Origin of the sequence: Staphylococcus arlettae, from assembly GCF_002902345.1 — a bacterium.
GTDB lineage: Bacteria > Bacillota > Bacilli > Staphylococcales > Staphylococcaceae > Staphylococcus > Staphylococcus arlettae.
Genome location: NZ_PPQB01000010.1, coordinates 257,016 through 314,686 on the forward strand (window position 1 = coordinate 257,016; position 57,671 = coordinate 314,686).

At 33.3% G+C, this 57,671-nt stretch carries 55 protein-coding genes (1 of these 55 only partly in view); 37 read left to right on the forward strand and 18 right to left on the reverse strand.

The window, feature by feature from the left end; all coding sequences use genetic code 11:
• The 5 genes from CD036_RS13290 to CD036_RS05025 all read left to right on the forward strand — a co-directional run.
• Positions 1-386, forward strand: a 386-nt coding sequence (locus CD036_RS13290) for an NAD(P)H-dependent flavin oxidoreductase (RefSeq protein WP_258027389.1), incomplete at its 5' end; no start/stop codon positions are given.
• Positions 387-554: 168 nt separating this feature from the next.
• A complete protein-coding gene (locus CD036_RS05010) occupies positions 555-1,403 on the forward strand; it encodes a DUF72 domain-containing protein (RefSeq protein WP_002509376.1) in 849 nt (282 codons plus the stop codon).
• A 42-nt stretch (positions 1,404-1,445) separates the two neighbouring features.
• A complete protein-coding gene (locus CD036_RS05015; protein ID WP_021458895.1) occupies positions 1,446-2,765 on the forward strand; it encodes a bifunctional metallophosphatase/5'-nucleotidase in 1,320 nt (439 codons plus the stop codon).
• 82 nt (positions 2,766-2,847) lie between these two features.
• Positions 2,848-3,771 carry a lipoyl synthase gene (gene lipA, locus CD036_RS05020; RefSeq protein WP_002509374.1) on the forward strand — a complete coding sequence of 308 codons (924 nt, stop codon included), beginning with the start codon at positions 2,848-2,850 and terminating at the stop codon, positions 3,769-3,771.
• 141 nt (positions 3,772-3,912) lie between these two features.
• Entirely contained in the window at positions 3,913-4,287 is a 375-nt protein-coding gene (locus CD036_RS05025; protein WP_002509373.1) for a YutD family protein, read from the forward strand.
• A gap of 159 nt (positions 4,288-4,446) precedes the next feature.
• On the opposite strand, the gene CD036_RS05030 is transcribed toward CD036_RS05025, so the two are convergent.
• Positions 4,447-4,713 carry a DUF3055 domain-containing protein gene (locus tag CD036_RS05030; protein ID WP_103388101.1) on the reverse strand — a complete coding sequence of 89 codons (267 nt, stop codon included), beginning with the start codon at positions 4,711-4,713 and terminating at the stop codon, positions 4,447-4,449.
• A 157-nt stretch (positions 4,714-4,870) separates the two neighbouring features.
• Between CD036_RS05030 and CD036_RS05035 the strand changes: the two genes are divergently transcribed.
• The 8 genes from CD036_RS05035 to dltD all read left to right on the forward strand — a co-directional run bounded on the left by CD036_RS05035 (position 4,871) and on the right by dltD (position 11,580).
• Complete coding sequence (locus CD036_RS05035; protein ID WP_002509371.1) at positions 4,871-5,302, forward strand: DUF86 domain-containing protein; 432 nt, start codon at positions 4,871-4,873, stop codon at positions 5,300-5,302.
• A gap of 6 nt (positions 5,303-5,308) precedes the next feature.
• Positions 5,309-6,097, forward strand: coding sequence for a 5' nucleotidase NucF (gene nucF, locus CD036_RS05040; protein WP_103388102.1), 789 nt, complete (start codon positions 5,309-5,311; stop codon positions 6,095-6,097).
• Entirely contained in the window at positions 6,098-7,060 is a 963-nt protein-coding gene (locus CD036_RS05045) for a 2-hydroxyacid dehydrogenase (protein WP_103388103.1), read from the forward strand.
• A 313-nt stretch (positions 7,061-7,373) separates the two neighbouring features.
• Positions 7,374-7,511: a teichoic acid D-Ala incorporation-associated protein DltX gene (locus CD036_RS05050; protein WP_002509369.1), complete on the forward strand. Its 138-nt coding sequence runs from the start codon at positions 7,374-7,376 to the stop codon at positions 7,509-7,511.
• Positions 7,512-7,524: 13 nt separating this feature from the next.
• A complete protein-coding gene (dltA, locus tag CD036_RS05055; RefSeq protein WP_002509368.1) occupies positions 7,525-8,988 on the forward strand; it encodes a D-alanine--poly(phosphoribitol) ligase subunit DltA in 1,464 nt (487 codons plus the stop codon).
• Positions 8,985-10,199, forward strand: a complete 1,215-nt coding sequence (gene dltB, locus CD036_RS05060; protein WP_002509367.1) for a D-alanyl-lipoteichoic acid biosynthesis protein DltB — start codon at positions 8,985-8,987, stop codon at positions 10,197-10,199. Before dltA ends, dltB begins: the two co-directional genes overlap by 4 nt.
• A gap of 12 nt (positions 10,200-10,211) precedes the next feature.
• Positions 10,212-10,448, forward strand: a complete 237-nt coding sequence (gene dltC, locus CD036_RS05065; protein ID WP_002509366.1) for a D-alanine--poly(phosphoribitol) ligase subunit 2 — start codon at positions 10,212-10,214, stop codon at positions 10,446-10,448.
• A 1-nt stretch (position 10,449) separates the two neighbouring features.
• On the forward strand, positions 10,450-11,580 hold the full coding sequence (dltD, locus tag CD036_RS05070) for a D-alanyl-lipoteichoic acid biosynthesis protein DltD (protein ID WP_103388104.1): 1,131 nt from the start codon (positions 10,450-10,452) through the stop codon (positions 11,578-11,580).
• 450 nt (positions 11,581-12,030) lie between these two features.
• On the opposite strand, the gene CD036_RS05075 is transcribed toward dltD, so the two are convergent.
• Positions 12,031-12,273, reverse strand: a complete 243-nt coding sequence (locus CD036_RS05075) for a NifU family protein (RefSeq protein WP_002464399.1) — start codon at positions 12,271-12,273, stop codon at positions 12,031-12,033.
• Positions 12,274-12,378: 105 nt separating this feature from the next.
• Here CD036_RS05075 and CD036_RS05080 point away from each other — a divergent pair, with 105 nt between their 5' ends.
• Entirely contained in the window at positions 12,379-12,696 is a 318-nt protein-coding gene (locus CD036_RS05080) for a YuzD family protein (protein ID WP_103388105.1), read from the forward strand.
• 75 nt (positions 12,697-12,771) lie between these two features.
• Here the strand turns inward: CD036_RS05080 and CD036_RS05085 are convergent, their stop codons facing one another.
• Complete coding sequence (locus tag CD036_RS05085) at positions 12,772-13,836, reverse strand: NAD(P)/FAD-dependent oxidoreductase (RefSeq protein ID WP_002509363.1); 1,065 nt, start codon at positions 13,834-13,836, stop codon at positions 12,772-12,774.
• A 432-nt stretch (positions 13,837-14,268) separates the two neighbouring features.
• On the opposite strand from CD036_RS05085, the gene CD036_RS05090 reads away from it, so the two are divergent.
• The 6 genes from CD036_RS05090 (at position 14,269) to CD036_RS05115 (ending at position 19,903) form a co-directional block, all read left to right on the forward strand.
• Complete coding sequence (locus CD036_RS05090) at positions 14,269-14,505, forward strand: YuzB family protein (protein WP_002509362.1); 237 nt, start codon at positions 14,269-14,271, stop codon at positions 14,503-14,505.
• 12 nt (positions 14,506-14,517) lie between these two features.
• Positions 14,518-14,877, forward strand: a complete 360-nt coding sequence (locus CD036_RS05095) for a HesB/IscA family protein (RefSeq protein ID WP_103388106.1) — start codon at positions 14,518-14,520, stop codon at positions 14,875-14,877.
• Positions 14,878-15,100: 223 nt separating this feature from the next.
• Positions 15,101-16,309, forward strand: coding sequence for an NAD(P)/FAD-dependent oxidoreductase (locus tag CD036_RS05100; RefSeq protein ID WP_002509360.1), 1,209 nt, complete (start codon positions 15,101-15,103; stop codon positions 16,307-16,309).
• A 104-nt stretch (positions 16,310-16,413) separates the two neighbouring features.
• A complete protein-coding gene (locus CD036_RS05105; protein ID WP_002509359.1) occupies positions 16,414-17,889 on the forward strand; it encodes a leucyl aminopeptidase family protein in 1,476 nt (491 codons plus the stop codon).
• Between the two features lie 288 nt (positions 17,890-18,177).
• Positions 18,178-19,494: a Na+/H+ antiporter family protein gene (locus CD036_RS05110; protein ID WP_103388107.1), complete on the forward strand. Its 1,317-nt coding sequence runs from the start codon at positions 18,178-18,180 to the stop codon at positions 19,492-19,494.
• A gap of 28 nt (positions 19,495-19,522) precedes the next feature.
• Positions 19,523-19,903, forward strand: a complete 381-nt coding sequence (locus tag CD036_RS05115) for a PaaI family thioesterase (RefSeq protein ID WP_002509357.1) — start codon at positions 19,523-19,525, stop codon at positions 19,901-19,903.
• Positions 19,904-20,039: 136 nt separating this feature from the next.
• Here the strand turns inward: CD036_RS05115 and CD036_RS05120 are convergent, their stop codons facing one another.
• From CD036_RS05120 to kapB, 9 genes are all read right to left on the reverse strand, one after another.
• Positions 20,040-21,197, reverse strand: a complete 1,158-nt coding sequence (locus CD036_RS05120; RefSeq protein ID WP_103388108.1) for an FAD-dependent oxidoreductase — start codon at positions 21,195-21,197, stop codon at positions 20,040-20,042.
• 158 nt (positions 21,198-21,355) lie between these two features.
• On the reverse strand, positions 21,356-21,712 hold the full coding sequence (locus CD036_RS05125) for a Na+/H+ antiporter subunit G1 (protein ID WP_002509355.1): 357 nt from the start codon (positions 21,710-21,712) through the stop codon (positions 21,356-21,358).
• On the reverse strand, positions 21,690-21,983 hold the full coding sequence (locus CD036_RS05130) for a Na(+)/H(+) antiporter subunit F1 (protein WP_002509354.1): 294 nt from the start codon (positions 21,981-21,983) through the stop codon (positions 21,690-21,692). The genes CD036_RS05125 and CD036_RS05130 overlap by 23 nt, the downstream gene beginning before the upstream one ends.
• Positions 21,980-22,462 (reverse strand): Na+/H+ antiporter subunit E, encoded by a 483-nt coding sequence (locus CD036_RS05135; RefSeq protein ID WP_103388109.1) that lies wholly within the window; start codon positions 22,460-22,462, stop codon positions 21,980-21,982. The genes CD036_RS05130 and CD036_RS05135 overlap by 4 nt, the downstream gene beginning before the upstream one ends.
• A 1-nt stretch (position 22,463) precedes the next feature.
• A complete protein-coding gene (locus CD036_RS05140; RefSeq protein WP_103388110.1) occupies positions 22,464-23,960 on the reverse strand; it encodes a Na+/H+ antiporter subunit D in 1,497 nt (498 codons plus the stop codon).
• Entirely contained in the window at positions 23,947-24,294 is a 348-nt protein-coding gene (mnhC1, locus tag CD036_RS05145; protein ID WP_103388111.1) for a Na+/H+ antiporter Mnh1 subunit C, read from the reverse strand. The genes CD036_RS05140 and mnhC1 overlap by 14 nt, the downstream gene beginning before the upstream one ends.
• On the reverse strand, positions 24,294-24,722 hold the full coding sequence (locus tag CD036_RS05150; protein ID WP_103388112.1) for a Na(+)/H(+) antiporter subunit B: 429 nt from the start codon (positions 24,720-24,722) through the stop codon (positions 24,294-24,296). Before CD036_RS05150 ends, mnhC1 begins: the two co-directional genes overlap by 1 nt.
• Entirely contained in the window at positions 24,715-27,120 is a 2,406-nt protein-coding gene (locus CD036_RS05155; protein WP_103388113.1) for a Na+/H+ antiporter subunit A, read from the reverse strand. Before CD036_RS05155 ends, CD036_RS05150 begins: the two co-directional genes overlap by 8 nt.
• Positions 27,121-27,249: 129 nt before the next feature.
• Positions 27,250-27,633 carry a sporulation phosphorelay system protein KapB gene (gene kapB / locus CD036_RS05160; RefSeq protein WP_225975813.1) on the reverse strand — a complete coding sequence of 128 codons (384 nt, stop codon included), beginning with the start codon at positions 27,631-27,633 and terminating at the stop codon, positions 27,250-27,252.
• Positions 27,634-27,696: 63 nt separating this feature from the next.
• On the opposite strand from kapB, the gene CD036_RS05165 reads away from it, so the two are divergent.
• The 5 genes from CD036_RS05165 to CD036_RS05185 all read left to right on the forward strand — a co-directional run bounded on the left by CD036_RS05165 (position 27,697) and on the right by CD036_RS05185 (position 33,232).
• Entirely contained in the window at positions 27,697-28,293 is a 597-nt protein-coding gene (locus CD036_RS05165; protein WP_002509347.1) for a peptidylprolyl isomerase, read from the forward strand.
• Positions 28,294-28,572: 279 nt separating this feature from the next.
• On the forward strand, positions 28,573-28,953 hold the full coding sequence (gene ygs, locus CD036_RS05170) for a S1 domain-containing post-transcriptional regulator Ygs (RefSeq protein ID WP_002509346.1): 381 nt from the start codon (positions 28,573-28,575) through the stop codon (positions 28,951-28,953).
• Positions 28,954-29,143: 190 nt separating this feature from the next.
• Entirely contained in the window at positions 29,144-30,277 is a 1,134-nt protein-coding gene (locus CD036_RS05175; protein ID WP_002509345.1) for an NADH-dependent flavin oxidoreductase, read from the forward strand.
• A 408-nt stretch (positions 30,278-30,685) separates the two neighbouring features.
• The gene (locus CD036_RS05180; RefSeq protein ID WP_002509344.1) at positions 30,686-31,876 is read left to right on the forward strand and encodes an ornithine--oxo-acid transaminase; all 1,191 of its coding nucleotides are present in this window, start codon (positions 30,686-30,688) and stop codon (positions 31,874-31,876) included.
• 111 nt (positions 31,877-31,987) lie between these two features.
• The gene (locus tag CD036_RS05185) at positions 31,988-33,232 is read left to right on the forward strand and encodes a Glu/Leu/Phe/Val family dehydrogenase (protein WP_002509343.1); all 1,245 of its coding nucleotides are present in this window, start codon (positions 31,988-31,990) and stop codon (positions 33,230-33,232) included.
• Between the two features lie 168 nt (positions 33,233-33,400).
• Here the strand turns inward: CD036_RS05185 and CD036_RS05190 are convergent, their stop codons facing one another.
• The 3 genes from CD036_RS05190 to CD036_RS05200 all read right to left on the reverse strand — a co-directional run bounded on the left by CD036_RS05190 (position 33,401) and on the right by CD036_RS05200 (position 37,451).
• On the reverse strand, positions 33,401-34,366 hold the full coding sequence (locus CD036_RS05190) for a glycerophosphodiester phosphodiesterase (protein WP_103388115.1): 966 nt from the start codon (positions 34,364-34,366) through the stop codon (positions 33,401-33,403).
• A gap of 513 nt (positions 34,367-34,879) precedes the next feature.
• Positions 34,880-36,256 (reverse strand): argininosuccinate lyase, encoded by a 1,377-nt coding sequence (gene argH, locus CD036_RS05195; protein WP_103388116.1) that lies wholly within the window; start codon positions 36,254-36,256, stop codon positions 34,880-34,882.
• Positions 36,249-37,451 (reverse strand): argininosuccinate synthase, encoded by a 1,203-nt coding sequence (locus CD036_RS05200; RefSeq protein ID WP_002509340.1) that lies wholly within the window; start codon positions 37,449-37,451, stop codon positions 36,249-36,251. The genes argH and CD036_RS05200 overlap by 8 nt, the downstream gene beginning before the upstream one ends.
• Positions 37,452-37,787: 336 nt before the next feature.
• On the opposite strand from CD036_RS05200, the gene CD036_RS05205 reads away from it, so the two are divergent.
• The 9 genes from CD036_RS05205 (at position 37,788) to CD036_RS05245 (ending at position 51,227) form a co-directional block, all read left to right on the forward strand.
• Positions 37,788-39,119 carry a glucose-6-phosphate isomerase gene (locus tag CD036_RS05205; protein WP_103388117.1) on the forward strand — a complete coding sequence of 444 codons (1,332 nt, stop codon included), beginning with the start codon at positions 37,788-37,790 and terminating at the stop codon, positions 39,117-39,119.
• Between the two features lie 346 nt (positions 39,120-39,465).
• The gene (locus CD036_RS05210) at positions 39,466-40,041 is read left to right on the forward strand and encodes a TVP38/TMEM64 family protein (protein WP_002509338.1); all 576 of its coding nucleotides are present in this window, start codon (positions 39,466-39,468) and stop codon (positions 40,039-40,041) included.
• A 4-nt stretch (positions 40,042-40,045) separates the two neighbouring features.
• The gene (gene lepB, locus CD036_RS05215) at positions 40,046-40,564 is read left to right on the forward strand and encodes a signal peptidase I (RefSeq protein WP_002509337.1); all 519 of its coding nucleotides are present in this window, start codon (positions 40,046-40,048) and stop codon (positions 40,562-40,564) included.
• Between the two features lie 18 nt (positions 40,565-40,582).
• Positions 40,583-41,155, forward strand: a complete 573-nt coding sequence (lepB, locus tag CD036_RS05220; protein ID WP_002509336.1) for a signal peptidase I — start codon at positions 40,583-40,585, stop codon at positions 41,153-41,155.
• A 163-nt stretch (positions 41,156-41,318) separates the two neighbouring features.
• On the forward strand, positions 41,319-44,804 hold the full coding sequence (addB, locus tag CD036_RS05225; protein ID WP_103388118.1) for a helicase-exonuclease AddAB subunit AddB: 3,486 nt from the start codon (positions 41,319-41,321) through the stop codon (positions 44,802-44,804).
• On the forward strand, positions 44,785-48,438 hold the full coding sequence (gene addA / locus CD036_RS05230) for a helicase-exonuclease AddAB subunit AddA (protein WP_103388119.1): 3,654 nt from the start codon (positions 44,785-44,787) through the stop codon (positions 48,436-48,438). Before addB ends, addA begins: the two co-directional genes overlap by 20 nt.
• 11 nt (positions 48,439-48,449) lie before the next feature.
• On the forward strand, positions 48,450-49,589 hold the full coding sequence (locus CD036_RS05235; protein ID WP_002509334.1) for a DUF418 domain-containing protein: 1,140 nt from the start codon (positions 48,450-48,452) through the stop codon (positions 49,587-49,589).
• 192 nt (positions 49,590-49,781) lie between these two features.
• Positions 49,782-50,684: a fumarylacetoacetate hydrolase family protein gene (locus tag CD036_RS05240; RefSeq protein WP_002509333.1), complete on the forward strand. Its 903-nt coding sequence runs from the start codon at positions 49,782-49,784 to the stop codon at positions 50,682-50,684.
• A 150-nt stretch (positions 50,685-50,834) separates the two neighbouring features.
• Positions 50,835-51,227 carry a YisL family protein gene (locus CD036_RS05245; RefSeq protein ID WP_002509332.1) on the forward strand — a complete coding sequence of 131 codons (393 nt, stop codon included), beginning with the start codon at positions 50,835-50,837 and terminating at the stop codon, positions 51,225-51,227.
• A 312-nt stretch (positions 51,228-51,539) separates the two neighbouring features.
• Here CD036_RS05245 and CD036_RS05250 read toward each other — a convergent pair whose 3' ends face one another.
• Complete coding sequence (locus tag CD036_RS05250) at positions 51,540-52,862, reverse strand: CoA-disulfide reductase (protein ID WP_103388120.1); 1,323 nt, start codon at positions 52,860-52,862, stop codon at positions 51,540-51,542.
• Positions 52,863-52,909: 47 nt separating this feature from the next.
• Positions 52,910-53,752, reverse strand: a complete 843-nt coding sequence (locus CD036_RS05255) for a Cof-type HAD-IIB family hydrolase (RefSeq protein WP_103388121.1) — start codon at positions 53,750-53,752, stop codon at positions 52,910-52,912.
• A 119-nt stretch (positions 53,753-53,871) separates the two neighbouring features.
• Here CD036_RS05255 and CD036_RS05260 point away from each other — a divergent pair, with 119 nt between their 5' ends.
• Positions 53,872-54,180: a metal-sulfur cluster assembly factor gene (locus CD036_RS05260; RefSeq protein WP_002509329.1), complete on the forward strand. Its 309-nt coding sequence runs from the start codon at positions 53,872-53,874 to the stop codon at positions 54,178-54,180.
• Between the two features lie 147 nt (positions 54,181-54,327).
• Here the strand turns inward: CD036_RS05260 and CD036_RS05265 are convergent, their stop codons facing one another.
• The gene (locus CD036_RS05265) at positions 54,328-54,738 is read right to left on the reverse strand and encodes an Lrp/AsnC family transcriptional regulator (protein ID WP_002509328.1); all 411 of its coding nucleotides are present in this window, start codon (positions 54,736-54,738) and stop codon (positions 54,328-54,330) included.
• Positions 54,739-54,842: 104 nt separating this feature from the next.
• Here CD036_RS05265 and CD036_RS05270 point away from each other — a divergent pair, with 104 nt between their 5' ends.
• Complete coding sequence (locus tag CD036_RS05270) at positions 54,843-55,262, forward strand: carboxymuconolactone decarboxylase family protein (RefSeq protein WP_103388122.1); 420 nt, start codon at positions 54,843-54,845, stop codon at positions 55,260-55,262.
• Between the two features lie 193 nt (positions 55,263-55,455).
• Positions 55,456-57,671, forward strand: the 5' portion of a protein-coding gene (clpB, locus tag CD036_RS05275) for an ATP-dependent chaperone ClpB (protein ID WP_103388123.1). The gene runs 394 nt beyond the window's last position; only the first 2,216 of its 2,610 coding nucleotides appear in the window; it begins with the start codon at positions 55,456-55,458; the stop codon falls past the right edge of the window.

The following is a 57,671-nucleotide window of genomic DNA, read 5'->3' on the forward strand; positions in this document are numbered from 1 at the left end:
GTTTGATATTAGGTGCAGAAGCGGTACAGATGGGAACAGCATTTTTAACTTGTATTGAAAGTAATGCCAATGATTTGTTGAAAAATGCTATATTTAACAGTGCTGAAACTGACACTGTCATTACTAAAGCATTTAGTGGAAAACCGGCACGAGGTATTGATAATGAATTTATTCATAATATGCAACGTTATGATGATGAAATACCAGCATATCCAATTCAAAATGAATTAACCAATGCTATACGAAAAAAGGCGGCTCAATTAGGTGATGCAGAAATGACACATCTATGGAGTGGACAAACTCCACGGTTAGCACAATCTATTGCAGCTTCACAACTGATGTCGCAAATTATTACTGATACACAAAATATATTACAAAATGAATAAATTATATATTAGCACTAGTTAACTCACCTCTAAATATAGTAAATAGTAATGAGCGTGTTGCACTTAACTAGTGCTTTCACTTTATCTATGAAAATTCAAACATACTATTATAATCTAAACATGTGAATCCCTTAAATAATATATGGTATTATGAAGTCGGTGATAATAATGATAAATATAGGGCTAACGGGTTGGGGCGATCATGATTCATTGTACGAAGATTTACAGAGGAAAACTGACAAATTACAAGTCTATGCTAGTCATTTTCCAATTGTTGAACTTGATGCATCTTACTATGCCATTCAACCTGAAAGAAATATACTAAAATGGATTAAAGAAACACCTAAACGCTTTAAATTCATTGTTAAAATCCATCAAGCGCTAACGTTACACGCAGACGTATTAGATTTTGCGTCATCAAGACAAGCGTTAATCGATGAATTTAATAAGATGTTAGAACCATTAATAGCGGCTGATAAATTAGCAATGGTATTAATTCAATTTCCACCTTGGTTTGATTGTACTACACAACATATTACATATATTCGTTACTTAAAAACGAAGTTATCTGATGTACCTATATGTGTTGAGTTTAGACATCAATCTTGGTTTAACAGCACTTATAAAGAACAGACACTAGAGTTTTTGACAGCCCAGCAAATCATTCATGCTGTGTGTGATGAACCTCAAGCTGGTCAAGGTTCCATTCCATTAGTAAATCGAATCACGCATGACGTTGCTTTTGTAAGGTACCACGGGCGTAATGTGCATGGTTGGACTAAAAAAGATATGACCGATGACAAATGGAGAGAAGTACGCTATTTATATGATTATACAGAAGAAGAATTGATGGACTTAGTTAACAAAGTTAAAGTGTTGGAACATAAAGCCAAAACGATTTATGTTGTGTTTAATAATAATTCAGGCGGTCATGCAGCAGCAAATGCGAAAATGTACCAACGTCTACTTGGAATTGATTATGATGGCTTAGCGCCACAACAATTGAAGTTATTTTAAAGTTATAAGCGTCAATTCATTAATTTTAGAGGAGAGATTGTGATGAAACTAACCATTTATCATACTAATGATATACATAGTCATCTGCAAGAATATGCAAATATTTCAGCATATTTAGCAGAGGAAAGACCCAAATTAAATCATCCCTCTCTTTATCTTGATATTGGTGATCATGTAGATTTATCAACACCAATTACACAAGCGACAATGGGAAAACATAATGTAGAGCTACTAAACAGTGCACGTTGTGATATAGCAACGATTGGTAATAATGAAGGTATGACTATTTCACATGCAGCATTAAACCAACTATATGATAAAGCACATTTTGATATTACGTGTGCCAATGTATTTGATGAAGCTGGTAATTTGCCTAACCATCTAACATCTTCAGTTATTAAAGTTATCGAAGGTACTAGAATATTATTTGTAGCAGCAACAGCACCATTTACACCTTTTTATCGTGCATTAGATTGGGTTGTTACTGATCCGCTTGAAGCAATTAAAGATGAAGTCAAAGCACATGAAGGTCAATATGATGTCTTAATTATAATGAGTCATGTTGGTGTATTTTTTGATGAGAAATTGTGCCAAGAATTACCTGAAATTGATATTATTTTAGGTAGTCATACACATCATTTTTTCAAACATGGTGAAGTGAACAATGGCGTATTAATGGCGGCGGCTGGTAAATATGGTTACTACTTAGGTGAAGTAACGATGGAAATTCAAAATCATAGTGTAGTATCTAAAAAGGCTGAGCTTTATGCTAATGCTGACTTACCCCAAGTTGCAACAGACTTTGAACTTGAAGGTAAGCGATTATTAAGTACACCGGTTATTAATCATGAAATGAACTTACCAAGGAAAACAAATGTGATTTCAAAAACATCTTATTTATTAGCTGAAAGTATATATGAATTTACACATGCAGATTGCACTATTATTAATGCAGGTCTAATAGTACGTGCGATAGAAGGTAAAGAAGTCACAGAATACGATGTGCATCAAATGTTACCCCATCCTATAAATACGGTTAGAATCAAAATCACAGGACAAGAACTAAAATATGTTATAATAAAAAGTCAAAAGCAAGAATATATTAATGAATATGCACAAGGTTTAGGCTTTAGGGGGGATATATTTGGGGGATATATATTATATAACCTTGGATTTATAGAATCTGAATCTCGTTATTTTATCAATGGTGAAGAAATAGATGATGACAAAATTTATACATTAGGTACAGTGGATATGTACACATTTGGCCGGTATTTTCCAACACTGAAAGACCAAGCAACTGAGTACTTATTGCCTGAATTTTTAAGAGATATTTTTAAAGAAAAATTGTTAGAATATTAATTTCTAACCCAATTACGTTTTAATTTAGTGTGAAGTTAGTTATAATGATGGAAGATATTAATATAGGAGGTCGTGCGTGGTTATGGCTACTAAAAATGAAGAAATACTACGAAAACCAGATTGGTTGAAAATAAAGCTTAATACTAATGAAAATTACACAGGGCTCAAGAAGATGATGCGTGAGAAGAATTTACATACGGTCTGTGAAGAGGCAAAATGTCCGAATATTCATGAATGTTGGGGTGAACGTCGTACTGCTACATTTATGATACTAGGTGCTGTATGTACACGTGCTTGTAGATTCTGTGCTGTTAAAACTGGATTGCCTAACGAGTTAGACTTAGATGAACCAGAACGTGTAGCAGAATCTGTAGAATTAATGAACTTAAAACATGTAGTAATTACAGCAGTAGCTAGAGATGACTTAAGAGATGCTGGTTCAAATGTTTATGCAGAAACAGTACGTAAAGTACGTGAACGTAACCCATTTACAACAATTGAAATCTTACCTTCAGATATGGGCGGAGATTTTGAAGCATTAGAAACTTTAATGGCATCAAAACCGGATATTTTAAACCACAATATTGAAACAGTACGCCGTTTAACACCAAGAGTAAGAGCGCGTGCTACTTATGATCGTACATTAGAATTTTTACGTCGATCTAAAGAATTGCAGCCGGAAATTCCAACTAAATCAAGCTTTATGGTTGGTTTAGGCGAAACATATGACGAAATTTACGAAACTATGGATGATTTACGTGCCAATGATGTTGATATCTTAACAATTGGACAATATTTACAACCTTCACGTAAGCATTTAAAAGTTGAAAAATACTATACTCCATTAGAGTTTGGTAAATTAAGAAAAGTTGCTATGGACAAAGGATTTAAACATTGCCAAGCAGGACCACTTGTGCGTAGTTCATATCATGCAGATGAACAAGTTAACGAAGCAGCTAAAGAAAAACATCGTCTTGGTGAAGAGCAATTAAAAGCAGAACAATAATAATATAATGTAGTAACTTTATAGACTTAGTTCTCCAATGCAGACGTTTTCAAATGAGTTGTATGAGGGCTAAGTCTTTATTCACGTTATATTAGCCAACAAGATAGCTTTATAAATATAGTAATAGTTCGGGTGAATGACATGATAAAAGTGAATGGGCAGTTTTTTGAAATAATAGAAGATTACAGGGAACATTTCGATGAGGAAGTATTTGCTAATCGTTATTCAGATATTTTAGATAAGTATGATTACATTGTTGGTGATATAGGATACGAACAATTACGCTTAAAAGGTTTTTATAGCGATTCAAATAAAAAAGCAGAATTGAGTAAACGATTTTCAACAATTCAAGATTATTTATTAGAATACTGTAACTTTGGCTGTCCTTACTTCATTTTGAAAAATGTTACTACTGAAAATCAAAACAAATTGAAGCAAGAAAAACAGGTCGTCTTAGAAGAAGATAAATTGAAAGATGTTAAAATTCAACCATCGATTCAACATAGTGAAAGCTAAGCTAGCTTACAACTCATTATATGCATTGTGATACTATTAGTTCCAACAAATTGAATAGATGTCTATGTGTACAATAAACTTCATAAATGAAGCAACTATATAGGGGTGGATTTGGAATTCGAATGTTACTAATTTGAAATTCCTTCCACCCCTATATTTTTATTGGATTTTTTCAGCTAAAAACGCATTAAGTTCTTCACCTTCTGCTTCATTGACACCTAAAATATAAGCGGTATAACCTTCTTCAGCTAAATCATCTGTACCGATAATACCGAACTTATTTGTCTGCATGTTAAGCACAATCGTTTTACCGAAATGACGATTCGTTTGAACTAGCATCAAATCATAGCGGCTCTCTTCGCCGACAAAACCAACGAATTGTACTTGAGCAGCTTCATCATCGTCGTATAAAAACATGTCTATCATTATGTAACCTTCTTTCTTTTGATAGTTAGAATAGCAATTTATTTTAATACTAATGTTGTTAGAACTATTTTGTTATAAATCCTTAGTTTTCAGTATAACTACAAATGAATTTAACTGCAAAATTGTGATATGATGAATATATTAAGGGGTGACGGAAATGTACTTTGTAAACAAAGACCAATTAAATGCCAAATTAAAATATATTCAACAATTAACAGAACAATATGAAGAAAACAAACATAACCATTTTGCCTTTGAACGTATAGCACAGATGCTTATTGAATCATCGGTTGATATTGGAAATATGATTATTGACGGATTTATATTACGAGATCCTGGAAATTATAAAGACGTAATAGATATTTTAGCATTAGAGCAAGTTATCTCAAAGGAAACACAACAAAATATTAACCAAACGGTAGATGTTAGAAAGCAATTTGTACATTATTATGACGAATTAGACACAGCAAATTTGATGACCTTGTTTGATAACGCGCTACCTTTTTATCGCCAGTTTATTCAAGAGGTAATACAATTTGTAGAAAGTGAAAATGTACCGATTACTGCGTTTGGTAAAAAAGGAGACTAACATAAAATGAAGCAATATAAAGCGTACTTACTCGATTTGGATGGAACAATGTATAAGGGTGACGAACCTATTGATGGGGCATCTCAATTTATTGAATATTTAAAAGCACAAGATATCCCTTATTTATTTGTAACAAATAATTCTTCAAAGCAACCAGAAACAGTAGCTGAAAAATTACAAACTATGGGCATATCAGCAACAGGCAATGAAGTCGTAACATCTGCTTTAGCTACAGCAGATTATATTGCAGAAGAACATCCAGGTGCATCTGTGTACATGCTTGGAGGTACAGGGTTACAAACAGCGCTCGTAGATAAAGGCCTAACAATAAAAAATGATGAATTCGTTGATTATGTTGTTGTAGGTTTAGACGAAGCGGTTACATATGAAAAGCTTGCGGTCGCTACGTTAGGCGTACGAAATGGAGCGAAGTTTATTTCTACAAATAAAGATGTTTCGATACCTAAAGAACGAGGATTTATGCCCGGGAATGGGGCTATTACAAGTGTAGTTAGTGTATCAACAGGCGTACAGCCTACTTTTATTGGAAAGCCAGAACCAGTAATTATGAATAAAGCATTAGATATTCTTAACTTACCTAAATCTGAAGTAGCGATGATAGGCGATTTGTATGATACTGACATACTTTCAGGAATTAATGTTTCCATTGATACAATTCATGTGCAAACTGGGGTGTCAACACTTGCAGATGTCGAAGCTAAAGACATTCCACCAACATACTCTTACGAAGATTTAAACGCTGTAATTAAATCATTAAAAGGTGAGGTTGATTAAATGGATAAAGTAGTAGTGACTAGACAAGTACCTGATAAATTCATTAAACAATTAGAAACAATAGCTCAAGTAGAAGTGTGGAATGAAGCTTTTACCCCAATGCCACGAGAACAATTTTTGAACGCTATTAAAGATGCGACTGCATGTTTTATCACACTAACGGAAACGATTGATGAAGAAGCCATTAATGCAGCACCACACTTAAAAGTAATTGCTAATATGGCAGTTGGCTATGATAACATCGATGTACAACTTGCAAATGATCATAAAATTGTCGTAACAAATACGCCAGATGTATTAACAGAAACGACTGCAGAATTAGGCTTATCATTGATGTTGAGTGTCGCGCGTCGTATAGTCGAAGCAGAACGTTATGTACAAGATGGTCAATGGCAAAGTTGGAGTCCTTATTTGTTGGCAGGCAAAGATTTATACCGTTCTAAAGTAGGTATTTTTGGTATGGGTGATATTGGTAAAGCATTTGCTAAACGTTTAAAAGGTTTTGAAGCGAACATTATGTATCATAATAGAAGTCGTAACGAAGAGGCAGAAGAAGCACTAGGAGCATTGTACGTTTCTTTTGACACATTGCTAAAACATAGTGATTTTATAATTTGTACTGTTCCATTAACTGCCGAAACAGAAAACAAATTTGACAGTGAAGCTTTTGCCAAAATGAAAAATGATGCCATTTTCATTAATATCGGTAGAGGTGCTGTAGTAGATGAGTCTGCACTTGTTTCAGCTCTGGTAAACAATCAAATTTTAGCATGTGGCTTAGATGTATTAAGAGAAGAACCAATACAAATGGATCATCCTTTATTAGGAATGAAAAATGCTGTTGTTGTACCACATATCGGTAGTGCGTCGGTAGTCACTCGTAACAAAATGATTCAATTATGTGTAGATAATATTAAATTAGTACTAAATGGTAATACTGCAAAAACAGCTGTTAAAGCTTAGCATTAGTGCATCAAACTTATGAGTAATAATTAACTTGGGTAATTTACACAGTAATCGTGATTGAGTATCACGCAAATAATAAAAAAGTAGTAACTGACAACCACCGTCAGTTACTACTTTTTTTATTGAATTGATTGCTATCAAAATCATAATGAAAAAACATATAAGAAAATAGTTATAGTAAAATGTAGTTCATACATAAAAATGTTAATATATTGTAAAGTTGTTTGATGTTATGTATAATAAGTTGTAGTAAATTTAAAAGTGTATAAATACAAAAAATCTGAATCGTTGTATTTTCAAGAGGTGAATAATGAATAAGAATAATCATAGATTTATAGTGGTTAAAAGTATTGGATTGGTATTGTTGTATTTAATTATTTTCATTGCTTTGTATTTACTATATGGTGCTGGAGATACACATAACGATTTTATTTATAATGAATTTTAATGAGGAGAACATCATGAAAGATATTTTACAGACAATAAACCGGTATAGCGTCATTTACCCTAATAAGATTGCTATTCGTTACAACGATCATTCATTAACTTATAAACAATTGGATACATACGCTAATGCATTAGCCTGTTATATAATGTCATCGCGTACTCCGTTAATACTATATGGTCATATGTCTCCCTACATGATTGTAGGGATGTTAGCCAGCTTAAAAGCAGGTTGTGGTTATATACCATTAGATATTTCTATGCCAACTGCACGTTTGCAACACATAATCAATAAGGTAGAACCTAATTTTGTACTAAATACAACGAGTGATGAAATAGAGTTGACTAATGGAGAAATAATAACGATTGATGATTTACAGCAGATGTCAGTAACGACAAGGGAATTTAATAATATACAAGAAGTTGATATAGCTTATACTATTTTTACTTCGGGTACTACCGGAGAACCTAAGGGTGTTCAAATTTCATATGGCAGCTTGAATGAATTTGTTAAATGGATAAGTGATATTAATCAATTGGGATTATATCAGCATTGGTTAAACCAAGCGCCGTTCTCATTCGATTTATCTGTAATGGCTATTTATCCTTGTTTAACAACTGCTGGTACGCTACATCTAGTTGATAAACATATGGTGGCTAAGCCTCAGTTGCTCGATGATTTATTAAGAAGCAATAACATTAATATTTGGGTTTCTACACCATCATTTATGGAGTTAGCTTTATTATTACCTGTATTTACTCAAGAAAAATATGAAAGTTTAGGGCAATTTATTTTTTGTGGGGAAGTACTATCCCATAAACTTGCTGAAAAATTGTTACATCACTTCAATAAAGCAGTGGTTTATAACACATATGGCCCGACAGAAGCAACGGTTGCAGTTACTGGAATACAAATAACTCAGTCCATTATACAACACTACAATCCGCTTCCAGTAGGCAAACCTAGAGCAGGTGTAACGTTAGCTGTTAATGACCATGCAGAATTAATTATTATGGGGAGATGTTTGAGTCAAGGATATTTAAATGATGCTATTAAGACAGCACAAGTATTTAAAGAGTATCAAGGTAAACAAGCATATTATACGGGAGACTCAGCGTACTATTTAGATGATATGTGGTTTATAAAAGGGCGTATGGATAATCAAATCAAATACAATGGCTATCGTATAGAACTAGAAGATATAGAGTTTCGGTTACGACAAATTCACTTTATTCAAGAAGCGATAGTAGTACCTAAAGTTAAACAAGGAAAGGTAGTTCAACTTATCGCTGCAATCACATTGACTAAAGCAGTATCCCCAGAAGAAGTAAAAGTATTGAAAAGCGAAATTACACCACTATTAGCTGAAAATTTACCTACTTATATGCTACCCACTAAATATGAAATATTAGAAAAGTTACCGATAAATGGCAATGGCAAAGTAGATAGAAAAGCTATAAATGAGGTTATATTACGATGATACCTTATGGAACGTTCACTTTTTTTGCGATAGCGATAGTCGTATTGCTACCAGTTGTTTGTTTAGGTTTTATGGGTAAGCGTAGTTATACATATAATTTTTTAAGTAGCTTACTAATGGTAGTACTTATTTTTGCATCGCAAAAATATAATATTTACAACAATCCGTATTTGAGTTTTCAACTATTTAGCTTTTTCGGTTATATTGTTTGGCAAGTGAGTATCATTATGTTTTATCTCAATATTAGACGTCGACATAATTATACGAGTTTATTTAGCAGTGTAATATTTTTAGCAATCTTGCCCTTGCTATGTGTGAAATTATTACAAAGCTCATGGTTAGGTGACTATCAAATTGTCTTCCATGAATACAAAGTGGTGAACTTAATTGCATTTTTAGGTATTTCCTATGTGACCTTTAAAAGTGTGCAATTACTAATGGAAATTAGAGATGGTTCAATTAAAGAAGTTGATGTTTGGAAAGTAATTCAATTCATTTCATTTTTTCCAACTATTTCATCAGGTCCAATAGATCGCTATAAGCGTTTTATCAAAGATGACAAAGTAGTGCCCGACGGTACTGTATACAGTACATTATTTGCGAAAGCGCTCCATTTTGTGATGCTTGGATTTTTATATAAATACATTATTGCTTATTTGATTCAAAATTATGTCATACAACCATTGCTTGAAACACCACATAATGTTGTCGATACGTGGTTATATATGTATGCTTATAGCTTTTATTTGTTTTTTGATTTTGCAGGATATAGTTTATTTGCTTTAGCTTTTAGTTATTTATATGGCATCCAAACGCCACCGAATTTTAACCAACCATTCAAAGCGCAAAATATTAAAGCGTTTTGGCAACGTTGGCATATGACTTTATCTTTTTGGTTCAGAGACTGTATATATATGAGATGTTTATTTTTTATGTCGAAGAAAAAATTATTAAAAAGTCAATTTGCTATGTCGAACATTGCATTTATAATTAATTTCTTCTTAATGGGTTTATGGCATGGTTTAGAGCTACATTACATAGTATACGGTTTGTATCACGCAGCTTTGTTTATTGGCTTTAGTTATGTTGAACGCTTAAGTAAATACTTCGGCTGGCAGTGGCAAAATAAATTTACTGCTTGTATTAGTACAGTTATTACTTTTCATTGTGTGACTTTTGGCTTTCTCATATTTTCAGGACAGTTAATTTAGAAGGAAATTAGTATGGACATTAAAAACCAAATTTTAAATATTTTAGCAGACATTGCAGGTGATTCTATTGTAAAAGATAATTTAGACATCGCAATATTTGAGGAAGGTATTATCGATTCTTTTAAAACGATAGAATTATTATTAGCCATTGAAAATCAGTTAGGTATCGACGTATCGATAACAGATTTTGATCGTGAAGCGTGGGCGACTCCAAATAAAATTATTGCGTTATTATCTGCGAAACAATAAAATGAAACAATTCTATCCATTTATCATTAGTTTAGTTTTATTTGGAATTTTTGTAGCTTTGCCCGCAAATTGGTTTAAAGGATTAATTTCTAATCAAACATTATCTGAACAACGCAACTTGCTTAGCGAACAAGTGTTAAAAGGTACTTTACTACAAAATAAATTATATGAAACTAATAACTACTATCCTATTTATGGTTCTAGTGAATTAGGCAAACAAGATCCTTTTCACCCAGCTGTTATGTTAACACATAGAGTTAAGAAACCACCTTTTTTAGTAGGAACAGGAGGTTCTACCGACTTGATTAATGCTGTGACACTTGCAGCAAACTTTGATCAACTTAACGGCAAAAAATTAACATTTATCATCTCACCGCAATGGTTCACGCAACGCGGTTTAACACGAGAAAATTTTAATGCACGTATATCAGAAACTCAAATTGCTCAGTTATTTAAACAACAGCAAATGAGCAAGCACTTAAAAGAACGTTATGCTCAGCGCTTATTACAATTTAAAGACGTTAAAAACAAGCCTTTCTTACATGATATGAGTCGAAATAAACAACAGTCTTCACATGCTTATGTCTCATCGTTCAAAGAAAATCAATTATTAAAAATTGAAGCAATTAAAGCTGCATTTCCACTTAATAAGCAAGCGTTTAAGCATGTTGGAGAGGACACGTCACATCGATCGTGGACATCTTTAAAAGCAGAAGGCGAACTTTACGGACAACAACATAGTATGTCGAATCAATATAATATACAGGATAAATATTGGCAGTTAATTCAAGCGAAACAACGTAAATTTAAACGCAATCATGAATTTAAAGTACATTCACCGGAATTTGAAGATTTAGCATTACTCGTTGATACATTGAAAGCTGCAGGAGCAGATGTTCAATATATAGTAATACCGACAAATGGCAAATGGTATGATCATATTGGAATAAAATCTAAGCAACGTCAAATGATTTATCAAAAAATTAAAGATACCATTACTGCTAAAGATGGTAAGCTTTATGATATGACATCTAAAGACTATGAACCATACGTTATTAGTGATGCTGTACATATTGGATGGAAGGGCTGGGTTTACGTAAACGAACAAATTGTGTTGCATCAGAATCAATAAAAGAGGTTCCTGCGAGAAGTGTACTAGACGAAGACTATATGCTTAGGCAGTGCCCGAGGAAAGCGTGCACAAAAAAACTGCCAACAAAATCGGGGACTTCGTCGACAGACTACGGAGTGTGACAGAAATCTGTACTGTGACCACAACGTGTATCTTTTGTAACTGAAAAGTTCCAAAATGAGGTGCTTTTTCTAAAAAATATAACTCATGTCTACATGGTAACCCACATTAACTTCTATTTCTGTGATAGCAAATAGGCTTTGAATAAATAATATTGGCAGTGATTTGGGCTGACTCCTGCGGGAAAAGCACTAGCCGAAGACTACAGGCTGAGGCAGTGCCCGCGGAAAGCGTGCACAAAAAAAACTGCCAACAAAGTCGGAGAACTTTGTCGACAGTCTGAGACTTTCTTACATAGAAGGTCTCTAAAATTTTATTTGAAGTAATTCGTTAGAATACTTGTTCTACTTCGATAACACCTGGCACTTCTTCATGCAATGCACGTTCAATACCTGCTTTTAATGTAATAGTAGAACTTGGGCATGTTCCGCAAGCACCGTGTAATTGCAATTTAACTATTCCATCTTCTACATCGATTAGTGAACAATCACCACCATCACGTAGTAAGAACGGGCGTAGTCGCTCGATAACTTCAGCTACTTGATCAAACATCGTTGCGTTTTCAGTTGGCATAAATATGCCTCCTTTCAAGTAAATAAATTCTACATATCCGTATTTATTTATTATAATAGATATGTAGAGAAAAATCTATGATTCGAAATAAGGGGGACTTGATTTATGACAAAAATAAGTGTTGTAGTATATGGTGCAGACGTAATATGTGCAAGCTGTGTAAATGCACCGACGTCACAAAATACATTTGAATGGCTAAAACCATTATTACAAAGAAAATATCCAGATGTAAAATTTGAATTTACCTATATAGATTTTCAAAAAGATACTGAAAATCTATCGGATCATGACCAACATTTTATTGAGCAAATACAAGAAGATGAATTATTTTATCCTTTAATTACTATGAATGACGAATATGTGGCAGATGGTTACATTCAACTAAAAGATATAACACGTTTTATAGACAGACAATTACAATAACATGTTATATAAAAATGAGCCTAGAATATTTATATTCTAGGCTCATTAACTGTGTATTGTAATGCTAATATATTTTTATCCGTTATGATATTTGTACATCCAAAGTACACCTGATTTAAGAATAGAAGCAAGACGACCTGTAACCGTTCTATCCATAATGTAAGCAAATCCTTTTTTGTCTCCTAATGAACCTAAGAAACCTTGGATTTTTATTTCAGGCATTTTTTCAGGTAATGCTTTATTTTGCCAAATTAATTTCATGACATCAGCTATTTGGTCACCTTGATATTCTGCTAATTGTGCACTTGGTGCAAATGGTAAGTCAGCACAATCTCCAACTACATATACATTTTTATATGTAGGTACTTGGTGATACTGGTTTAAAATAACACGTCCACTTTTACTAATATCGATAGGTAAGTTACGTACTATTTCCACTGGTTGGATACCAGCTGTCCATACAATTAAATCTAAATCTTCTGGAACATCATTGTTGTATATACGACCAGGTTCTACACGATTAATGTCTGAGTTAGGAATAACATGAACTGAGTTCTTTTCAAACCAATTTTCGATATAATTACTTAATTTTTCAGGGAAACGACTTAAAATACGTTCACCACGATCATAAAGGTAAATATCTAAATCTTCTCGGCTTTCACGTAATTCACTTGCTAATTCGATACCGCTTAATCCAGCGCCGACAATTCCAACTCTAGCACCATTGGGTAATTCACTTATATGATGGAACGTTTCGCGTGATTTTGAAAGTGTTTGTATACTGTGCGTGTATTCTTCAGCACCTGGAACATTGTGATATTTATCTTCACAACCTAAACCAATAACTAATTCATCATAATCAACTTTAGTATTGCCCACAGATACAATTTGATCATCTAAATTAATATCATTAATTTCTCCATATACCACGTTAATGCGTTCAGAGTCTGGAAAATTCATACGAACGTCTTTGTCTGATTTAGTTCCAGCTGCCAACTCATAAAATTCTGGTTTTAAACTGTGATATGGCATTCTATCTACAAGTGTCAGTGAATAATTTTCAGGTAAAGCACTTGGTAAAATATGCGACATGATACGCATATTACCATAGCCGCCACCTAATAGGACTAAATTCTTCATTTTGATACCCCTCTAGTAATAATTATATTTTTAGATTAAATTAAAGCACGTGTTCCCGTAAAACATAGGCTTTTCTAATCTGAATAAAATAAGGAAAATAAACATTGAAAGTAATACAACTAACAGTGACATATCAATTTCCTAAAAATTAGCTTTCTTATACCCATTATATGCTTTTTTAGTTTTTTCTACAAATAACTGTGATGGTTATGTGAATTTCATTGTGGCGGTTACTTTAATTTATGCTATAAATATTATGTAAATGTAAGGCTAAATAAATTAGTCAGTTTGGATGATGTATAATAGTTCTAAAATAAGTTATAATTAACTATACGAATAGCATATACGAGTTCAGCAATGAAGCACGTAGTTAGTCATTATTTTTAAAAGTTGTTATAATATCATAATCGATAAATTTGAAGAGGGTGTATTATGAATCCAATAGTAGAGTTCTGCATTTCAAACATGGCGAAAGGTGGAGACTATGTATATAATCAACTAGAAAATGATCCAGAAGTTGACGTGCTCGAATATGGTTGCTTGCAAAATTGTGGGCTGTGTTCTAGTGGCTTGTATGCACTTGTGAATGGTGATATCGTGGAAGGTGAGTCACCTGACGATTTATTACAAAATATTTATGCACATATAGAAGAAACATGGATTTTTTAGGAGGTAATTAGTATGACAACAATTAATGTAACTGAAGCAGCGGCATATGAAGTTAAAGACATGTTGAACCAAAATGACATGTCAGATGGCTATTTAAAATTAAAAGTTAATGGTGGCGGATGCACAGGTTTAACTTATGGTATGTCTGCGGAATCACAACCAGCTGACAATGATCAAACATTCGAGTTTTATGGCTTGAAAGTACTTGTAGACGAAGATGATTTACCATTATTAGATGGTACAACTGTTGATTTTAAACAGTCACTAATGGGTGGTGGCTTCCAAATTGACAATCCAAATGCGATTGCATCATGTGGTTGTGGTAGCTCATTTAGAACAGCTAAAGTAGCTGGCTCACCAGAAAATTGCTAAATTAATACATGAATAAATTGGTGTTTAGTAGTGCTAAATGCCAATTTGTTATATTTAATGTGAAATAATAAACAATATATTGGTAAGTGCTTGAAAATATAACTTAAAAACTATAAAATTATCATTGGATGAAAAATGTCTTTTTTATGAATTTTCGTAACTCTTCCAGGGTATTAAGAAAGACGTATGCAATAAAATTATTATGAAAGCTTAGGTGAATAAAATGGCACAAGATCGTAAAAAGGTATTAGTTTTAGGTGCTGGCTATGCTGGTTTACAAACTATTACGAAATTGCAAAAACAAATTTCGGCAGATCAAGCTGAAATCACTTTAATTAACAAAAATGACTATCACTATGAAGCGACATGGTTACATGAAGCATCTGCAGGTACAATCAGCTATGAAGATTTATTATATCCTGTTGAAAGTGTAGTTAATCAAGATAAAGTAAACTTCGTAAAAGCTGAAGTTACTAAAATCGATCGTAATGCTAGAAAAGTAGAAACTGATGCAGGAATTTTTGACTTTGATGTGTTAGTTGTTGCACTAGGTTTCGAAAGTGAAACATTTGGTATCGAAGGTATGAAAGACTATGCGTTCCAAATCGAAAATGTATTAACTGCACGTAAATTATCTCGTCATATTGAAGATAAATTTGCTAATTATGCAGCATCTAAACAAAAAGATGATAAAGATTTAGCTATTTTAGTTGGTGGCGCTGGTTTCACTGGTGTAGAATTCTTAGGTGAATTAGCTGACCGTATTCCAGAATTATGTAACAAATATGGTGTAGATCAAAGCAAAGTTAAATTAACTTGTGTTGAAGCTGCTCCAAAAATGTTACCTATGTTCTCAGATGAATTAGTAAACCACGCTGTAAGCTATTTAGAAGCTAAAGGTGTAGAATTTAAAATTGGTACGCCAATCGTTGCAGCAAATGAAAAAGGCTTCGTAGTTAAAGTTAACGATGAAGAGCAACAATTAGAAGCAAACACTTCTGTATGGGCTGCTGGTGTACGTGGTAGCAAATTAATGGAAGAATCATTTGAAGGCGTTAAACGTGGCCGTATTGTTACTAATCAAGATTTAACTATTTCTGGTTATGACAATATTTTTGTCATTGGTGACTGTTCTGCGTTCATTCCTGCTGGTGAAGAACGTCCATTACCAACAACTGCTCAAATCGCTATGCAACAAGGTGAACATACAGCTAAAAGTATCCAAAATATTTTAGAAGGTCAACCAACTTCTGAATTTGAATATGTAGATAGAGGTACTGTTTGTTCATTAGGTGCTAACGATGGTGTTGGTGTTGTATACGGTAAAGACATCCAAGGCAAAAAAGCTGCTTTCATGAAGAAAGTTATTGATACACGTGCTGTATTTAAATTAGGCGGAATTGGCTTAGCATTCAAAAAAGGTAAATTTTAATAAATTCGTGTAACACGCAGCTACATAATATTATGTAACACTGCATTAATCCAAGACCTGTCTTAATATAAGATGGGTCTTTTTTATAAGAAAAAGGTGATAATATGAATATTAGTGTAAATTCAACAAATCAATCTGTTCAGCAGACTTTAATAGTTGGAGTGCCGGAACATTTGAATCAATTTGAAACACTCAGTGTCAATGGCGTCGATATTAGAGAAAATATCGGATTCTTGAAACAGAATCATCTCATAGGTAGCAGTTTAGGTAAGGTATACCAAACTCATTTTCAATTACAAGATGAACACTATCGATTAATATCAGTCGGGTTAGGCAATTTAAAACAATTAGACTATACGCAGTTATTACAAGTCTTTGGCAAACTCTTTCAATTTCTAAAAAGTGAGCATATTTTGTCTGCATCATTGTTATTTGAAAGTTTTATATCTAAAAAAGTAAGTAGAAAAGATGTTGCTGAAGTACTTGGTCAACAAAGTGTTCGTGCAATTTATCAATTTGATAACTATAAATCAAATAAAAGTGCACTTTATTCACCTACTATCTTTGTACATAGTGACGCAGAAAATATTGCAGATGCTATTACACAAGGTAAAGTGTTAGGTGAATCGATTAATACAGCACGTACATATAGTAATATGCCACCAAATATATTGACTCCGGGTTATTATGCGGAATTGATTGATGATCATTTTAAAGATAGTCAGGTTGAAGTTGATATAAAAGATGGTGAGCAGTTACAAGATGAAGGATTTGGACTCATTCACGCAGTAGGTAAAGGTTCAGCACACTCACCACGAGTAATTACAATAACGTATAACGGTGGGCCACAAAACGTAGCACCAATCGCTTTAGTAGGCAAAGGTATTACGTATGATTCTGGAGGCTATTCAATTAAACCAAAAGTCGGAATGCAGACTATGAAGTTTGATATGTGTGGCTCCGCAAATGTTATTGGCATGATTGAAGCAGCTGCTAGATTGCAATTGCCAGTAAATATTGTTGGTGTCATTGCGGCAGCAGAAAATATGGTCAACGAAGCAGCAATGAAGCCCGATGATATTTTTACAGCATTAAGTGGAGAATCAGTAGAAGTACTTAATACTGATGCTGAAGGACGATTAGTATTAGGCGATGCAGTATTTTATGCTAACCAATTCCAACCTAGTGTCATCTTAGATTTTGCTACGCTAACAGGAGCCGCAGTAGCAGCATTAGGGGAAGATAAAGCAGCTGTCTTTAAAAATAATACTAACGCACCAATAAATGAAATTTTAACTACAGCACGTAAAATGGATGAATTTGTCTTCGAATTACCAATAACTAGTACTGAACAACAACTCATTCGTCAAACTGATGTAGCTGATTTAGTTAATCATACAAATGGTCATGGTAAAGCGTTATTTGCAGCTACGTTTATTAGTCATTTTGCTGGCGACACACCACATTTGCATTTCGATATAGCAGGTCCAGCTACAACGACAAAGGCTTCTTATTTAGGACCTAAAGGACCAACAGGTTACATGATACCGACAATCGTTGAATGGTTGCGACAACAATAAATTGGCATGCAAGAGGTTGGGACAATATTGATTCGTCCCAGCCTCTTTTTCATATGGGCAGTAGCTGACTGCATTGAAAATGCGCTTTAAACCAAGCTTTTTTCAACGCTAGTCATCCTTGCCGGGGTGGGACGACGAAATTATTTTTTCAAAATCAGATTTCTGTCCCACTCCCTATATCATATCTGATAAGTTATAATGCAAAAAGTGATTGACAATATTGCTAGGGATTGCTATTATGAATCTCGTAACGCTTTAGTTCGATAATGTAATAAAGGAGTTTTTGATGTGATAAATGCAGTTGTAATAGCGGTTTTACTTATGATCATTTTGTGTTTATGTCGATTAAATGTAGTTATCAGTTTATTCGTAAGTGCATTAGTAGGCGGCATAATCGCTGGAATGAGCGTAACAGATGTTATCACGGTATTTGGTAAAAATATAGTAGATGGCGCAGAAGTAGCACTAAGCTATGCGTTATTAGGTGGTTTTGCTGCTTTAATATCATATAGTGGCATTACTGATTATTTAGTTAATAAAATTATCAAAGGCATTAGAGCTGAAAACTCTAAAATGTCCCGTCTGAAAGTTAAAGTTATAATTGTGGTAGCTTTATTGGTATTAAGTGTAATGAGTCAAAATATTATTCCTGTACATATTGCATTTATCCCAATTGTCATTCCTCCTTTAATTAGTATATTTAATGAATTAAACTTTGATCGTAGACAAATAGCTTTAATCATTGGTTTTGGTTTATGTTGGCCATATATTTTAATTCCATTTGGTTTTGGTCAAATATTTCATCAAATTATAATGAACGGCTTTAACAAAGCTGGACATCCGATAGAAATAAATATGATTTGGAAAGCTATGGTTATCCCATCATTAGGTTATATTGTAGGGTTAATTGCTGGTTTATTTTATTATAGAAAAGCAAGAAAATATATTGATCATAAACAAGATAAAGATCTAGCAAATGTAGAGTTAAAACCATATGTGTTAGTTGTGACAATCATTGCGATTATTGCGACATTTACAGTTCAAATGCTGACTGACTCTATGATCTTTGGTGCATTAGCAGGGGTATTAGTATTTTTTATTTCTGGTATGCAAAATTGGAAAGATATGGACAAGCAATTTGTTGAAGGTATTCAAATTATGGCATATATCGGTGTAGTAATCTTGACTGCTAATGGTTTTGCTGGTGTCATGAATAAAACAGGTGATATTGAACAATTAGTACATAGTATTAGTGCGATTACTGGTGACAACAAGTTAATTAGCATAGTACTCATGTATATCATTGGACTAATAGTCACATTAGGAATTGGTTCTTCATTTGCCACAATTCCAATTATAGCTACATTATTTGTGCCGCTAGGTGAATCGTTAGGTTTAAGCACGATGGCTTTAATTGCCTTAATAGGAACGGCAAGTGCCTTAGGTGATTCAGGTTCTCCAGCGAGTGATTCAACACTTGGTCCGACGGCAGGATTAAATGTTGATGGGCAACATGATCATATAAGAGATACGTGTATTCCGAACTTTATTTTCTATAATATCCCGTTGATTATTTTTGGTACTATCGCTGCTATGATATTATAAGAGTGATATAAATAAAGGGGTGGCAATTATGACAAATATGTTAGATGCGCTAGATATGAAAGTTGAAAAAGAGGGAGAAGGCATTTTGGTTATGTCTATGCCTGTAACAGATAAGGTGAAACAACCCTTTGGATTTCTACACGGTGGTGCTAGTTTAGCTTTAGGAGAAACCGCATGCTCAATGGGAGCAGCGAGCCTAATTGATACTGAGCAATATATTCCACTAGGATTAGAAATGAATGCAAATCACATTAGTTCAACGACAGAGGGTACTGTCTATGCTTCCGCAACAGTTATTCATCAAGGCAAAACGACACAAGTATGGAATATTGAGATAACTGATGATAGCGGCAAATTAATAAGTATTATGCGAGGTACCATCGCAATCAAATCACGACATAGATCTTGATAGACTAGTATTTTAAACATATTAAAGTACGTCATTTTAGCTGATAGCTAATGACAAAGCGTAGTCATTTATAAATAACTAAAAATTAATAAATCATTTAGGGAATGCAAAAGTTACTTTTATGCATTCCCTTTTTTTAATGTGATATAAAATTTTGAGCGAAGTAAGCTTGAGCAATTCGTTTTGCTGCTTCTCTACCTCCTGCAATATTGCGTGCGAAAGGTCCTAATTTTAAATCAGCTAGTCCGCCAGATACAAATAGCTGTGGTAACCATTCCAATGTATCAGTCAATTGTGGATAGCCACAATTGGTCATAGGTGCAGCATGTTCTAAAATTAACGATTTTATAATTGGTTGTTGTAATATCGAATTTTTGAAGCCTGTAGCGAGTAATATATGATCATAATTATATTGTTCATCTATCGTATGTATTTGCTTATTCCTTATTGTAGTAATAGGTGTTTGGTGAATTGTCAAACGACCTTGTTGTTGATATTTTTTGAGATGTAAATATAACTCTTGGGGCATAGACCCTTTGTGTCTCTCATCTTCAATAAAAGAAAGTTTTTCGGCAGAATCTGCAAAAGCTGTTAACTTAGTCATATTTTTAGGACCGAGCCATGCTGGATCTGCATCAAAATCATGTACGGCTATTGTTTTATTAAGCCATAAGTGCACATGTTTTTGATAATAATGAAGTAATTTATGTACTAAATGTGCTGCAGAGACACCACTCCCGACAACATGATTGCAATTATGAAATTGTAGAGCTGTATTGTCGAAAATATGTTGAACATTTTGCTGTTGATGAAAAATCTCAGGAACGTTTAAATCATGATGACTACCCATTGCGATAACTAAGTTATCAGTAGTAATGGAACGTTTATTATTTAAAGTGAGCACCCATTGTTGCTGAGGATGTGTGTGCTGTTTAATATGGGTTACACTTCCAATGACATGCTGATTATGTAATTGATAACGATGTATAAGTGTATGTACATGATCGATAAACATATCTCTTTGAGGCCGTTGATATTTTCCTAATGTTGCTTGCATATATTGATATGTTTTAGCGAATTGTTTTAAATGAAAAGGATCAGGATGTACATGATGCACGCAAGGTGAGCGAAGAAAGGGCATATTAATACGTTTAGTGCGTTCGTCGAATTGTGCGCATAAATTACTGTGTGGATCAATGAGAGTCAGTTTGGACGTTGGAAGACCAGCGTGAATTAATTTTAAAGCAATTGTTAATGCTTGAATACCGCCACCGATAATTGTCCAAGTATGCATAAAGTTACCTTCTTTCAAATAGTAATCATTACGATTTAAAAATAACATAATGCATTTGCCATTGCAATATAAAAAGCGATAAGTACAATTACTAAAATAACGAAGAACTAGAAATTTGTGCTCTTGTTAATAAGTAATAACTTATCGCTTAACTATTGTTATAATTTTTTATCGTGTAACGTTTCGTTAAAGTCGTCTTGTTGAGTTCTATCAGTAGCAGGGGTATTTAAATTATACGCTGCTTTCATAATTAGATGACTAGCCAACGGACCTGTAATAAATACAAAGATAATCCCTATAATGAGTTGCATGTTAATCATACCTTCTTTACCGATAAAGAAAAGGAAAACGCCAAATAATAATAACATAGCACCAAGCGTTGCTGCTTTACCAGCTGCATGGGCACGAGAATAAACATCGTCTAATCGTAATAACCCAATAGCTGCAAAAGCACTGATTAACGCACCCAAGATGACCAATATAAGAGAAATACTAATGATGATCGTTGTTATCATGTTCAATCACCTTACCTTTGTCCATATATTTAGCAAAAACTGCAGTGCCTAGAAAGGCAAGTATACCTACTAATAAAATAGCTACAATCATATATGTAGTACCTAGGAAGATACTAAATAATGCTACAATTGCCATTAATTGAATTCCCATAGCATCTAAAGCTACGACTCGGTCAGCAAGAGATGGACCAAGGATGACACGAACTAACATTGCTAACATAGATAATGATACTATTACTAATGCGATAATTATAATTATTGAGTAGTTCATTGTGTATCACCAACCTCTCTTACAACTTTTTCAAGTGACGATTTAATGCTCGCAATTTCTTCTTCTTTAGTACTGAAGTCAATACAATGTATATATATTTTCGTACGATCATCACTAATACCTAACACTACAGTCCCTGGGGTTAAAGTGATTAATGTCGATAACAATACGAGTTGCCAATCTGTTGTTAATTCGGTGTCATAAGTAAAAAATGCTGGCTCATTTTTAATTGTAGGTTGTAATACAATACGTATTACATCGATATTAGCTTTTATGAGCTCGATTAAAAATACCGCTATTAATTTAAGTACTTTGTACACTGTAACCATATAAAATCTACCAGGGAATAACCCGCGTAATGTAAGTACCAACAATAGACCGAAAATGTAACCTAAAATAAAATTATTTAAGGAATAACTACCTGTGATAAAAAGCCATAAGATACTTAATAATAAGTTAATTAAAATTTGAATCGCCATCTTATTTACCTCCTAGTACACTGTCTACGTATTCACTAGGGTTATAGAAAGTAGAGGCAGCATCTTTAATGATAGGTTGTAAAAAGTCAGCTGATAAACCGAAAATTACTGTAATTACAACTGCAACTATCGCTACTATTAACGGTCCACGGTGTTGTAGTTTAGGCTTCGGAGTATACCCAGATGAATTTCCAAAGAAGCCTTGTAAAAATATTCGAATAACCGAATATAGTACGACTAAACTAGACAGTAATACGACCATACCAGTGAGATAGAACCCTTTTTCGAATGTAGCTTGGACAATGTAAAACTTACCATAGAAACCACTGAAAGGGGGGATACCCGCTAAACTCAAGGCCGCTATAAAGAATGTCCATCCTAGTACTGGATAGTGTTTAATTAAGCCACTAAAATTGCGCAAATCATATGATTTAGTAATTTGATAAATTACGCCAACTAAAAAGAATAAAGCGGCCTTGATTAACATATCGTGTAAAGTGTAGTAAATTGCCCCCATCATTCCTGCTTGATTCATCATGGCTACACCAATCAAAATAACACCAACTGCGATCATAATATTGTAGATAATGATTTTTTTAATATCGAAATAACTAACTGCCCCTACACAACCAAAAATAATGGTAAGTAGTGATAAAAAGATTAACAGATAATAAGTTAAGTCAGTTGTGTCAGGAAAGAATAAACTAGTAGTTCTGGCTAATGAATAAACGCCAACTTTTGTTAATAAGGCACCGAAAAAGGCGATAATCGCTACTGGTGGAGCGTAATAAGCACCTGGTAACCATACGTACATTGGGAAAATCCCAGCTTTAGTTGCAAAAACAAAAATAAAGACAATAAATACTATAGTTACTACGCCACTATCTTGTGGTGAAAGTTGGTTTAGCTTTTGGCTAATATCAGCTAAGTTTAATGTGCCGACAACGGAATACAACATACCAACTGCAATTACAAAAAATGCAGATGAAGTTACATTCACTAGTACATATTTAATTGTTTCACTCAACTGTACTTTAGTGCCACCGATGACAAGTAATATATAAGAAGCCATTAAAAATACTTCGAAGAATACAAATAGGTTGAATATATCTCCTGTCATAAATGCACCATTGACACCAGTCAGCATAAACATTACTGCGAAATAGTAATAATAAGTTTCACGTTCAATACCAACTGTATTATAGGAATACAAAATAATAAATATAGTAATGAGTATACTTGTGGTAATTAATAAACCACTAAATAAGTCTAAAACAAAGACTATACTATAAGGTGCTTTCCAAGAACCTAATTCTAAAACAATAGGTCCATGTTTCGCTACGTTAATCAAATTAATTATACTAAAAATAAATGTGATTATAGTACCTGTTAATGCTACATAACGCTTAATAATAGGGCGTTTACCTAGAAAAATTAAAATAATAACGGTTAATAATGGAATGATTAACGTTGATACTAATAAATTACTTTCTATCATCATCAAGCACTCCTCTCATACTTTCTACATTATCAGTACCAAGTTCTTTATAACTTCTAAAAGCAAGAACTAAAAAGAATGATGTTACTGAAAATGAAATAACAATAGCAGTTAAGATTAATGCTTGTGGGATTGGATCAACGTAGTCGGAAATACCTTTTTCATAAATAGGCACTTCGCCACCTTTTAAACCACCCATAGTAAGTAAAAATAAATTGGCTGTATGTGTTTGCAAGGTAGTCCCAATAATGATACGTATTAAACTTTTAGAGAGGATTAAATAAACGCTCATTGTAGTGAGAAAACCACAAACAATTATCATAAGTATTTCCATTAGTCGCTCTCTCCAATCGTTAAAATAATAGTCATTACTGTACCGACTACTGCAAACATGACACCTAAATCAAAAAATGTCGCTGTGTGCATTTCCATTGGTTCTAATATACCTAAAGGAATTTCAAAAGGTGTATGGGTAAAGAAGTTTTTATTGTAGAACCAACTTGCTATAGGAGTGGCACCACAGAAAAATAACCCAATACCAATTAATATTTTAAAGTCCCAAGGAAATATTTTGCGCATTGTTTTGATGTCAAATGCTACAGTAATAATCACAAGTGCGCTTGACATCAATAATCCTCCTACGAAACCGCCACCTGGTGTATAGTGACCCGCAAGGAAAAGTGATAAACCAAACATTACAATTAAGAAGAAGATAAGAATAGCTGAGTACTGAAAAATTAGATTATTGTTTTGTCTATTCATAGTCAGATCCTCCTTCTTTATTAGCTTTACGCGTTGAACGTAATTTAATCATAGTATATACACCTAGTCCTGCAATTCCGAGCACTGAAGATTCGAATAAGGTATCGGTACCACGGAAGTCAACTAAAATAACATTAACCATGTTAGTACCATGTGCTAAATCATAAACATGCTCTTTATAATATGTCGCAATAGACTCAAAGTGTCGGTTGCCATAAGCAATTAATCCGATAATTGTAACTACTAATCCAGCTGCGATAGCAATTAACATATTACTCCACTTAAAGTTACGAGTTTCGTTATGTCGATTTAAATTCGGCAAATGATAGAAACAAAGTAAAAATAATGCCGTTGAAATAGTTTCGACAACAAATTGTGTTAAAGCTAAATCTGGCGCACCAAAGAAAATAAAGAATACAGCAACAGCGTAACCAACAGCACTCGTCATTATAATACTGAATAGACGAGATCGAGCACAGACAATCATTACAGACGCTAACATGATGAGTACTATAATGATTAACTCAAAAGGTCGTATATTACTGACGTTATTAAAGTCTAATTTAAATGGTGTTAATGATAAGGCAATAATTGCCAGAACTATAAATGATGTGAATAGTATAACTAAATTATTGCGTGTAAAACCTGTTACATATGAGTCAGTAAAATTACTTGAAACGTGAGATGAATATTTACCTGTTGTGTCATACCAATAATTTAATTGTAACTTGTTTGGTTGCATACGCAATAAGCGTACCCAATACTTAAACGTTAAAATTAAAATAATACCTACAATATAAATCAACAATGTTGCAAAGAATGCCGGTGTAAAGCCATGGAATAAATGGAATGATGATGGCTTACTGTTAGCTTGACTAATGGCTGATGTTGCTGGATCAATTAACGTACTCGTTAATATGACAGGGAACAAGCCAAAGACAATTACTAATAGTGCTAAAATAGTTGGTGCAATTAGCATTAGTTTTGGAGCTTCATGTGCTGATTTTGGTAATGATTGTGGTCGGTATGAACCTAAGAAAATTTGGCCGATAAAACGCACGGCATAAACGAAAGTAAAAATACTACCTATAATAGCAACAATTGGAATTAAAATACCGAATGTATCTAAACTCAAGATGTCTGCATGGGTTACTTCAATCATACTTTCTAAAAATGACTCTTTTGATAGGAAACCATTAAATGGTGGAATACCTGCCATACTTAATGAAGTTATAATCGTTAATGTAAATGAAATAGGCATAACCGTCATTAAGCCGCCTAATTTTTTTACATCACGAGTACCAGTGGCATGATCTACCGCACCCGTTATCATAAATAAAGCACCTTTAAAGGTTGCATGATTAATCAAATGAAAAATAGCGGCAGTAAATGCTGCAATATAAAGTTGACTTTCTGCGCCTTCAAAGTGATAACTTACGGCACCAATGCCTAACATAGACATAATCATACCTAACTGAGACACAGTAGAAAATGCGAGTATTCCTTTAAGGTCTTGCTGTTTTGTTGCATTTAACGAAGCCCAAATTAACGTGATGAGCCCCACAATGGTAACAGTCCAAACCCAACCTTGAGAAACTGCATAGATTGGCGTCATACGGGCAACTAAATATAAGCCAGCTTTAACCATTGTTGCTGAGTGTAAATAAGCACTAACTGGTGTAGGTGCTTCCATTGCATCTGGCAACCAGATATAAAACGGAAATTGTGCTGATTTAGTCATCGCGCCAATTAATACAAAGACCATTGAAAGAATAAAGAATGGGCTAGTTTGGATATCTCCAACATGGTCAATCATTGTACGAATGCTTGTAGTATTAGCTGAAATTGAAAGTAAAATCAGTCCGCCTAATAATGATAGGCCACCAAATACGGTAATGAGCATAGATTTTTGCGCACCGTAAATGGATCTTTGATTCGTACGCCAAAATGAAATTAATAAAAAACTTGAAAATGATGTTAGTTCCCAAAATAAATAAAGAACAATGATGTTATCAGATAACACCACGCCTAACATTGCGCCCATGAATAATAATAAATAACAATAAAAATTCCCTAGTTGTTCTTTTCGACTTAAGTAACTGATTGAATATAAGACAATTAAACTGCCAATTCCAGTTATGAGTAAACTAAATAATAAACTTAATCCATCTATGTATAAGTCAAAATTCATACCGAATTTTGGCATCCAGTTTACTTCTTGCATAACGGTATCACCTGACATAGTTGTCTTAATATAAGTTAAGAAATAAATAAATAAGACAATAGGCAGTGGTAAGACAAACCACCCTAAATGAATCCGTTTATGTAGTCGATATATACAAGGAATAATGAGTGCAAATATAAGCGGTAACAATACCACTATGTGTAACCAACTCATTATGTTGTCCCCCTTTAAATTGAAATATGGTTTCATTATACATGATTCATCCAGTTCTGAAAAACCACTGCAAGTGTATAGCTAGTGGTTTTTAACTGTCTTGTTAAATAAGAAGAAACGCGTCATTTTTCAGATGAAATTTTTTTTATATTGCACAGAATAATCTTCTTTTAAGCGTTGTAAATTTGTCAGTGACTTTTGTGCATGAACCGTATCTTCTTTGAGTAACTTAGTTTCTAAAGTGCTAAGTGCTTGTTGTAAAGATTCTGTATATGGTAGTTCTGCAACATCGAATGGTCTTAGTTGTGACTTTGTTGTATAGCGTTTTTCATATTGACTCAAAGCTTTACGCTCATGGAAAAATACATCTTCTACGTCAGTGGGGTTATGTAAATCACCTTGTTTTGGATGTTTGATGACTTGTTCGACTTTGACTAAAATCCGTTGCGTCTCTTCTTCTACGATAGAAACACCATAGACACCAGTTTTATGAGCAAATCTATATAACATGATTAATACATCCTTTCTTTTATGTTAAAATACTATTATCATCTTAACATGAAATGGAGAATGAAAATGACGAACTATCCTCAATTAGATACAGAAGTAAAAGATAATGAAATAAAACTTGTAATGCATACAAATAAAGGAGATATGACATTTAAGTTATTACCAGATGTTGCACCTAAAACAGTAGAAAATTTTGTAACACATGCTAAAAATGGTTATTACAATGGTATTTCTTTCCACCGTGTAATTAATGATTTTATGGTACAAGGTGGCGACCCAACTGCAACAGGTATGGGTGGCGAAAGTATTTACGGCGCACCATTTGCAGACGAATTTTCATTAGAAGCATTTAATATTTATGGTGCATTATCAATGGCCAATTCAGGACCTAATACAAACGGCTCACAATTTTTCATTGTACAAATGAAAGAAGTACCGGAATCAATGATTAACCAACTTGCAGATGGTGGATGGCCACAACCAATAGTTGAAGCTTACCGTACACAAGGTGGTACACCATGGTTAGACCAAAAACATACAGTATTCGGCCAACTTATTGAAGGTCAAAGCGTGCTAGAAGATATTGCAAGTACGAAAGTAGGTCCACAAGATAAGCCTTTACATGACATCACTATTGATTCAATTGATGTAGAGGATAAATAAAAGTAAGATCGAAATAAATGGATGAGCTTGTTACATTCTATTATGTGAGATGCGGAAGTTTATTACATGATAGTATTGTGCATTAATAGAAAATACAATGTGAAAGAACCATGTTCAGAACAAAATCTGAACATGGCTCTTTTTATTATAAGGGTTTAATTGTTTTGATGACTATTATATCAACAATTTATAGTAATTTTTCTATCGTAATATTAGTCTAGTTTAGTAATTTATGCTATTATATTATTGTTAAGTAAAACGAAATAAGGGGTTCTCACGTTGAATAATCACTACAAAGTAGGTCAACATCTTAAAGTACGTGTGACTGGTATTCAGCCTTATGGCGCATTTGTTGAAACCCCAGATAATACTGAAGGTCTGATTCATATTTCTGAAATTATGGATGATTACGTCCATAATTTAAAAAAGTTTTTATCCGAAGGACAAGTTGTCCGGGCAAAAGTTATTTCCATCGATAAAGAAGGTAAGCTTAATTTGTCATTAAAAGATAATGATTATTTTAAAAATTATGAACGTAAGAAAGAAAAGCAATCAGTATTGGATGAAATTAAAGAAACCGAAAAATACGGGTTTCAAACAATTAAAGAACGTATGCCAGGTTGGATTAAACAGTCCAAAGACACTATGAAGCAAGAGTAATACTCTTGTACTACTAACATTTCTGCATGAAATGTTAGTTTTTTGATTTTATTTTATATATAAACATGTATGCGCAAGCATATTATTATGTGAAGTGAATTTTTTACGGTAAAATGAACAAGCATTAAAATAGTGCAAGCATAATAACAATGTTATAGTGTTGAAATCATTAATTAGGAGGAAGTAAGTAATGAATGAAAAATTTGCAACTTTATTTGAAACAGTAGAGTTACCTAATAAAGTACAATTAAAAAATAAATTTGTGTTAGCTCCATTAACACACGTAACATCGCATGATGATGGGACGGTATCCGAAGACGAAATAAACTATATGGAACAACGTTCACAAGATGTTGGTTTGTCAATATCTGCAGCGAGTAATGTTACAGATTTAGGTAAAGCATTTCCAGGTCAACCGTCAGTAGCACACGATACTGATATAGAAGGTTTAAAAAAATTAGCTAACGTGATGAAAAAGAATGGCGCTAAAGCCGTAGTACAAATTCATCATGGTGGAGCGCAATCATTACCAAACTGGACACCAAATGGAGACGTGGCTGCACCAAGTCCAATTAGTATGAAAAGTTTTGGTGAGACAGAAGAACACCATGCACGTGAAATTACACATGACGAAATTTTAGAAACGATAAAAGCATTCGGCGAAGCTACACGTAGAGTAATAGAAGCAGGCTTCGATGGTGTTGAAATTCACGGTGCGAACCATTATTTAATTCATCAATTTGTCTCTCCATATTATAACCGTCGTACAGATGAATGGGGCACGGATAAATTCAAATTTGCTCGCGAAGTCGTTGATGAAGTGGTTAATGTTAAAAAACAATATGCCGATGACTCATTTATTATTGGTTATAGATTTTCTCCAGAAGAAGCAGAATCTCCAGGAATTAGTATGGAAATCACTGAATCATTAGTTAAAACTTTAGTTGAAAAACCATTAGACTATTTACATGTATCTTTAATGGATGTGCACTCTAAAACTAGAGAAGGCAAATATGCGGAAGAAACACGTATAGAATTATTACATCGATGGATTGATGGCCGTATGCCATTAATTGGTATAGGTTCTATATTTACTGCTGAACAAGCATTAGAAGCAATTAACACTAAACAAATCGAACTATTGGCATTAGGTAGAGGAATATTATTGGATTATCAATTTGTTAGTAAAATTGAAGAAGGTAAAGAAGATGAAATCATTTCATACTTTGATCCAAATAGAGAAGATAAACACCATTTACCACCAAAATTATGGGAACAATTCAACCAAGGCTTTTACCCATTACCAAGAAAAGATGGTAAATAAATAGCATTACTACAATAACTATATAGAACATTAATGATGTATGATTATATTATCGGAAGCGACTTTCAATATGAAGGTCATTCGATAAAATTCATGCATTGTTAATGTTCTTTTTTATTTGTCGACAATATCCCATTTTAAAATAGTAAATAATCATATATAAAACATAAAAATATATCTTGAAAAGCAAAGATAGATAAAACTTAGTTAGATTGTTTTGCCTTTTAAAGACGATTAACTAGCGTCATAACCGGATCAATACATATTTTGTAGTGCACTGTTTTATCCTAAAAAGAGTATTTCAGGGATTTTTTAGGAAAATAGTTTCAGTAACACGGTAAATACGTTATGCTAATGTTATGAATTATAGAGGCAATATTGCCATAAATTTTTTAAAGGGGAGATATCATGACAAAATCAGAAGAAATCATTGAGCTTACAAATCATTACGGAGCGCACAATTATGTTCCTCTACCAATTGTAATCTCTGAGGCTGAAGGGGTATGGGTAACAGACCCAGAAGGTAACAAATATATGGATATGTTAGCTGCATATTCAGCAGTTAACCAAGGTCACCGTCATCCTAAAGTCATCCAAGCATTAAAAGATCAAGCAGATAAAGTTACGCTTGTATCACGTGCTTTTCATAGTGATAACTTAGGAGCATGGTATGAAAAAATTTGTAAATTAGCAGGTAAAGATAAAGCATTACCAATGAATACAGGAGCTGAAGCAGTAGAAACGGCATTAAAAGCTGCAAGACGTTGGGCATATGATGTGAAAAAAATAGAGCCTGATCAAGCAGAAATCATTGCTTTTAATGGTAATTTCCATGGCCGTACAATGGCACCTGTATCTTTATCATCAGAAGCAGAATATCAACGTGGATATGGCCCATTATTAGATGGTTTCCGTAAAGTTGATTTTGGAGATATCGAAGCTGTAAAAGCAGCAATCAATGATAATACTGCAGCAATCTTAATTGAACCTATCCAAGGTGAAGCGGGAATAAATGTACCGCCAGAAGGATACTTAAAAGAAATTAGAGAGTTATGTGACGAACATAATGTATTATTTATAGCTGATGAAATTCAAGCAGGTTTAGGACGCTCAGGTAAAATGTTTGCAACAGACTGGGATAATGTTAAGCCAGACGTTTATATTTTAGGAAAAGCTTTAGGCGGAGGCGTTTTCCCAATTTCAGTTGTGCTAGCAGATGAAGAAGTTTTAGGCGTATTTACACCAGGTTCACACGGTTCAACATTTGGTGGTAACCCATTAGCTTGTGCAGCTTCATTAGCAGCATTAGATGTAATTGTCGATGAAGATTTACCAGGTCGCTCATTAGAGCTAGGGGAATACTTTAAAGCGGAATTACAAAAGATTGAACACCCAGCGATTAAAGAAGTTAGAGGTCGTGGTTTATTTATTGGCATTGAATTACATGAAAATGCCAGACCTTATTGTGAAGCATTAAAAGAGCAAGGCATTTTATGTAAAGAAACACATGATACTGTAATTAGATTTGCACCACCATTAGTCATCACAAAAGAAGAATTAGACCTAGCATTAGACAAAGTGAAAAACGTTTTTGAATAATAAAAAAATTTGATATATAACTTTTTTTAATCCCTTTAAAAAGGCAAAAGTTATGTTACAATTAGCAATGAAAGCGAAATCATTAGTTACGAAAAAGAGGCGAAATGAATCATGACTGAGAATAATAATTTGGTGACTTCTACGCAAGGTATTATTAAAGAGGCTTTAAACAAATTGGGATTTGATGATGGTATGTATGATTTAGTCAAAGAACCACTTAGATTCCTACAAGTACGAATTCCAGTACGAATGGATGATGGGACTGTTAAAACATTTACTGGTTATCGTGCACAACATAATGACGCAGTTGGTCCAACAAAAGGTGGCGTAAGATTCCACCCTGATGTGGATGAAGAAGAAGTTAAAGCGTTATCTATGTGGATGACACTAAAATGTGGCATTGTTGATTTACCTTATGGTGGAGGTAAAGGTGGAATCATATGTGACCCACGTCAAATGAGTATCCATGAAGTAGAGAGATTATCACGTGGTTATGTACGCGCAATTTCACAATTCGTTGGTCCAACAAAAGATATACCAGCGCCAGATGTGTTTACAAACTCACAAATTATGGCTTGGATGATGGACGAGTATAGCTCACTTGATAAATTTAATTCACCAGGTTTTATTACAGGTAAACCAATTGTACTTGGTGGTTCACAAGGACGCGATCGTTCTACAGCTTTAGGTGTTGTTATTGCAATTGAACAAGCAGCCAAAAGAAGAGGCATGGATGTTAAAGGTGCACGAGTTGTTATACAAGGATTTGGTAATGCTGGTAGTTTCTTAGCTAAATTCTTATATGACTTAGGTGCTAAAATTGTAGGTATTTCCGATGCTTATGGTGCATTACATGATCCAGAAGGTTTAGATATTGATTATTTATTAGATAGAAGAGACAGTTTTGGTACTGTGACAAATTTATTCGAAGATACAATTTCTAATAAAGAGTTATTTGAAATTGATTGTGATATCTTAGTTCCTGCAGCAATTGCTAATCAAATTACAGGCGATAATGCAAATGATATTAAAGCTGATGTAGTTGTTGAAGCAGCTAACGGACCTACAACGCCAGAAGGTACTAAGATTTTAACTGAACGCGGTATTTTACTTGTACCTGACGTACTAGCGAGTGCGGGTGGCGTAACAGTTTCATACTTTGAATGGGTACAAAATAACCAAGGTTATTATTGGCCAGAAGACGAAGTTAATGAAAAATTACGTGAAAAATTAATTACAGCATTTGATACGATTTATGAGTTATCACAAAATCGTAAAATTGATATGCGCTTAGCAGCGTACATTGTCGGACTTAAGCGTACAGCAGAAGCGGCACGTTATCGTGGATGGGCTTAAGCCTTATACTTATAAATAATTAAGAGGGTAGAACAAAATATGTTCTACCCTCTTTTTGCTATCGTAAGTTGATAGTATACTATTTCGCTTGTTCAAAAAATGATGACTTCGCCATTTATGAAGGCACAAGTATTGTTATAAATTTATATTATTATAGTGCAAGTATCGTTATTTATCATTAGCAATAACTTGTTCGTAGACATCAGGATAATTTGTGAATACGCCATTAACACCGTATTTATTTAATCTTTCCATATCTGCTTTAGTATTGACTGTAAATGGATGGACGAGTAGTCCTGCTTTTTTTAAGTTTTTCACATTGTCTTTAGTTAAATCTGTATATTCAGGTCCTACACCTATGGCGTAACTTCTAATTGCATTTAAATCTGCTTGAGTTAAGTTAGGTAATTCACCTTTATCAAGTAAGCGGATTAAAGGGATATTAGCATTTTGCGCTTGGACTTTTTGTAAACTTGCTTGTGAAAATGATTGAATTAATACATGGCCGTTTGATAAAGAATTTTGTGTCAGTAAATGATGCTTATCTAATGAAGCTAATAATTTTTCTTCCATACCCGGATAGACATCTGGTGATTTAGTTTCAATATAATAATTAGCATTACTGCCATATCGTTCTAACACTTCGTCTAGTGTTGGAACTTTTTGGCCGTCATATGAAGGGTCGGCATATTGTGGATTATTGGCATTAAATTTACTTCCAGCATCAAGTTCTTTAATTTCTTTTAAAGTATGTTCATCGACCCTACCAGTTCCGTTAGTAGTACGATCCAATGTTTCATCATGCATAACTACTAAATGACCGTCTTTTGTCATTTGTAAATCTAATTCTATATATGATGCACCCATTTCATTATGACTTTTGTCATAAGCTGCAAAAGTATGTTCAGGGGCATAGCCACTCGCACCACGATGTGCAATTGTTGTGTATTTTTCACCTGTTGGATTATGTATAGCACGATATGCTTTGTTTTGAGTTGCTTGTGATGATTGGTTAACTTGTTGTGTAGCTTGCTGATTCGCATTGTTACTATTTGCTTGGATATCTGGGGTTGTAAAACTTGATAGAGCTAAAATTGAAAAACCACTGACAAATAATCGTTTTGTATATTTCATACCTTCACTCCTCATAATAAACTGTATATTAACCATACAAAAAACAGATTAAAAAATAAATATATTTTACACCTTTTTAATTTAAGTTAAATAAAAACAATTAATAAATTAAAGAAGGTTAAAAAAGTATAAAAATGTTTACAATAAGTAAATAGATACGAAGTATTGTTAATAATGTAATGTCAGCTTAAAGAATGTTATTACAAAGATGATAATTATCGGTCATTACCGATAACTGCATTATAAATAACTAGATAAGTTGTACATATGTCATTAACACCTAACTTAGCATTTTTAATTTGTGAGGACTTTTAAGGATAGGGGTGTTGAGAGGTGCGAGCGTTATTTACTAGAGAAATAGCTAATACTTAAAATTGCTAAACTACATGCGATAAGACGTTGTGCTGTATTCATAATAGCACTCCTACATTAGCTGTTAAGTTATAAATATTAAACTAAAATAATAAAAGCATAAAAACCATTTCAATAAATGATTTTTATGCTTTTATATAATTATTTCAGTTGTGCTTTAATTTGTTTAATTTGCTGTTTAACTGCTTCTTGACCTGTAGAACCGTAACTAATTCTGCGACTCACGCAGTTTGCAGGTGTTAAGAATGTAAAAATATCATCTTCTATTAATGGATGTGCCTCTTGATATTTTGACAAAGGGACATCAAGTAAATATTTATTATTTTGAATACACCATAATACTAATTTTCCTACGATTTCGTGTGCAGTTCTAAATGGTACATCTTTAGTTACTAAATAATCTGCGAGTTCAGTGGCGTTAGAAAAGTCATTATTCACAGTTTGTTGTAAATGTTCAACGTTAACAGTCATTGAATCGACCATTCCTTCAAAAATACGCAGTGAACCTTTTAATGTATGAAGGGCATCAAACAAACCTTCTTTATCTTCTTGCATATCTTTGTTATAAGCGAGTGGTAATCCTTTCAATGTCATCAACATACTCATTAAATGACCAGTTGTTCTACCAACTTTACCTCTTATAAGCTCTGCCATATCAGGGTTTTTCTTTTGAGGCATAATTGATGAACCAGTTGAAAAAGCATCGGATAACGTCACGAAGTTTGCTTCCGCAGAAGACCAAAAAATAATTTCTTCCGCAAAACGAGACAAGTGAACCATCGTTAATGATATATTATGCAACGTTTCGACAATATAATCACGATCACTTACAGCATCCATACTATTTTCATATAGCGAACTAAACCCTAATAATGATTGAGTTTCATGTCTATCTATTGGATAGGTCGTACCACTTAAAGCAGCAGCACCTAAAGGAGATATGTCTATACGTTTTAAACTATCTTCAAATCGAGATTTATCACGGCTTAACATCCAATAGTAAGTTAATATATGATGTGCAAATGATATAGGCTGCGCTCTTTGTAAATGAGTGTAACCAGGCATGATAGTATCAATATGATTTTCTGCCACTGTTAAAATACTTGTTTGAAAGGAAGTAATCAGTTTAATTAGCTGTTCTACTTCAGCTTTTGTATATAAATGCATATCTGTTGCTACTTGATCATTACGACTACGTCCTGTATGAAGTTTACCTCCAGTGTCACCAATACGCTTAATTAATTCGTGTTCAATGTTTAAATGTATATCTTCTAATGATACATCGAAAGTAATTTGGTTATTTAAATAATCTTGAAGAATGTCATTTAAGCCTTCAATAATTTGTTTGCTTTCATCAGCAGTAATAATTTCTTGGTTTGCCAACATTGTCGCATGTGCAATGCTACCTTGTATATCTTGCTTAATAAGTGTTTTGTCAAAATGAATGGAAGCATTGAATTCATCGACCCAATCTTCTGGTTGTTCGCTGAATCTACCACCCCAAGCTTTCTCACTCATTGTGGTAACCTCCGTGTAGCATAGAGTTGACTTGTGTCGGTAAACCAAAGATTTCAATGAAACCTACTGCTGAATCTTGATTGAAAGCATCTTCTTTTGTATAAGTTGCTAATTTTTCGTTGTATAATGTGTAAGGTGATTTTCTGCCATTGACTATAGCATTACCTTTATAAAGTTTGATTCTTACTTCACCTGTAACATGTTGTTGTGTACTATCGACAAATACTTTTAAGCTGTCTGTTAATGGAGAGAACCATAAAGCATTATACACTTGCTCAGAAAATTGTTTCTCAATAACTGGTTTAAAATGTGCTACATCTTTCGTTAAAGTGATTGTTTCTAACGCTTTATGGGCTTTGATAATTACTTCTGCTCCTGGTGTTTCATATACTTCTCTAGATTTAATACCTACTAATCTATTTTCAACATGGTCGATTCTGCCAATACCATGTTTACCAGCAATTTTGTTTAATTTTAAAATTAATTTACTTAATGACAAGTTTTCACCATTTAAAGCAGTCGGTAATCCTTGTTCAAAAGATAAAATAATTTCTTCTGATTGATTTGGTGTATCTTCTAATTCATTTGTTAAATCAAATGCATCTGTTGGTGGTGCCGCATATGGATCTTCTAAAATACCACATTCGTTACTTCTACCCCATAAATTTTGGTCAATTGAATAGGGAGAGTCTTGTTGGATAGGTACTGGAATATTATGTTTAAGAGCATAATCGATTTCTTCTTCACGGCTCCAAGCCCATTCTCTTACCGGAGCAAAGACTTTTAATTCAGGATTTAGAGCTTTGATTGCTACTTCAAAACGTACTTGGTCATTACCTTTACCTGTACAGCCGTGAGCGATACCAACTGAATTCGTTTTATCTGCAATTTCTACTAATTTTTTAGAAATTAAAGGTCTTGATAATGCAGATACTAAAGGATATGTACCTTCATACATTAAGTTACCTTTGATTGCATATGCTACATACTCATCACTAAATTCTTCAGTAGCATCTATGATATGACATTCAACTGCACCCATATCTAAAGCTTTTTGATAGACGATGTCTAAATCTTTTCCTTCACCAACATCTAAACAACAAGCTACAACATCGTAACCTTTATCTATTAACCATTTTACTGCCACACTTGTATCTAATCCTCCGGAATATGCTAAAACTATTTTTTGTTTCATATTGCCACCTCATTTGTAATTTTTAATCTGTAATTTAATATAACTAAGAATAACAGATAACTAGTGAAAATAAAACCATTTTTTTACATAAATATGCAAAAAGTTGTGAAAGTCGCTCTATTTGCAATTTTGTTGTGATTATTACCATTTTTGTTAGTATTATGTATATATACGTTAAAATTTATGTATAATAAACTGCATATAGCGCAACAATTAATGATATAAAATAATTTTGTTCATTATTAGTATAAGTAACAATGATAGGCTAGTTGTTTGAATAGTCATACTAAACTTAGTAAAATAATAGTGAATTAAAAATTACAGGAGGCAATTTACATGACTCATATTCAGTTAGATTATGGTAAAACTTTAGAATTTTTTGGCAAGCATGAACTTGAGCAACAAAAAGATATCGTAAAATCAATTCATAAAACAATCCATGAGGGTACTGGTGCTGGTAGTGATTTCTTAGGTTGGATCGATCTTCCTGTTGATTATGACAAAGAAGAGTTTTCTCGTATTTTAGAAGCAGCTAAACGTGTTAAAGCACATTCAGACGTATTTGTAGTTATTGGTATTGGTGGTTCATATTTAGGTGCACGTGCAGCTATTGAAATGCTAACACCAGCATTTAGAAATAGTGATGAATATCCTGAAATTGTATTTGTAGGTAATCATTTATCTTCAACATACACTCAAGAGTTAATCCAATATTTAGGTGGTAAAGATTTCTCAGTCAATGTGATATCAAAATCTGGAACAACTACTGAACCAGCAGTTGCATTTAGATTATTTAAACAGTTAGTAGAAGATAAATATGGTAAAGAAGAAGCAAAACAACGTATTTTTGCTACAACTGATAAAGAAAAGGGTGCGCTTAAACAATTAGCTACTAATGAAGGCTATGAAACATTTGTAGTACCAGATGATGTTGGTGGCAGATACTCAGTATTAACTGCAGTAGGTTTATTACCAATCGCAGTTGCAGGTATTGATATCGAAGCGATGATGCAAGGTGCAGCAAAAGCACGTGAAGAATTGTCTTCTGATAATTTAGATGAAAATATTGCGTATCAATATGCAACAATCCGTAATATTTTATACTCAAAAGGTTACACAACAGAAATGTTAATTAACTTTGAGCCTTCTATGCAGTATTTCAATGAATGGTGGAAACAACTTTTCGGTGAATCAGAAGGTAAAGATTATAAAGGCATTTATCCATCAAGTGCAAACTATACAACAGACTTGCATTCATTAGGTCAGTACGTACAAGAAGGTCGTCGTTTCTTATTTGAAACAGTTGTGAAAGTTAACAATCCAAAACACAATATTACTATTGAAGAAGATAGTGATGACTTAGATGGTTTGAACTATTTAGCTGGTAAAACAATTGATGAGGTAAATACGAAAGCATTTGAAGGTACGTTATTAGCACATACAGATGGTGGCGTTCCTAATGTCGTTGTAAATATTCCTAAGCTAGATGAGGAAACATTTGGTTACGTTGTATACTTCTTCGAGTTAGCTTGTGCGATGAGTGGTTATCAATTAGGTGTTAATCCATTTAACCAACCAGGTGTTGAAGCTTATAAACAAAATATGTTTGCGCTATTAGGCAAACCTGGTTTCGAAGACAAAAAACAAGAATTAGAAAACAGACTATAAGTGAAATAACAATTCACGATTAAATAATGTGATGTTATTTTTGATGCAGAGGTTGGGACAAAATGAATTCGTCTCAGCCTCTTTTCATTTTGGCAGTAGCTGACTGTATTGAAAATGCGCTTCAAAGCAAGCTTTTTTCAATACTAGTCATCCTTGCCGGGGTGGGACGACGAAATCATTTTTTCAAAATCAGATTTCTGTCCCACTCCCTTTTCATTATAAGACTATATTAGGATAACGTTCTACTGCTTAAGCATGAATTATGAAGAGAAGATTTCATTATTGTTTTAATTGTTAGCAAGAAGATTTATAATTAAGCATATTAGTAAGAATGGGGATTGATGCAATGACAGTTGAACAGGTACAACAATGGTTTGCGCTATTTGGTGATTTAGGTTATATCGTAGGTTTTTTATTACCATTTATCGAGGCCTTTTTACCTATTTTACCTATAATTGTCTTTGTAATAGTAAATGTTAATGCTTATGGATTAATCATTGGTACCATACTTGCATGGCTAGGAACAGTTTGTGGAAGTTTTATAGTGTTTTGGTCACTTCGCCAACTTGCGCATTTAAAATATATACAACGGGTGAAAGCACGCAAAACGACGCAACGTTTAATTTCTTTTGTTGATCGGCGAGGTGTTATACCTATTTTTATTTTACTCTGTTTCCCTTTCACGCCTAGTGCAGTTGTTAATATAGTAGCAAGCGTTTCACACATTAAGCCACTACATTACTTTTGGGTGTTATTAACATCTAAATTTATTATGATTGGTATGATAGGTTGGCTTGGCAATGATATAACTACATTGTTTACAAATCCAACTAAGATGATTATCGTTATTTGTGTAATTATTATTGTTTGGTTACTTGGTCGAAAGTTAGAACAACATTTTATGCATAATTCTAAGGAGTGACCACGTGAAAAAGTTAGTGAAAAATTTGATTTCTATTATAATAGCGATTATTATAGTTTTATTGATTCAAGCATTCGTTATTACTGGTATAGTCGTTCATAAACAAGGTATGTCGCCTACATTGTCGACGGGAGACCGTCTTATTGTAAATAAAGTAGCACCATTAATAAAGCAATTAGATAATGGTGATATTGTGATGTATCGTCAAAATGATAAGGTAAACGTAAGCAGAATTATTGGAGTACCAGGAGATTCTATCGCTTATAAGAAGGGAACGCTTTATAAAGATGATAGACAAATAAAGGAACCTTATGCTAATAATAGAATAGACGCATTAACCTTACGTAAAATCAAAGGTTCTGAAAGTGATATTGTACCCCCAAATTCATATTTTGTGTTGAATGATCAGCGCCAGCATGATGCTGATTCTCGAAATTATGGTTTTATTCAACAAAAAGACATAGTGGGCAAAGTCGCCTTGAAGTATTATCCTTTAGATGAGTTTACAGTAAACTTTAAATAAATATATGAGGTGTGAAGAGTGAGAAAAGAAATAACAGAATGGATTATATCAATTGTTGTTGCAGTAGCATTAGTGCTATTAATTATTAACTTTGTAGCCAAACCTTACACTGTAAAAGGTGACTCAATGGATCCCACGTTAAAAGATGGAGAACGTGTTATCGTCAACCTATTTGGTTATAAATTTGGTGATATTAAAAAAGGCAATGTAATTGTCTTCCATGCCAACAAAACAGATGATTATGTTAAGCGTGTAATTGGTACACCTGGTGATAAAATTGAATATAAAAAAGATCAATTATATGTAAATGACAAAAAAGTAGATGAACCATATTTAGATTACAATGAGAAACATAAAATGTATGAATATATTACAGGTACGTATAAACCTGAAGACTTTGTCAGAGATGGTAATAAAACAACGATTCCTAAAGGTAAATTACTTGTTTTAGGAGACAATCGTGAAGTGAGTAAAGATAGCCGTTCATTTGGACTTATTGATAATGACCAAGTTGTAGGGAAAGTAGCATTTAGTTTCTGGCCACTAGATGAGTTTAAATTTGGTTTTGATCCTGATACAAAGTATGAATAATAATTGATGATAAATAGGTTAAAAACATAAGAAGAATTGCTAACTAACACAGACGAAGTTTTAGCAATTCTTCTTTCTTTATCTCATAAAATATCAAGAGTAACAGAATAAAAATCTCCTAGTTATGTGTTAAGATATAAGTCAAAAGGAGTGGAGACGAGCGATGGAATTAAATGCTTATGTAGGTAGGGCTGGTACTGGGAAATCATATGCAATGATAGAACAGATAAAAACAGCCATGAAACAAGATCCATTAGGTGATCCTATAATTTTAATTGCTCCTACGCAAAGTACATTTCAATTAGAGCAAACCTTTGTAAAAGACCCAGCATTAAACGGTAGCTTAAGAACTGAAGTTTTACATTTTGAACGTTTGAGCCACCGCGTGTTTCAAGAAGTAGGCGGATTAATGGAACAACAATTATCAAAAGCAGCTACTGAAATGATGATTTATGATATATTACAACAATTTAAGGACGAATTAAGCTTATATAAATCACAAGTTAAATATTATGGTTTTAGCGAAAAATTACACGAACAAATTAAAGATTTTAAAAAGTATAACGTTTCGCCGCAACAGTTAGAAACATACATAGCAGATAATGAATTACAAACACGGACAAAACATAAATTAGAAGATATTGCATTAGTATATAAGCAATTAGAGCAACGCATTGCTGGAGATTACGTCTCTACTGAAGATAGTTTGAATCGTTTTATAGAAGTGATGGGACAGTCACAATGGCTAAAAAGAGCACAAATCTACATTGATGGGTTTCACAACTTTTCAACGTTAGAATATGCAATTATCAAAGCACTTGTTCAACATAGTAAAAGTGTCACTATTCTATTAACTACAGATGGAGATAAAGATCCATTTAGTTTATTCCGCAAGCCTTCGGAAGCATTGACTCATATTGAAACTATTGCACAAGAATTGAATATACCGTTACATAAATCAAATTTCCAAACACAGTACCGGTACCAAAATGCTGATTTAAAAACGTTGGAACACAATTTTAATGCATTACAATATGAACCAACTACGCATCAAGCAGGAGTTCAGATACTTGAAGCATCCAGTATGCGAGAAGAAATTAATGAAGTAGCAAGACAAATTATTAAAGAAAACCGCGATAAAGGTCGTCGTTATCAAGATATTGCAATTCTTTATCGTGATGAAACATATGCATATTTAATGGAATCTATTTTACCACAGTATGATATTCCATTTAATATAGATACGAAAGCGCCCATGACACATCACCCAGTTATGGAAATGATTCGCTCATTAATTGAAGTATTACAAACTCAATGGAATTTTGAGCCTTTGATGCGAGTATTTAAGTCAGGGGTACTAACACAACAATTCAAAGATAGTAATTATTTAATTCATATTTTAGAAAATTTTGTATTAGAACGAGGCATTTACGGTAAACGTTGGATCGATCCACACTATTTTCAAATTGAACAATTTAATAAAATGGGCTTAAAACGCCAACCGTTAACTGACGAAACACGTGAAGCCTATGAGCGTGTGATTAAATTAAAAGATAGCGTAATAAATAAAATATTACAATTTGAACAACATATGAATAATGCTACAACTGCGAGAGCATTTGCGACTGCTTTTTATGAAGCAATGGAAGATTTTCAGTTGCCAAGTCAGTTAATGGCTGAAAGAGACGCCCTAGATTTAGCAGAGCAACATGAAGATGCTGAAACATTAGATCAAGTATGGCAAGGGTTCATTCAAACTTTAGATGATTTAGTCACAGTGTTCGATAATCAAGAAATGTCACAACAGCGATTTTTAGAATTGTTAGACATTGGACTGGATCAGTTAGAGTTTAATATGATTCCACAAACATTAGATCAAGTCAGTATCGGTACAATGGATTTGGCCAAAGTAGATAACAAACAACATGTTTACTTAGTTGGTGTGAACGATGGTGTGTTGCCACAGGCAGTATCGGCATCTAGTTTAATAACGGATGAAGAGAAAAAATACTTCCAAGCAAACGCCGATATAGAATTGAGTCCCACAGCTGACATATTACAAATGGATGAAGCATTTGTATGTTATATAGCAATGACTCGTAGTACCGAAGCAGTTACTTTTTCATATAGTTTAATGGGTGTTAAAGGGGACGAAAAAGAAGCAAGTCCTTTTATTCAACAAATACAGTCACTATTTTCAAACTTAGAAATTGAAAATATTTCACATTTACATCAAGCGCAACCATTGACGTTAATGCAACATCCACACCAAACTAAAATTGCCTTATTCGAAGCATTAAAATCATGGCTCAATGAAGAAATAGTAGCAGAAACATGGCTTGATACGTATCAAGTTATGTATCGAGATGAACGTTTAAATGAAGGTTTGGATTATTTATTAACTGCACTTACTTACGATAATGAAACAGCTCAATTAGATAATGAATTGGCACAGTCATTGTATGGCAAATCTATAAATGCTAGTGTATCTAGATTTGAAGGCTATCTAGCTTGTCCATTTAAACATTTTGCTTCACATGGTTTGAGGTTAAATGAGCGTACAAAATATAAATTGCAAAATTTTGACTTGGGGGATATTTTCCACCAAGTGCTAAAATATATTTCTGACAAAGTACAAGGCGAGTTTAAACAGTTAACGCAGCAACAAATTCAACGATTAACTACGCAAGCGTTACAAGTGATACTGCCAGAGGTACAATTCAATGTATTAAATTCAACAGCATATTACCGTTATTTATCACAACGTATTGGAGCAATCGTTGAAACAACATTAACGGCTTTACAATATCAAGGGAGCCATACAAAGTTTCTTCCACAACGATTTGAAGCGGGATTCCGTAAAAATCCACGTAGTAATGACGAATTGTATGCAGAACCATTAATTACTAAGCAAGGTATTCCAATTAATATTAGAGGACAAATTGACCGTATCGATACTTACACAGAAGGTGCGGAAAGTTTTGTTAATATTATTGATTATAAGTCTTCGAAGTATAGTGGAACATTAGATTTAACAAAAGTATATTATGGTATGCAAATGCAAATGATGACATATATGGATATTGTTTTACAAAATAAAAATCGTTTAGGTTTAACTAATGCAACAAAACCTGGTGGATTGCTTTACTTCCATGTGCATGAACCACGTATTAAATTAGCTTGGAAAGAGTTAACTGAGGATAAAAGAAATAGTGAATTTATAAACTCATTTAAATTAAATGGGTTATTAAATAGTGACAGTACTGCTTTACATGCCTTTGATACACGACTAGAACCAAGTTTTGTCTCTGACATCGTACCAGTGGCTTTAAAGAAAGATGGTGGCATTAGAAGTAATAGTAAAGTTGCTGATGAAGACACTATTTATAAATTTATTGCACGGAATAAACGTAATTTTATCGAAACGGCTTCGAATATTATGGACGGTCATACAGAAATTGCACCTTTAAAATATGATCAAACCTTACCATGTCAATATTGTAACTATAAATCAGTGTGTCATGTAGATGGCATGATTGATCAAAAACGTTATCGTCACGTTGATGAATCGATAAATCCACTTGATGCAATACATGCTGATGATATAGAAGATGAAGGAGATATCACTAATGAATCAGATTCCGAATAAACCTACTGATGCACAATGGACCGATAATCAGTGGAAAAGTATCTATGCTAAAGGGCAAGATATACTAGTGGCAGCAGCAGCTGGCTCTGGTAAAACTGCTGTATTAGTAGAGCGTATTATTCAACGTATTATTACGGATGGTATCGATGTAGACAGATTATTAGTAGTAACCTTTACTAATGCCAGTGCTCGTGAAATGAAAGCACGTGTGGAACAGCGTATCAAAGAGGCGTCATATGATGATCCAAATAATACACATTTAAAAAATCAACGTATTAAAATTCATCAAGCACAAATATCGACGCTACATAGTTTTTGTTTGAAGTTAATTCAGCAACATTATGATGTGTTAGATATAGATCCTAATTTTAGAACGAGTAGCGAAGCGGAAAACATACTACTGCTAGAACAAACTATAGATGAAGTGTTAGAAACACATTATGATCAATTGGATCCACATTTTGTAGATTTAACAGAACAACTGTCGTCAGATCGTAATGATGAAGCATTTAGAAACATGATTAAACAAATGTACTACTTTAGTATTGCTAATCCTAGCCCACGTACATGGTTGCAATCATTATCATATCCTTATGAAAATGATGACGCACAACAACAATATTTAACGTTACTTAATGACTTAGCAATGATTTTTATCACTTCAGCGCAAGAAGCATTAAATAAAAGTTATGATCTATTTATGATGCTCGAAGCTGTAGATAAACAAGTCGCAGTTATAGATCAAGAAAGACGTTTTATGGCGGAAGTTATAGAAGGTGGGCAACTGAATACAGAACAATTAGTTAATCATCAATTTGAAGCACGCTTTCCTGCCAAAAATAAGGCAATTAAAGAAGCAAACGAGATGATGATTGACGTTTATGATGACGCCAAAAAGTATTATGATCAATACAAAGCATTTGTTACTAAGGTTAAAGAAGATTATTTTGCGCGTTCCGCAAGTGATTTAACGGCTGAAATGAAAAAATTAGCACCACGTGTAGAATATTTGGCAACAATTACGACTGATGTAATAGAGCAATTCAATCATAAAAAGCGAAGTAGAAACTTGGTAGACTTTTCAGATTATGAACATTTTGCATTGCAAATTCTAATGAATGAAGATGGAACTATATCTGAAATTGCACAGAACTTAAGTGATCAAATAGACGAAATTCTTGTGGATGAATATCAAGATACTAATAGAGTGCAAGAAAAAATTCTATCGTGTATCAAAAAAGGTGATGCGCATAATGGAAACCTCTTTATGGTAGGAGACGTTAAACAGTCTATCTATAAATTCAGACAAGCAGATCCTAGTCTTTTTATTGAAAAATATAATGATTTTTCGTTAGACGGTAGTAGCAGTGGTTTACGTATAGATTTATCGCAAAATTTTAGATCTCGTCCAGGCGTTTTGCACACTACAAACTATCTGTTTGATCATATGATGGATGAAGCGGTGGGTGAAATTGTCTATGATCAAGCTGCTCGTTTATATAATGGTGCACCGTATGATGATCAGCCGATGCCACTTCAGTTAAATACATTAGTAGAGGATGCACAATCAGGATTAACAGGAACGGAACAAGAAGCTGAATATATCGTGCAACAAGTTCAAACTATTATGAATGAACGCGAAGTGTATGATATGAAAACACAAAGTTATCGTAAACCTTCATATAAAGATATTGTCATTTTAGAGCGAACATATGGTCAAGCAAGACGATTACAACAAGCATTTAAAGATCATGATATACCTTTTCATGTGAATAGTAAGGAAGGTTATTTTGAGCAAACAGAAGTGCGCCTTATATTGTCATTTTTACGAACAGTTGATAATCCATTACAAGATATTTATCTAGTAGGACTAATGCGTTCTGTCATTTACCAATTTACAGAGGTGGAGCTCTCTAATATTCGTGTCTTTAGCCCGAATGATGATTACTTTTACCAATCAATCGAACAGTATATGAAGCACGAATTGGCTAACAAAAGGCTCGTTAAAAAATTGCAACGTTTTATGGATGATATTGCGGCATATCAAATATATAGTCAACATCATCCTGTGTATCAATTGATTGATAAATTTTATAATGATCATTTTGTTATTCAGTATTTTAGTGGGTTAATTGGTGGTAAAGGGCGACGCGCTAATTTATATGGTTTATTTAATAAAGCAGTCGAATTTGAAAATACAAGTTTTCGTGGATTATACCAATTTATCCGTTTCATTGATGAATTAATTGAACGTGGAAAAGATTTCGGTGAGGAAAATGTTATTGGTCCGAATGATGATGTCGTTCGAATGATGACTGTCCATAGTAGTAAAGGATTAGAATTTCCATTTGTTATCTATTCAGGACTATCGAAACAATTTCGAAAAAATGATTTAACTAAACAAATTATTTTAAATCAACAATATGGTATTGGAATGCAATATTTTGATGTAGCTACTAATATTACATTTCCATCACTCGCGTCTGTGACTATAAAAGCTATAGCGGAAAAAGAATTGATCTCTGAAGAAATGCGATTGATTTATGTAGCATTGACACGTGCCAAAGAGCAATTATTTTTAATAGGTAGAGTTAAAGATGAAGCTGATTTAGATAAACTCGTCCAAACTGTAGTTTCTGACAATCATTTACCTGTTAGTTATAGGTTAACTGCCCAAAGGCCAATTGAATTAATTTATCCTATATTAGCGAAATATCAATCTTCTGAGTTACCTAGGGAATTGAGATTTGAAAATCAGATAACTGACTTACCTGTAGAATTGCAACCACGTGTGACATTGAATGTTGACCATTACGAAGATATTGCTAATGAAACGGAGCATAGTACTAATAGCGCACGTTCGGTTACTGATATTGTAAACAGTGAAGCTAACCAAGAACAACAGCAACAAATATATCATCAGTTAGCTTATGAATATCCTTATCCAAAAGATATTGTTAAAGCGTCTAAACAATCAGTATCTGAATTAAAGAGACAATTAGAAACAGAAGAAGCAGGCACAAATTATGATCGTGTTAGACAGTATAGCATTGGTTCTGCTGCGTATGAGCGTCCAGCATTTTTAGCACAAAATGTAAAACGACGAGCAAACGAAATCGGAACACTAATGCATACAGTGATGCAACATTTACCATTTCAAGAAGGTGGTTTAACTGAAAGCGAGTTAGACCAATATTTAGATCAATTAGTTGCTAAAAATATTATAGCTGAAGCAGATAAAAATGATGTCAATATTGGTGAAATTATCCAATTTACACACAGTGAATTATATAACACAATAACACATAGTGATTATATTTTTAGGGAACTACCATTTATTGTCAATCAAAGTAAAGTAGATCAAAACTTTGATGAAGATGAAGATATTTCAATTATTCAAGGTATGATTGATCTTATTTTTGTCAAAGATAATCAATATTATTTTGTAGATTATAAGACAGATGCATTTAATAGGAGACGAGGCATGACTGACCAAGAAATAGGTGAGCAATTACGGCAACGTTATAAAATACAAATGACCTATTACCAAAAAACACTAGAAACCATATTAGACAAACAAGTAAAAGGCTATTTGTATTTCTTTAAATATGGTCAACTTTCGATAGAGGATTAAGGAGGATTGTCATGAATCGTCCACAGCGATTATTTGAGTTAGACGCACTACGTGGTATGAGTTTGCTAGGTATTGTGCTTATGAATATTTTGATTTTCAGTTTTCCGTACGACAATATTGATTTAACAAAACATTTATCTGGTTTTGATGTAACCATTATTAGAAGTGTCAAATTAATTATCATCAGTTCATTTTATCCAATTTTTACATTTTTATTCGGTTATGGACTGGCAATTATGTATCAAAATACACAGCGTAAACAACTACGCTTTTATCCAATTATTTACCGACGCTTATTTTTTTTATTAGTAGTTGGATTACTGCATGGCTATTTTATATTCAGTGGAGATATCTTATTTACGTATGCAGTAACAGGAATGGTTGCAGTGCTATTAATAAAGTTATCAAAAAATACTCTAACAAGTATTGCATTAATTTTATTTATGGTGAAAATCATAGTGATACTAATGCCAGTCGTTATTTTACATGCTATGTATGGTCCTGATAACTCTTTCAATATGTTAAGCCATAGCGTACAAGACCTTATTAACAGTCGTCAAAGTAGTAGTTATTTAGATTTCTTACCTATTAATATGGAAGAAAATAATTATTCCATTTTAGATACTTTAACAATATCTGCTATATTTGAATTTTTACCGTACATTTTAATTGGAATAGCAGCACAAAAATTTGACTTAATTTCACATATTAGAGCAGTACCACAAAAATATTTAAAATGGGGAATTTTGGCAATTGTAGTTGGCTATATTTATAAACTACCAAGTGTAATTTATTATGCTGATGAGACGTATAAATTAGTATCATCATTATTAGCAGGTCCAATTGTGGCTACTGGTTACATTTTAGTATTTTGTTATTTATGTCAAACAGTCAAAGGAAAAAACTGGCTGTCTGTGTTCGCTTTTCCAGGAAAACTGAGTATGAGTGTATATTTAACACAAAGTATTATCTTTTTATATATTTATACAGGTGCTGGTTTCGGTTTATACAATAAATTAACCTTAGCTCAATCTTATACACTCGCAATTTTAGTGTATATGGTTCAACTGGTAGTAAGTTATTTATATTTAAAACGTTATAAACAAGGATCGTTTGAATGGATTTGGCGTAAATTTACCTACTTGAAATAAGGTGATGATTGGTATAGCGCTCTTAGGAAAATTTTTTAAGAGCTTAATGATTTTAAAGAAAGACAAGTTGGCATGCCATCAAATTTTTTAAAGAAAATGAATATTTAGATTATTCCTTATTCATTTATTTGTTATTTAAGCGTAAATTTAGTTATAATATGAATTAAGATACAGATGAGGAGCTGATATTGAATGAAATTTCTATCATTCAGACATGAAGGACATACATCTTTCGGTGTTAAGGTAAAACGTGAAGAAGCCGCATGGAATTTGAAACACGTCTTTGCAGACTTCGCGGAAGGTGAGTTTAATCCCAAAACATTATTACAAGGTTTACAACAAAACCAAACAGTAGATTTTCAAGAACAAGTGAGAAAAGCAGTTGTTGCTGCTGAAGACAGTGGACAAGCTGAGCAATATAAAGTGCCATTTTCTGAACTTGAATTTTTACCGCCTGTAACACCGACAAATAATGTGATTGCTTTTGGACGTAATTATAAAAAACATGCAGATGAGTTGAATAATGAAGTACAACGTTTATATGTATTTACTAAAGCCGCATCATCTTTAGCTGGTGATAATAGTACGATACCTAACCATCAAGATATTACTTCAGAATTAGATTACGAAGGTGAATTAGGTATTGTCATTGGAAAAGCTGGAGAAAAAATCCCTAAAGGTCTTGCTTTAGATTATGTATATGGTTATACCATCATTAATGATATTACTGATCGTACGGCTCAAAATAAGCATGCACAAGCCTTTCTATCTAAAAGTTTGACTGGTGGTTGTCCAATTGGTCCTTATATTGTTACCAAAGATGAATTACCGACACCAGAAGATGTTAATATCGTGACTAAAGTAAACAATGAAATTCGTCAAGATGGTAATACATCTGAAATGATTTTAAAAATTGATGAATTAATTGAAGAAATTTCTAAATATGTAGCATTGCACCCAGGAGATATTATTGCTACTGGTACGCCAGCAGGTGTTGGCGCGGGCATGAACCCTCCTCAATTTTTACAGCCTGGTGACGAAGTCAAAGTGACAATCGATAACATAGGTACATTAACTAACTTTATTGAAAAATAAGAATTAAAAAAGAGACAAAGTTTTTAGGTAATAAATTTCACCTAAAAACTTTGTCTTTTTTTATTTGATATGATGATAGTTCAACGATTGTGTATTAATTAATGTATGATAAAATAAATATGAAATTATAAAATTGTGTGGAGGGATAGCATGATACACATGCATATATTAAGTTGGGTAGTTGCAATTATTTTATTTTTTGCAGCGTACTTCAACTTTTCAGAAAAGCAAGGTGCAACACCATATTTTAAACCTATTCATATGTTATTAAGAGTTTTTATGGTCTTAGTTTTATTTAGTGGTTTATGGTTACTTATTCAAGAGTTTTCTTCGGGTTCACAAGGTGGCGGACACATGTTACTAACGTTAAAAATGGTAGGTGGTATTGCTTCAGTAGCATTAATGGAAACTGCATTAATTAAGCGTAAAAAAGGGCAAGCCAGTCATGGCATTTTATGGGCTACTATTATTGTAATTATCATTACTATGTTATTAGGCATCATTTTACCTTGGGGACCAATTTCTCAACTATTTGGTATGTAATAATGAATAGCAATGACCAAAGAAGCTGAGTTTTATATTTTAAACACAACTCAATTAAATAAAATTAGTTTCAGACTGTCTACAGAGTCTCTGGCTTTGTTGGCAGTTTTTTTATGCACGCTTTCCGTGGCACTGACTAAGCCTGTAGTCTGCGACGAGTGCTCTTCCCGCAGGAGTCGGCATAAACTACTGCTAATATTCCATAAAAATAATATCTAACTAGAACATAAATAAACCCTTCGCAAATTAATGCGAAGGGTCTATCTACGTTCTGAAATACCTCAAGTATCAATAATGTTTGCGATGTATTTATTATTTATTGCGTGCTTTATAACCAATCATATTGATTAAGTCTTTAGGATGGCTATATGGTGGCGCATAAGCTACTTCAATATCTGTTAAATCATCTACTGTCATCTGATTAGCCATTGCTACGGATAAAGTATCAATACGTTTATCGACACCAGCTTTACCTACTGCTGCTGCTCGTAATAGTTGGCGTGTATTTTTATCAAAATAAACACGTAAGTGAATTTTTGTGTTTCCTGGGTAATAACCAGCATGTTTACCTTGTTTAAGCTCAACCATACTATAGTCAAAATATTTTAATTCATTAGGTGTCACACCTACGCTCGCAAATGTATAATCAAAAAACTTAACAATATTACTGCCTAAAAATCCTTTGAATTGAATTTGTGGATTACCGGCAATTTGTTCTGCGATAATACTCGCTGCACGATGAGCACCCCACGCAAGTGGTACGTGTGCTTGTAAATCGACATGACGATAACGTGAAGTAATAATATCACCGAGTGCATAGATATTTTCGATATTCGTTTCAAATTTATCATTAACAGGAATATAGCCGTGGCTATCTAAAGTAACATTTGACGCTTTAATAAAGTTTGAGTTTGGCTCAACACCCACACCAGTAATGACGAGGTCAAAGTCTTCGTGGTGGCCTGATTTAAAATACACAGTTTTGCCTTTAATGGTATCTATTTCTTCATTGAAATGATAAGTTATATTACGCTCTTTCAATGATTCGATGATAGGTTCGTTCATATCATTATCCATTAATTTATTAATATGCTCAGAACGATGTATTAATGTAGGTGTAATTCCACGTTCATACAAATTATCTAACACTTCTAAACTGATATAACCGGCACCAACTATTAACGCACGTTGGACTTGATTGTCTTGTATAAAGGACTCAATGGCATCAGTATCTTCCATATTGCGTAGAGTAAAGACTATGTCATTATCAAGAGGAAGTGAACGTGCACTACATCCAGGGCTTAAAATTAATGTATCATAGTTAACATGAAAGACTTCATCTTTTTGATAGTCATGCACAGTAACAGTTTGGTTATCATCATTAATAGCTATAACTTCATGATAGGGCTTAACTGTTATTTGTTTAGCATTATAAAAAGCTTCGGGAGTTGCTTCGAGTATTGCATCACGTGATTCGACAATGTTTCCTAAATAATAAGGCAAGCCACAATTAGCAAAACTCATATCACGATCTTTTTCAAAGACTGTGATTTCACTATTATGATCCAAACGTCTAATTTGACTCGCGACAGTTGCACCACCTGCAACCGCACCAACTACAACAATGTGATTCATAATATTTTCGGCCTCCTTATTGAGTAATATTTGTATAACCTCGATAGTTAGATACGTGAATTTATAACTTGTTCATAAGCGATGTTTAAATTGAAAAATTCATTAAGATAACGGCCGATACCATCATCATTGTTAGAATAAGTAACATGATTTGAAACATGTTTTAGTTCGTCTAAACCATTTTCCATTGCAACGCCATGTTGTGCATATTTAATCATTTCTAAGTCGTTATCCTCATCGCCAAATGCAATAATATTGGAGCGTTCAATATCAAGGTAAGATTTAACCGCATCTATACCTCTAGCTTTACTAATATTTTTACCCACTATTTCAATAACAGGAAATGGTGATCCCCAACGACGATGTTCAATGCTTTCAGCATAAAAGCGTGATAGCATTTGTTTAATTCGTGGAATCATAACTTCTTCTGCTTCAACTAAAATCGACGTTGGTGAAGCAGTTAGTGTTTGTAATAAATCTCCAGTTTCAACAGTAGGGCTGCCCATTGAAAAACCATCAAATAATTTTTGGTCAAAGTTATCAATAAAAACATGATCTTTGATTTCAGCAATAATATTACTGACACCATAGTCTTTCAATGATTGAATAATGCTTGTAGCAAGCTCTAAATCTAATTCTTCATGAACTGATCTAAAATTGTCATCTTTTGGATGATGTACATATGCTCCGTTAAAATTGACTACAGGTGTGTTCATATTCAATTCATGGTAATAAGTTTGACTAGCACGATAAGGACGCCCAGTAGCAATCATTAGTTTGTGTCCCTGTGCTTGTAATGTGTTAAGTATTGTTTTTGTATAAGGTGAAATCTGTTTATCATCGTTTAATAAAGTACCATCTAAATCTAAACAAATTAAATAAGGTTTCATATATGTCTCCTTAAGTTGATATTAAAATTTAATGTAACAATATCATAGCATTTTATTGGCGTTTTGTAAGATATTTGATATATTGTTAATTAAGATTAATTACGAAGAGGTGATTACAAATGGATGAAGGACTTAAAGATAGTATTTTAAATGCCTTAGAGATGGTTATCGACCCAGAGCTTGGTATTGATATAGTTAATTTAGGCTTAGTATATAATGTAGATGTAGATGATGAAGGATTATGTACCGTTGAAATGACATTGACTTCTATGGGATGTCCAATGGGACCTCAAATTATAAATCAAATTAAAATGGTATTAGCTGAAATACCTGAAATTGCAGATACTGAAGTTAATGTTGTATGGAGCCCGCCTTGGGATAAAGATAAAATGTCTCGTTATGCTAAAATTGCATTAGGCATTGGCTAAGCTCAATTTTTAGTAAAGACTTAATTATGTTCATAGATGTTTAGACATCATTGGACATGTTAAGTCTTTTTTTGTTGGAGAAAATTAAATATCAATTGAGTTATGATAAAACCAATCCGAAAGGTGAATAGCCATTCGAGATTGGTTTTATTTAACTTGTGACAAAATAAATTGTGTGTGCGTGTGACCATAACGTTGCATATCATCGATACATTGTTCAACTGCTGACATTGATTGAAAATGCATTTTAACTAAAAAGCAAGATGAACCAGAAACTCTATAACAAAAATCAACATCAGATTGGTTATTAATAAAAAGTTTGAAGTCTTTATATAAATTATTTTTAATAGTAATGTGCATAATAACTTCAATAGTATAACCTAACAAAGTGTAATCAATGTCAATTGTATATTTTTTAATAATACCGGTCTCTAAGAGTTTATTGATTCGTTCACGTACTGAAGGTGATGATAAATGTACAAGGTCACTCAATTCAGACAACGATATTTTACTATTCGTTTGTAGCACAGAAATGATTTTATTGTCGATTACGTCCATGAATAATAATACCTCAAATAATAAAGTTTTTATTAATTATACCTAATAAAACATAAGGATGAAAGACGTTTAGTTATATAAACTTCATAATAGGAGGTGGACATATGACTTTAATAAAATTAAGTGAATTAGGTGAAACACCGTATCAACAATTACTAGGTCATAACGAACAATTATTACAGAGTTGGACAACATTAGCCCAAACGATTGAACAAAACTTACATTTACAACCTAAAGTGGTGGAGGAAATTAGAAGAATGTTGGCACACCAAAGTGGTTGTTCATATTGTAAGAGCAAAGGAAAACCAGAAGGTAGTAAAGCACAATTTAATCCAAAAGAACTGACAGCAATTGGTTTTACAGAAGTATATATGACAATGGGGACGAACATACCTGATTATCTATTTCAGGAGCTTTATAAAGTAATGACTGACGAAGAAATCATCATGTTGATAGCGTATATTCAGTTCACGGAGTGTCAGCAAAAATTTGGCGCATTGGTACAATTGGAAGCTACTGATTAATTTGATGCCACGATTTCGATTAAATTTGTACTAATTTGTGTATAACAAAAAAGAGAAAATTAGCGGCATACGAATGATGTTTTTTAGTTGATATTAGCAACAGAAAGGTATATAATTTAATTAAGGTCAAAGAAAGTCAAAGTCAAAGATAGTTAACCTTGACCTACACTTAATGATACAGGGGTGAGTTTATTTGGATATTAATCAAATGACCTATAAAGTACAAAGTGTTTTACAACAAGCTATTGAAATCGCTAAAAACTATGAAAACCAAAATATTGAAATTGAAGCTATATTAAAAGCAGCCTTAACAGAATCGGATAGTTTATTTAAAAATGTTTTAGATAGAGCAAATATTGATACTGAAAGTTTAGCACTACAGTATGATAGTAAATTAAGTAATTATCCAACTGTACAAGGTGAACATGTGCAATATGGGCAATATATAAGTCAAAACGCTAATAAATTATTGAATACAGCAGAACAATATATGAACACATATGAAGATGAATATATTTCAATGGAACATTTGTTGTTAGCAGCAATGGAAGTAGACAGTATTACACGTGAAGCAATAGGTAACAAACAAGAAGTTATTACAGAAATTATTAAAAAAGTTAGAGGAGGAAACCATGTGACAACACAAAATCCAGAAGTAAATTTTGAAGCCTTAGAAAAATATGGCCGTGACCTTGTTGAAGAAGTAAGACAAGGGAATATGGATCCAGTCATTGGTAGAGATGAAGAAATACGAAATGCTATACGTATTTTAAGTAGAAAAACTAAAAATAATCCAGTATTAATTGGTGAACCAGGTGTTGGTAAAACTGCAATTGTTGAAGGCCTAGCCCAAAGAATTGTACGTAAAGATGTACCTGATTCTTTGTTAGATAAGACTATTTTTGAATTGGATTTAAGTGCATTAGTTGCAGGCGCAAAATACCGTGGTGAATTCGAAGAGCGCTTAAAAGCAGTGTTAAAAGAAGTTAAAGAATCAGATGGCCGAATCATATTATTTATTGATGAAATTCATATGTTAGTTGGTGCAGGTAAAACAGAAGGCGCGATGGATGCCGGTAACATGTTAAAACCTATGTTAGCTCGTGGCGAACTTCATTGTATTGGGGCAACAACTTTAAATGAATATCGTGAATATATTGAAAAAGATTCTGCTTTAGAGCGTCGTTTCCAAAAAGTAAATGTATCAGAACCAGATGTAGAAGATACTATTTCAATTTTACGTGGACTTAAAGAACGTTATGAAGTATATCATGGTGTACGTATTCAAGACCGTGCACTCGTCGCAGCAGCAGAACTGTCTGATCGTTATATTACTGATCGTTTTTTACCGGATAAAGCAATTGATCTTGTTGACCAAGCCTGTGCAACGATTCGTACTGAGATGGGTTCGAACCCTACAGAATTAGATCAAGTTAATCGTCGTGTAATGCAATTAGAAATTGAAGAAAGTGCATTGAAAAATGAATCTGATAATGCAAGTAAACAAAGATTACATGAATTGCAAGAAGAATTAGCGAATGAAAAAGAAAAGCAAAGTGCCATTCAGTCACGTGTTGAACAAGAAAAAGAAAAAATTGCGAAACTACAAGAAAAACGTACTGAATTAGATGAAAATAGAAAGGCGTTAGAAGACGCAGAAAATAATTATAATCTTGAACGTGCTGCTGAATTGAAACATGGTAAAATTCCTGAATTAGAAAAAGAATTAAGAGATTTAGAGGAAGCTTTTCAAGATGAACAAAATGAAGACAATGAGCGTATCATTCGTGAAATCGTATCAGATGAAGAAATAGGCGATATTGTAAGTTCATGGACTGGTATTCCAGTATCCAAATTAGTAGAAACAGAACGCGAAAAATTATTGAATTTATCAGAAATATTGCATCAACGCGTAGTAGGTCAAGACAAAGCAGTAGATTTAGTATCTGATGCTGTAGTAAGAGCTAGAGCAGGTATTAAAGATCCTCAAAGACCGATAGGGAGCTTTTTATTTTTAGGTCCTACAGGTGTAGGGAAAACAGAATTAGCTAAGTCTTTAGCATCGACATTATTTGATTCAGAAAAACATATGATTCGTATAGATATGAGTGAATATATGGAGAAACACTCTGTGTCTCGTCTTATTGGAGCGCCTCCAGGTTATGTGGGTCATGACGAAGGTGGACAATTGACAGAAGCGGTTCGCCGCAATCCATACTCAGTAATTTTGCTTGATGAAATTGAAAAGGCACATTCAGACGTCTTTAACGTATTATTGCAAATATTAGATGAAGGACGCTTAACTGATTCCAAAGGGCGAAGTGTTGATTTCAAAAATACGATTATCATTATGACAAGTAATATTGGTTCTCAAGTATTGTTAGAACAAGTGAAAGATACAGGTTTCAT

Excerpts from the sequence above, each read along its gene's own strand:
- CD036_RS05010 (WP_002509376.1), top strand. The coding sequence starts at position 555 with ATGATAAATATAGGGCTAACGGGTTGGGGCGATCATGATTCATTGTAC.
- CD036_RS05015 (WP_021458895.1), top strand. The coding sequence starts at position 1,446 with ATGAAACTAACCATTTATCATACTAATGATATACATAGTCATCTGCAA.
- lipA (WP_002509374.1), top strand. The coding sequence starts at position 2,848 with ATGGCTACTAAAAATGAAGAAATACTACGAAAACCAGATTGGTTGAAA.
- CD036_RS05025 (WP_002509373.1), top strand. The coding sequence starts at position 3,913 with ATGATAAAAGTGAATGGGCAGTTTTTTGAAATAATAGAAGATTACAGG.
- CD036_RS05030 (WP_103388101.1), bottom strand. The coding sequence starts at position 4,713 with ATGATAGACATGTTTTTATACGACGATGATGAAGCTGCTCAAGTACAA.
- CD036_RS05035 (WP_002509371.1), top strand. The coding sequence starts at position 4,871 with ATGTACTTTGTAAACAAAGACCAATTAAATGCCAAATTAAAATATATT.
- nucF (WP_103388102.1), top strand. The coding sequence starts at position 5,309 with ATGAAGCAATATAAAGCGTACTTACTCGATTTGGATGGAACAATGTAT.
- CD036_RS05045 (WP_103388103.1), top strand. The coding sequence starts at position 6,098 with ATGGATAAAGTAGTAGTGACTAGACAAGTACCTGATAAATTCATTAAA.
- CD036_RS05050 (WP_002509369.1), top strand. The coding sequence starts at position 7,374 with ATGAATAAGAATAATCATAGATTTATAGTGGTTAAAAGTATTGGATTG.
- dltA (WP_002509368.1), top strand. The coding sequence starts at position 7,525 with ATGAAAGATATTTTACAGACAATAAACCGGTATAGCGTCATTTACCCT.
- dltB (WP_002509367.1), top strand. The coding sequence starts at position 8,985 with ATGATACCTTATGGAACGTTCACTTTTTTTGCGATAGCGATAGTCGTA.
- dltC (WP_002509366.1), top strand. The coding sequence starts at position 10,212 with ATGGACATTAAAAACCAAATTTTAAATATTTTAGCAGACATTGCAGGT.
- dltD (WP_103388104.1), top strand. The coding sequence starts at position 10,450 with ATGAAACAATTCTATCCATTTATCATTAGTTTAGTTTTATTTGGAATT.
- CD036_RS05075 (WP_002464399.1), bottom strand. The coding sequence starts at position 12,273 with ATGCCAACTGAAAACGCAACGATGTTTGATCAAGTAGCTGAAGTTATC.
- CD036_RS05080 (WP_103388105.1), top strand. The coding sequence starts at position 12,379 with ATGACAAAAATAAGTGTTGTAGTATATGGTGCAGACGTAATATGTGCA.
- CD036_RS05085 (WP_002509363.1), bottom strand. The coding sequence starts at position 13,836 with ATGAAGAATTTAGTCCTATTAGGTGGCGGCTATGGTAATATGCGTATC.
- CD036_RS05090 (WP_002509362.1), top strand. The coding sequence starts at position 14,269 with ATGAATCCAATAGTAGAGTTCTGCATTTCAAACATGGCGAAAGGTGGA.
- CD036_RS05095 (WP_103388106.1), top strand. The coding sequence starts at position 14,518 with ATGACAACAATTAATGTAACTGAAGCAGCGGCATATGAAGTTAAAGAC.
- CD036_RS05100 (WP_002509360.1), top strand. The coding sequence starts at position 15,101 with ATGGCACAAGATCGTAAAAAGGTATTAGTTTTAGGTGCTGGCTATGCT.
- CD036_RS05105 (WP_002509359.1), top strand. The coding sequence starts at position 16,414 with ATGAATATTAGTGTAAATTCAACAAATCAATCTGTTCAGCAGACTTTA.
- CD036_RS05115 (WP_002509357.1), top strand. The coding sequence starts at position 19,523 with ATGACAAATATGTTAGATGCGCTAGATATGAAAGTTGAAAAAGAGGGA.
- CD036_RS05120 (WP_103388108.1), bottom strand. The coding sequence starts at position 21,197 with ATGCATACTTGGACAATTATCGGTGGCGGTATTCAAGCATTAACAATT.
- CD036_RS05125 (WP_002509355.1), bottom strand. The coding sequence starts at position 21,712 with ATGATAACAACGATCATCATTAGTATTTCTCTTATATTGGTCATCTTG.
- CD036_RS05130 (WP_002509354.1), bottom strand. The coding sequence starts at position 21,983 with ATGAACTACTCAATAATTATAATTATCGCATTAGTAATAGTATCATTA.
- CD036_RS05135 (WP_103388109.1), bottom strand. The coding sequence starts at position 22,462 with ATGGCGATTCAAATTTTAATTAACTTATTATTAAGTATCTTATGGCTT.
- CD036_RS05140 (WP_103388110.1), bottom strand. The coding sequence starts at position 23,960 with ATGATAGAAAGTAATTTATTAGTATCAACGTTAATCATTCCATTATTA.
- mnhC1 (WP_103388111.1), bottom strand. The coding sequence starts at position 24,294 with ATGGAAATACTTATGATAATTGTTTGTGGTTTTCTCACTACAATGAGC.
- CD036_RS05150 (WP_103388112.1), bottom strand. The coding sequence starts at position 24,722 with ATGAATAGACAAAACAATAATCTAATTTTTCAGTACTCAGCTATTCTT.
- CD036_RS05155 (WP_103388113.1), bottom strand. The coding sequence starts at position 27,120 with ATGAGTTGGTTACACATAGTGGTATTGTTACCGCTTATATTTGCACTC.
- CD036_RS05165 (WP_002509347.1), top strand. The coding sequence starts at position 27,697 with ATGACGAACTATCCTCAATTAGATACAGAAGTAAAAGATAATGAAATA.
- CD036_RS05175 (WP_002509345.1), top strand. The coding sequence starts at position 29,144 with ATGAATGAAAAATTTGCAACTTTATTTGAAACAGTAGAGTTACCTAAT.
- CD036_RS05180 (WP_002509344.1), top strand. The coding sequence starts at position 30,686 with ATGACAAAATCAGAAGAAATCATTGAGCTTACAAATCATTACGGAGCG.
- CD036_RS05185 (WP_002509343.1), top strand. The coding sequence starts at position 31,988 with ATGACTGAGAATAATAATTTGGTGACTTCTACGCAAGGTATTATTAAA.
- CD036_RS05190 (WP_103388115.1), bottom strand. The coding sequence starts at position 34,366 with ATGAAATATACAAAACGATTATTTGTCAGTGGTTTTTCAATTTTAGCT.
- argH (WP_103388116.1), bottom strand. The coding sequence starts at position 36,256 with ATGAGTGAGAAAGCTTGGGGTGGTAGATTCAGCGAACAACCAGAAGAT.
- CD036_RS05200 (WP_002509340.1), bottom strand. The coding sequence starts at position 37,451 with ATGAAACAAAAAATAGTTTTAGCATATTCCGGAGGATTAGATACAAGT.
- CD036_RS05205 (WP_103388117.1), top strand. The coding sequence starts at position 37,788 with ATGACTCATATTCAGTTAGATTATGGTAAAACTTTAGAATTTTTTGGC.
- CD036_RS05210 (WP_002509338.1), top strand. The coding sequence starts at position 39,466 with ATGACAGTTGAACAGGTACAACAATGGTTTGCGCTATTTGGTGATTTA.
- addB (WP_103388118.1), top strand. The coding sequence starts at position 41,319 with ATGGAATTAAATGCTTATGTAGGTAGGGCTGGTACTGGGAAATCATAT.
- addA (WP_103388119.1), top strand. The coding sequence starts at position 44,785 with ATGAATCAGATTCCGAATAAACCTACTGATGCACAATGGACCGATAAT.
- CD036_RS05235 (WP_002509334.1), top strand. The coding sequence starts at position 48,450 with ATGAATCGTCCACAGCGATTATTTGAGTTAGACGCACTACGTGGTATG.
- CD036_RS05240 (WP_002509333.1), top strand. The coding sequence starts at position 49,782 with ATGAAATTTCTATCATTCAGACATGAAGGACATACATCTTTCGGTGTT.
- CD036_RS05245 (WP_002509332.1), top strand. The coding sequence starts at position 50,835 with ATGATACACATGCATATATTAAGTTGGGTAGTTGCAATTATTTTATTT.
- CD036_RS05250 (WP_103388120.1), bottom strand. The coding sequence starts at position 52,862 with ATGAATCACATTGTTGTAGTTGGTGCGGTTGCAGGTGGTGCAACTGTC.
- CD036_RS05255 (WP_103388121.1), bottom strand. The coding sequence starts at position 53,752 with ATGAAACCTTATTTAATTTGTTTAGATTTAGATGGTACTTTATTAAAC.
- CD036_RS05260 (WP_002509329.1), top strand. The coding sequence starts at position 53,872 with ATGGATGAAGGACTTAAAGATAGTATTTTAAATGCCTTAGAGATGGTT.
- CD036_RS05265 (WP_002509328.1), bottom strand. The coding sequence starts at position 54,738 with ATGGACGTAATCGACAATAAAATCATTTCTGTGCTACAAACGAATAGT.
- CD036_RS05270 (WP_103388122.1), top strand. The coding sequence starts at position 54,843 with ATGACTTTAATAAAATTAAGTGAATTAGGTGAAACACCGTATCAACAA.